Below are 46809 nucleotides of genomic sequence, written 5' to 3' on the forward strand. Positions count from 1 at the left end.
CGGGGAGGCTTTGTTGCGTTTAAACCTGTTCAGTGCCTGCCGTGACGCCGTTGCCCCCTTCCAATGCCATTCCACTTTCTCCGTGGCTCTCGCTTTAAAGCCGGTGCGGAGAATGGCTTGAAGCCGCGCAGAAGTGAGGAAGTGACGGGCGAGGAAGTGACGGGCAATAAAAAAGCGCCGCGAGCGGCGCTTGGTCTTGGAACGCTGGAACTTACAACATCAGGTTCAACATGCGATCGATGCGCACGCGGCTCAAGCGCGTCAGCAGCTTCTTGATCTGATCCGGATAGGTGCGCACGTCTTCCAGCTCACGGTAATGCAGCAGTTGCCGGCTGTGGCGCAGGATATTGTCCTGTTCCTGTTGGTTCTGGTGCTTGAGTTCGGCGTGAGGGTCGTTGATCAGCAGCGCGTTTTCCATGTCCAGCCGGAAAGCTCGCGGGTTGAGGTTATTGCCGGTCAAGAGCATGTGGCGCTGGTCGCTGAACATGCCTTTCAGGTGGTAAGTGTTGTCGCCGTCTTTCCACAAATGAACGCGCAGCTGATTGGTGCCGATGTAATGGCGTTGGCGCTTGGCGAAGCGGCGCAGATTCATTTCGTAGAGATAGGGCAAGGCGCCGATGACCCGAAAGGGCTCGCTGGGCGGGATGTAGAAGTCGTTGGCGGTTTTGTCGCCGACGACGATGTCGATCTGCACGCCGCGTCGCAAGGCCTTGTTGATGGCGAGCACCACCGAACGCGGGAAATTGAAATAGGGGGTGCAGATGAACAGCGTGCTCTGGGTGTTGGCGATCAGATCCAGGATCACCCGGTTGAGCGCGTTGCCTTTGCCGATGCCGACAATGGGACTGATAGACAGGCCATCATGCGCGTCGGCATCATGCGGGAAGCGGTATTGGCTATGACTCAGCTTGTCGCGGAAGACGCGGATTTCCTTGCGGATGCTGCGGGTGGCCGGCGCCGGCTTGTCGAGCCGGAACACCGCGGGGTCATTGAAGAACTGCTCGTGCATATAGCCGGCCATCGTATCCGCCAGTGCCTGGCTGCGGATCAGGTGGTAACGGTCGAAGCGGTATTTGTCCAGCTTGTGCAGGTAGACATTGTTGATGCTGGCGCCGCTGTACAGCACCTGCTCGTCAATAATCAGGCCTTTCAGGTGCAGCACGCCGAATAACTCGCGGGTTTGCACCGGGATGCCGTAGATCGGAACATCGACGCTGTGCAACAAGGCTTGGGCGCGGTACCAGGCGGCATTGCAGCTGTCCTGACTTTCGCCGATGCGCCCGCGCTGGGCGCGATGCCAATCTACCATGACTCGGATATCCAGCTGCGGTTGCCGCTGCTTGGCGGCAAACAGCGCATCCAGCACTTCCTGCCCCGCCTCGTCGTGCTCCAGATAGAGCGCGGCGATGTAGATGCGGTGCTGGGCCTGAGCGATGGCGGCCAGCAGGCTAAGGCGGAAGTCTGCGGTCTGATGCAGGGTGGTGATGGCGTCGGCTTGCAGACGCAGCTTGGGCAGCTGAGCGAGCAACGATCTTTTTAGCAGAAATGCCATGTAAGCGTTGGAGTTTGACGTTTAATCGTGGAATCGTAGCATCGTTTTCGCTTCTTGGGGGAGTTGGCGCCCTGGCAATCCTTGCGCCAGCGCAGTTCCACGCCAAATCGGGTTGGAAAGCGGGATACGACAGAGTCCATGGCAAGGCGGGGAGAAATGTGCAAAAATTCGTTCAACTAGATGAATTGCAGGTTTTCCAATGCTGGACCGGGACGGATACCGCCCCAATGTCGGAATCATCCTCATCAATGGCAAGAATGAGGTGTTCTGGGGCAAGCGAGTGCGTGAGCATTCCTGGCAGTTTCCGCAAGGCGGAATCAAGCCAGGCGAAAGTCCGGAAGCCGCGATGTATCGCGAGCTGCTGGAGGAGGTGGGTTTGCTGCCGCAACATGTGAAAATACTGGGCCGCACTCGCGACTGGATGCGTTATGAAGTGCCGACCAACTGGGTGCGCCGCGAGTGGCGCGGCAGCTATAAGGGGCAGAAGCAGATCTGGTTCCTGCTGAAGCTGGTGGGCCGCGAGTGCGATGTCTGTCTGCGCGCCAGCAGCCACCCTGAGTTCGATGGTTGGCGCTGGAATGAATACTGGGCGCCAGTGGATGCTGTGATCGAGTTCAAGCGCGATGTCTATGAGCGCGCGCTGGCCGAGTTAGCGCGTTTTCTGCGCGGGGTGGAGAGCCGAGAAGCGTATTTAACGCGCATTGGCCGCCCTCAGGAGCAGCACTGAGATGTTGGCGGGTGCGTCGTCGGCGCAGCCTGGATGCGATACGGCGGGCCTGGCCCGCTGTCTTTTTTTTCGCCGTGGCAGACTGCCGCGGCGTTTGGCGTAATTTGCTGGGCAACAAGATTTAAGACATGACGCAACAATACGATGAATCGTCGGTACGGGTGCTCAAGGGCTTGGAGCCGGTCAAGGAGCGGCCGGGGATGTATACCCGCACCACCGACCCCACCCATATTTGCCAGGAAGTGATAGACAACGCCGCCGACGAGGCGCTTGGCGGCTATGCGCGCAAGATCGCGGTGACGGTGCATCAGGATGGTTCGCTGTCGGTGGATGACGATGGCCGCGGCATACCGGTGGGCCTGCATCCGCAGGAGGGCGTGCCGGTGGTGGAACTGGTGTTCACCCGGCTGCACGCTGGCGGCAAGTTCAATAAGAAGGATGGCGGCGCCTATGCGTTTTCCGGCGGTCTGCACGGCGTCGGCGTCTCGGTGACCAATGCGCTGTCCACGCGGCTGGAAGTGGAGGTCAAGCGCGAGGGCGGCGTGCACCGCCTGGTGTTCTCCGGCGGCGACGTCATCGAGCCGCTGGCCCGGGTTGGCGATTGCGGCCCGCGCACCAGCGGCACCCGGGTGCGGGTATGGCCGGACGGCAAGTATTTTGAAAGCCCGCGTTATTCGCTGCCGGAACTGGAGCGTCTGCTGCGCGCCAAGGCGGTGTTGCTGCCCGGCGTGGCGGTGACGCTGATAGTGGAGCGTCCCAGCGGCGACGAGGTCAAGGTCTGGCAATATCCGGAAGGGTTGAAGAGCTATCTGGCCGAGCTGTGCAATGGCGATGAGCCGGTGGCGCCTCTGTTCGCCGGTGAGGCTTATATCGGCGATGATCACGAGCAATTCGCCAAGGGCGAGGGCGCGCAGTGGGCAATGGCTTGGTTCGAGGATGGCGCCAGTGGCGAGAGCTACGTCAACCTGATCCCGACCCCGGTGGGTGGTACCCACGAAGCGGGCTTGCGCGCCGGCGTGTTCGATGCAGTGAAGAGCTTCATCGATCACCATAATCTGCTGCCGCGCGGCGTCAAGCTGATGGCCGAGGACGTGTGGAGCCGTGTGCGCTTCGTGCTGTCCGCCCGGGTGCTGGATCCGCAGTTCCAGGGCCAGACCAAGGACAAGCTGACCAGCCGCGACGCCTTGAAACTGATTTCCGGCCTGGCGCGCGATCCGGTGGAGCTGTGGCTGAACCAGAACGTGGAGTCCGGCAAGAAAATCGCCGAACTGGCGATACGTCAGGCGCAATCGCGTCTGAAGTCGGTGAAGAAGGTGGAGAAGAAGAAGGGCTCCGGCGTGGCGGTGCTGCCCGGTAAACTGACTGATTGCGAGAGCGAGGATATCGAGCGCAACGAGCTGTTCCTGGTGGAGGGCGACTCCGCTGGCGGCTCGGCCAAGCTGGCGCGCGACAAAGAGTACCAGGCCATCCTGCCTCTGCGCGGCAAGGTGCTCAATAGCTGGGAAACCGACAAGGACCAGCTGTTCTCCAATGCCGAGATCCACGACATCTCGGTGGCTATCGGCGTGGACCCGCATGGGCCCAGCGATCACCCGGACCTGTCCGGCCAGCGCTACGGCAAAATCGCCATCCTGTCCGATGCCGACGTTGACGGCTCCCACATCCAGGTGCTGTTGCTGACGCTGTTCTTCCGCCATTTCCCGCGGCTGATCGAAAACGGCAATATCTATGTGGCCCAGCCTCCGCTGTTCCGCGTGGATGTGCCGGGCCAGGGCAAGCACCGTCCGCCGCGCAAGCTGTACGCGCTGGACGAAGGCGAGATGACCGCCATTCTGGACCGGTTGCGCAGCGAAGGCGTGCGTGAGAACGCCTGGGGCATTTCCCGCTTCAAAGGCCTGGGCGAGATGAACCCGGAGCAGTTGAAGGACACCACGATGAATCCGGACACCCGTCGCTTGTCGCAGGTGCGCGTGCGCGCCGGCGAGCTGGAGCAGACGCTGTCCACCTTCGTCATGCTGATGGGCAAGGGCGAGGCATCCAGCCGCCGCAGCTGGATGGAGGCCAACGGCAACGCGGTCGAAGCCGATATCTGAGCGACGACACGCGTTCAACGCCCCCGCAAGCCTGGCTTGCGGGGGCGTTGTCATGTCTGCGGTATCGCCGCAGCGCAGCGGATTCCAAACAGGTTCTTACCAGACGCGCAGTGTCTGTCCTGTCTGCACGCCTTCCACGCTGCGCACATAGGCCAGCGCGGCGCGCGCCGCCGGCACCGCCTCGAAGCCTGGGAAGAAGTCCTGGTACTGGTCCCAGGATTCCCGCAGCACATTGGGACTGACCACATTGATGCGGCGGCCGCGGTCCAATTCCACCGCCGCGCCGCGCACAAAGCCCTCCAGCGCCGAATTCACCGCGCTGGCATTGCTGCCGAAGCGGATGGGCTGCTCGCTGACGATGCCGCTGGTCAGCGTGATGGAGCCGCCTTCGTTCAGATAATGCTGACCGATCAGCGTCAGTTCCACCTGGCCCATCAGCTTATCGTTGAGGCCGATGCGGAACTGCTCGGCGCTCATTTCCGCCAATGGACCGAAATGCAGCTTGCCGGTGGCGCTGATGATGGCGTCCACCTTGCCGATGCGCTCAAACATCGCGTGGATGCTGGCGCTGTCGGTCAGATCCACCAGCACCTCGCCGCGGCGGCTGCCGGCCTTGATCAGTTGATGGTGGGACAGCGCCTGGCTGATGGCCTGGCCCAAGGTGCCGTGGGCACCGACGATGAGGATCTTTTTCATGGGGAATCTCCCGGACAAGTACAAGACCCGATCATTTTGCGCCCGCGCGGCGCACGGATTAATCCGCTAAGATGAACAAGATTGAAAACCATGGGTTATGAATGGCATGGATCGCCTATTGAGCATGGAACTGTTCGTGACCGTGGTGGAGCGTGGAAGCTTCACCGCGGCCGCGGAGGCGCACGGCCTGTCCCAACCCATGGTGGGCAAGCATATCGCCAGCCTGGAGCAGCGGCTGGGCGGCCGCCTGCTGGCGCGCACCACGCGCCGGCAACAACTGACCGAACTGGGTCGGCACTATTTCCAGCGTTGCCAATCCATTCTGGCGGAAATTCGTGCGGCGGAAAGCGGCGTCGAGTTGATGAGCGGCGCGCCGCGCGGCGTGCTGCGGATCAACGCCTCGGTGACCTTCGGTTCGCTGCGCCTGGCCGGCCTGCTGGCCGAGTTCATGCAAGCGTATCCGGACATCACCGTGGACCTGAGCTTGTCCGACGAACTGGTCGACCTGGTGGCCGATGGCTACGATGCCGCTTTCCGCATCGGTCAACTACCGGACTCCGGTCTGGTGGCCCGGCCATTGCAGCCCTACCGGATGATGGTGGCGGCGGCGCCGGCCTATCTGGCGCGCAAAGGCGTGCCGCGGACGCCGGCGGATCTGGCCGCGCATGATTGTCTGGGCTTCTCGCTATGGCGCAAGGACGATGGCTGGGAATTGTTGGGCGCGGGCGAGTGGGGGCGCGCCAGCCGCTTCCAGTCCAACCACGGCCAGGCGCTGCGCATGGTGGCGCTGGCGGGCGGCGGCATCGTGCTGCAGGCCGAGGCGCTGCTCGGCGACGATGTGGCGGCCGGACGGCTGGTGGAGCTGCTGCCGGGCTGCCTGCCGCCGCCCAAGCCCATGCACCTGATTTATCTGCCGGACCGCCAGCCTTTGCCCAAGTTGAGGGTGTTCATAGACTTCATTCTGCAACGCCTGGGCGGGTTGTGAGTTTTATTGACAGGGCTTGTCAACGATTTTCGTTTGAGCGCGGGTGCGCATCGGCGTAGCTTGCATACATTAAAGCAATGGCGAGGGAGAGACGGGGATGGAGCCGGATTTGCGGACGCCCAGCCGGCGTGAATTGTTCGCGGGCTTTTTCTCTATCGGCCTGACTGGCTTCGGCGGCGTGCTGCCGCAGGCGCACCGGATGATGGTGTTGCGCCGCCGCTGGCTGAGCGAAGCGGACTTCGCCGTGATGCTGGGCTTGGGTCAAGTGTTGCCGGGGCCGAATATCGTCAATGTCGCGGTGGCGGTGGGCAGTCGTTTTCACGGCGTCGGCGGAGCCGCCGCCGCCATCGCCGGGCTATTGCTGGCGCCCATGGTCATCGTGCTGTTGCTGGCGTCCTTTTATGGCCATTACCGTCAGCTGCCGTTGGTACAGAACGTGCTGCATGGCCTGGCTTCCGCCGCCGCTGGCCTGATAGCGGCGATGGGTCTGCGCTTGCTGGCGCGCATCGAGCGCAAGCTGTGGTGCGGGCTGGTGGCCGCCTTGACCTTCTGCGCGCTGGGAATATGGCAATTGCCCTTGCTGTGGGCGCTGCTCTTGTTGGCGCCGGTCGCCATCGGCTTGGCCTGGCGCGACCGGCCGAAGGAGGGCGCATGATATTGCTGACGCTGCTGTGGCAGTTTTCCATGCTGTCGCTGGTGGCGGTGGGCGGCGCCAATGTGCTGATACCCGAGCTGCAGCGTCTGGTGGTGGAGCAAGGCTGGATGAACGCGCGCGAATTCGCCGCGTTGTTCGCCATCGCCCAGGCCGCGCCCGGCCCCAATGTGCTGGTGGTTTGTCTGATCGGTTGGCATGTGGCCGGGGTGTCCGGCGCCGTGGTCAGCATGCTGGGCATTTGCGGGCCATCGTCCATTCTGAGTTTCTACGTGGCGCGCTGGTGGCAGCGCTATCGGCAGGCGCCGCTGACGCTGGCGATACAGCGTGGTCTGGCGCCGCTGACCATAGGGCTGGTGGCAGCCAGCGCCCTGTTGTTGAGCCAGGCGGCCAACGCCAGCGTCGGCGCCTGGTTGTTGTGCGGCGCGGTGGCATTGGCGGCTTGGCGCACCGCGCTCAACCCTTTGTGGCTGTTGCTGGCCGGCGCCGTGCTCGGCGGGCTGGGGCTATTATGAAACGTGGCCGGAGGCGGCCCTTGTTCTGGGAACGGAGTGCGATGCGAGTCTTGATCTGGCTGCTATTGTGCTGCTTGGCGCCATGGGCGCAGGGGCAAGGGCTATCAATCCGCTACGCCTTGGTGTCCGGGGAGCAGGACCCGCATCTGCCCTATATGCAGGCCTTGTTGCAACTGGCCTGCGGCGAGGCCAAACTTAGTTGCGAGCTGAGCAGCGCGCTGGACATGAACCAGGGGCGGGCGCTGGAACAGATGGCGCACGGCGATGCCGGCGTGGATTTGTTCTGGGGCATGAGTAGCCGCGAGCGCGAACAGAAGGCCTTGCCGGTGCGCATCCCGCTCTATAAGGGCTTGATAGGCTGGCGGGTGCCGCTGGTGTCGCAAAAGCGCGCCCGGCTGTTTGAAAAGGTGTTCACGCTGGCGGATCTGAAGGCGCTGAGCGCAGGCCAGGGGCAGGATTGGCCGGATACCCAGATTCTGCGCGGCGCAGGCTTGCCGGTGGTGGCCAGCCCCCTGTACTTGCCGCTGTTCGCCATGCTGCGCCAGGGACGTTTTGACTATTTCCCGCGCAGCGTGATCGAGGTGGGGCAGGAGCTGGAGTCCGACGCCGCCAAAGGCCTGGCGTTGGATTCTTACGTGGTGCTGCATTACCCGGCGGCGTTTTACTTCTTCGTGTCGCCGCGCCGGCCGGAGCTGGCGCGGGCCTTGACCCAGGGCCTGGAGGCCGCCATCAAGGACGGCAGCTTCGACAAGCTGTTCCTGCGTTTCAACGGTCCGCGCTTGCGCGCCTTGAACCTGGCGCAACGGCGCATCATCGAATTGTCCAACCCTCTGCTGCCCAAGGAAACCCCGTTGCAGCGCAAGGAACTGTGGTTTTATCCGCGCTGAGACTCCTGCGGCAGCAAGTCCGTGAACACAAATCCATCCCGTTCCACTGTTTCGCCCACGGTGTGCGCCACCGGGCGCTGGAACATCGGTCCATCCCAGGCGAAGGAGTGGAATTCCCCGTATTCGCCGCATGGGTCGGCGTCCGGCGGCAAGGCATCCAGCAAAGCCTGGCCAAAGTCGCGGCCAGCCAGCTCGCGCGGCAGCTTGCGCGGGTCCAGGCAGGTCAGCCTGGCTTTCAGGCCGCCGCGCAACATGGTCTGCGCCAGCTCGGCGGTGGGCAGGCCCCACAGCGGAAAGAGCGGCTCAATGCCGCTGCCGGCCAGATTGCGCTCGCGGTAGGCGCGCACATCCTCCAGGAACAGGTCGCCAAACGCCATATGGCTGACGCCGTCGGCGCGGCAGGCGCTGACGAATTCCGCCATCCGGCTGGCGTAATCCTCGTTGCTGCAAGGGTAGGGGATGCTCAGCTGGCGCAGCGGCAAGCCCAGCGCCGCCGCCTGTTCGCACAGCAGTTCGACGCGGACCGCGTGCATGGCCACGCGCTGGAAGGCCTGGTTGACGGTGGTGAACAGCCCGACCACTTCGACATCGGGGTCCTGGCGCAGCACATGCAGCGCCCAGGCGCTGTCCTTGCCGCTGCTCCAGGACAAGAGTACGGTTTTCTTCATGGCGCATAGCTTAGCCGTGCTGAGGCGCGCCGCCAAGCGGGGGGACTGGGCCGGGGGAGTCGGGTATAATGACGCTCTATTTTTTCGTCATTCAGGACTGATTGCCGCATGACCCAGCTCAAGAACGATACCTTCCTGCGCGCGCTGCTTGGCCAGCCCGTCGAATACACCCCGATCTGGATGATGCGCCAGGCGGGCCGCTATTTGCCGGAGTACCGCGCCACTCGCAGCCGGGCCGGCAGTTTCATGGGCCTGTGCACCAGTCCTGACTACGCCACTGAAGTCACCTTGCAGCCGCTGGAGCGCTTCCCGCTGGACGCAGCCATTCTGTTCTCCGACATCCTGACCGTGCCGGACGCCATGGGCCTGGGCTTGTATTTCGCCGAAGGCGAGGGCCCCAAGTTCGAGCGTCCGTTGCGCGACGAAGCCGCGGTTCGCGCGCTGGCGGTGCCGGCGCTGGACAAGCTGAGCTATGTCTTCGACGCCGTGTCCAGCATCCGCAAGGCGCTGGATGGCCGCGTGCCGCTGATCGGCTTCTCCGGTAGCCCGTTCACCCTGGCCTGCTACATGATTGAAGGCGGCGGCTCCGATGACTTCCGCCACGTCAAGGCCATGCTCTACAGCCGTCCGGAACTGCTGCATCACATCTTGGATGTGAGCGCCCGCACCGTGATCGACTACCTGAACGCCCAAATCGACGCTGGCGCGCAAGCGGTGCAGATCTTCGACACTTGGGGCGGCGCGCTGACCCAGGCGGCCTACCGTGAGTTCTCGCTGGCCTATATGCGCCAGATCGTCGCCGGCTTGAAACGCGAGGCCGACGGCCGCCGCGTGCCGGTGATCGTGTTCACCAAGGGCGGCGGGCAGTGGCTGGAAGAGATCGCGGCCATCGGCGCCGACTGCGTGGGCCTGGACTGGACCACGGACCTGGGCGCCGCGCGCGCGCGGGTGGGCGGCAAAGTGGCGCTGCAAGGCAATTTCGATCCCAATGCGCTGTTCGCCGAGCCCGCCGCCATCGAGCGCGAAGTGGCGCGCATCCTGGCCAGCTACGGCACCGGCAGCGGTCATGTCTTCAATCTAGGCCACGGCATCTCCCAGCACGTCAAGCCGGAGCACGCCGGTGCGTTGGTTGAAGCGGTACATCGCTTGTCGCGGCCATATCACGCCGCCGGCTGAAACCGGCGCCAGTTCATTTGCATGTTTTTGCCGACCGGCGCGTTTCCCATGCGCCGCTGCACCAGGCTGGAGCATGGCGGCGGGCATTAAAGCCCGCCTTATCAGACTGTGAAGCCATCGCCTGCTGCTATTAGCGCCGCAAGTGGAAAAGGATTTGTTTTTTCAACAGAAAATTTAACTTTTCCCTCGCCGCCGCTTGGCGCGCGCCGGGGTATCGATGCTTGTCCGGCCGATGGTTCGCCTGCGGCCGGATTGCATTTTTGCACTTGGGTTAATAAGGATATTGACAAGAAGAACGGTAGTTGTTCTCGGAGTTATGCACATCTGCTAGTCAGAGTTCCAGTTCTTGTCAAGCCGATTGCTCATGTTTTTTTCTGCAATTTAAGTCTTTGAAAATAAAAGAAAAAATTATTGATTAATTTTTGTGCAATCTAATGGAAACGCTGATCTAGCGCCATTTCGGCGGTAGACCGGCATCTTGTTCACAAAGTTATCCACAGCATCTGTGCACAGTGGCCGCAAAGCCTTGTCACAACAGCATTTGTCTTCGGGAGCGCTCCGGATGGGGCAACACAGCATTGTGCAAGTGGCCGTGGATGTGCCGCTGCCAGGTACGTTCAGCTACCTGACCCAGTTGTCTGTCATGATTGGGCAAAGAGTCGCGGTTTCCTTCGGGCCGCGCCGGCTTTGTGGCGTGGTTGTCACGGATATACCTCAGCAGGGTATCGAGCCGGCCAAGCTCAAAAGCATAGACGCGGTGCTGAGCGGCCTGCCGCCGCTGCCGGAAGACTTCATGGCCCTGGTCCGCTTCGCTGCCGACTACTATCACCATCCACTGGGCCAGACCTTGTTCACCGCCTTGCCCACCGGCCTGCGCGAGCCACGGGATATCCAATTGCCGGATGAACGTCCCTACGCGCTGACGCCGCTGGGCGAGGCGGAAGCGCCGCCGGCGCGCCAGCGCGCCAGGCTGGCGCTATGGCAGGCGTTGCAGGATGGCCCGCTGACGCTTGCCGCCGCCAAGGCGGTGACGCCGCAGGCCGGCAAAGTGCTGGCGGACTGGCTGGCGGAAGACAAGATCCACCGCGTGGAACCGGAAGCGGCGCCCTTGCGGGTGGCGGACAGCCCCGAACTGAACGAAGAACAACAGGCCGCGCTGGATGCCTTGCGTGGCCAGGCGGGCTATCAACCGTGGCTGCTGCACGGCATTACCGGCAGCGGCAAGACCGAAGTCTATCTACAACTGATCGCGGATCATCTGGCCGCCGGCTGCCAAGTGCTGGTGCTGGTGCCGGAAATCAATCTGACCCCGCAACTGATCACCCGCTTCACCCAGCGTTTTCCCGCCAGCCGCATCGCTGTGCAGCACAGCCATCTGGCCGATGGCGAGCGCCTGAAGGGTTGGCTCGATGGCTGGCAAGGCCGCGCCGATGTGGTGATAGGCACCCGCTTGTCCGTGTTCACTCCGCTGCCGCGCCTGGGGTTGATCGTGGTGGACGAGGAGCACGACGGCTCCTTCAAGCAGCAGGATGGCCTGCGCTACCATGCGCGCGATCTGGCGATCTGGCGCGCGCGCCGGGCCGCTGTGCCCATCCTGCTGGGCTCGGCCACGCCCAGCCTGGAAACCATGGCCAATGTCGAAGCCGGCCGTTATCGCCGGTTATCCCTGAGCCGGCGCGCGCATGGCGCGGCCAGGCTGCCGGATGTCCGCTTGGTCGACGTGCGGCGGCAAAAACTGGCCGAAGGCCTGTCCGAACCGGTGATCGAAGCATTGCGCCAGCGCCTGGCGCGCGGCGAAATGAGCTTGGTGTTCATCAACCGCCGCGGCTTCGCGCCGGTGGTGGCCTGCACCGATTGCGGCTGGACCAGCGGCTGCCCGCGCTGCTCCGCCAAGCTGGTTGTGCACCTGCTGGAGCGCAAGCTGCGTTGCCACCATTGCGGTTGGGAAGAAGCGGTGCCGCGCGCCTGCCCGGACTGCGGCAATCCCGACATCAAACCGCTGGGCGAGGGCACCCAGCGGCTGGAATCGGCGCTGACGCGCCTATTCCCCACTGCGCGCATTCTGCGCATAGACCGCGACACCACCAGCCGCAAGGAAGCCTGGGACGATATCTACCGCAAAGTGCACGCCGGCGAGGTCGACATGCTGGTGGGCACCCAGATGCTGGCCAAGGGCCACGACTTCGGCACCCTGTCGCTGGTGGTGGCGCTGGGAGCGGACGGCGGTCTGTACTCCGCGGATTTCCGCGCCTCCGAACGGCTGTTCGCGCAACTGATGCAAGTGGCCGGCCGTGCCGGCCGCGCCGATGCCCCCGGCGAAGTGCTGATCCAGACCCAATGGCCGGATCATGAGCTATACCAGGCGTTGGCGCGCCACGATTTCGACGGCTACGCCAACACCTTGTTGGACGAGCGTCGCATCGCCGGCTTCCCGCCCTGCGCCTATCAGGCCTTGCTGCGCGCCGACAGCCCCAGCCTGGAACAAGCCACTGCCTTCCTCGCCGAGGCGCGCCGGCTGGCCGAGCCCCTGAGCGCGCAAGTGCTGATCTCCGGCCCGGCGCCGGCGCTGATGGTGAGGCTGGCCAATCGCGAGCGCGCCCAACTGGTGCTGGAAGCGCCGCAGCGGCAAGCGCTGCACGCCTTTTTGAATCAACTGCTGCCACAGCTGGACGCGGTGGCCAAGCGCCATGGCCGCGGCCTGCGCTGGTCGCTGGATGTAGACCCACAAGACATGTGATCGCCGAATGAACGCTACTCTCAAGAAAACCCTATTGGCCGGCTGCCTGCTGCTGGCTGCCTGGCCCGCTTTCGCCATGGACCTGCATGGCCTCAAGCCGGAAGAAGTGGCGGTCTGGGCCGCGCCGGTGGAAAGCGGCAAGACGCTGGCCGGCCACCGCGCCGACAGCGCGGTCAACCCCGCCTCCACCATGAAGCTGATCACCAGCTGGAGCGCGTTGAACCTGCTCAAGCCCGGCTATCACTGGCATACCGGCCTCTGGTCCGCCGCGCCGCTGCGCGACGGCGCCTTGCAAGGAGATCTCTATTGGCTGGGCGCCGGCGATCCGCGCTTCAACAACGATAGCCTGCTCAAGCTGCTGTATGAGCTGCGGCTGCGCGGCGTCAAACAGATAGACGGTCGCCTGCTGTTGGACAAGAGCGCGTTCAAGGGCATTTCCAGCGCCCATGACTTCGACGAAGACCTTGGGCGCGCATTTACCGTGGAGCCGGACAGCCACCTGACCAATCTGAAAGTGGCCTGGCTCAACTTCTATGTCGACGCCGCCGGCGCGCGCGTGGCGCTGGACCCGCCGCTGGCCGGCGTCCGCGTCAACGCCAAGCTGCAGGCCGGCGGCCAGGGCGGCCCGAACGACTGCTCCGACGTGCGCCGCTACGCCACGATCAGCAACGACGCCAATTCCGTCACCGTCAGCGGCACCTTGCCCGCCAGCTGCGACGGCGCCAAGACCTTCGTCAACGTGCTGGACCACGATGCCTTCGCCAGCCAGGACTTCGCCGCGCTGTGGCAGGCGCTGGGCGGTGCCGGGCCCAAGGGCGCCGGACAGGGGCGGGTGCCGGCCGGCGCGCGGGAACTGGCGGGGCACGACTCCCAGCCGCTGACCGTGGCGATCAGCGACATTAATAAATACAGCAACAACACCATGGCGCGCACCTTGTTCCTGACCCTGGGCAAGGAGGGCGGCGGCGAGGACACCCGCGCCAACGCCGAACACGCGGTGCGGCGGTTGCTGGCGGCCAACGGCATTTCCGACGAGACGCTGGTGTTGGAGAACGGCTCCGGTCTATCGCGCCGCGAACGCGTGAGCGCGCGGCTAATGGGGCAGGTGTTGCTCAATGCCGCGCGCGGCCCCTACGCCAGCGAATTCCTGGCCAGCCTGCCCATCGCCGGTGAAGACGGCACCCTGAAAAAACGCTTCGCCGATCAAGGCCCGCGGCTGCGGATGAAGACCGGCACCCTCAAGGACGTCAAGGCGCTGGCAGGCTACTGGCTGGGCGCGGATGGCCGCCGGCTGGCGCTGGCGGTGATCGTCAACAGCCCGCGCGCGCCGGAAATGGGCAAGGCGATGGATCAGATCGTCGCCGATCTGATCGATCAGTTCGAAGCCGCCAAATAAGCTGGCGGCGGATTGACGGTTTCGGCGCGCGCGGCGCGCGTATAATATCGGGTTTTGCGCTCCTCGCCGGAGCGCCCGAACCCGCGAGAGCCATTGATGAAACCCGTAACCATGTACACCACCGCGGTCTGCCCCTACTGCATCCGCGCCAAGCAAGTACTGTCCGCCAAGGGCGTGGCCGACATCAAGGAAATCCGCATCGACCTGGACCCGGTCGAGCGCGACAAAATGATGGATCTGACCGGCCGCCGCACCGTGCCGCAGATCTTCATCGGCGACACCCACGTCGGCGGCTGCGACGATCTGATCGCGCTGAACCAAGCCGGCAAGCTGGACCTGCTGCTGGCCGATTGAGCCCGCTTGCCCGCGATCAAGCCCCGGCTTGCGGGCGGTTGGCCCTGAACCGCTTTCGTGCGATGATGCAGGCCTGTTTACACCATTCCAAAACCGGCCGCTTGCGAGCGGCCTCCGTGTGAGAAAAGACATGAGCGAACAACAAGAGCTGCAACCGGCGTTCTCCATCGAGAAGATCTATGTGAAGGACATGTCCCTGGAAGTGCCGAACGCGCCGCAGGTGTTCCTGGAGCAAGAACAGCCGGAAATCGACATGCAGCTGGCCAGCGAAGGCAAGCAGCTGGACGATGGCTACTACGAAGTCACCCTGACCGTGACCGTGACCGCCAAGCTGCCGGAAAAAACCATGTTCCTGTGCGAAGTGGGCCAGTCCGGCATCTTCCAGATCCGCAACGTGCCGACCGAAGACATCGACCCGATCCTGGGCGTGGCTTGCCCCAACATCCTGTTCCCCTACGCGCGCGAAGCCGTGTCCAGCGTAGTCAACCGCGCGGGCTTCCCGCCGGTGCTGCTGTCGCCGATCAACTTCGAAGCCCTGTACATGCAGCAGCGTGCGCAACTGGCCGAAGCCGGCAACGCCTGAGGCGAAACCAGTGATGAAACGCCTCGTATACCCGCTGGCGCTGAGCCTGGGCCTGCTGGCCCACAGCGCGGCCGCTCTTGAGTTTCGCTCGGTCAAGGAAACCGGCGTGGCGCTGTACGAGGCGCCGGCGCTCACCTCGAAGAAACTGTTCGTGGTGAGCCGCTACTATCCGGTGGAAGTGCTGAGCAGCCAGAAGGAATGGTCGCGCGTGCGCGACGCCACCGGCGGCATCGCCTGGATTCCGGCGGCAGCGCTATCCAAACAGCGTTGGTTGCTGATCACCGTCGACAAGGCCGAAGTGCGCGCCACTCCGGCCAACGACGGCCCGCTGGCCTATACCGTGCCCAAGGATGGCGTGGTGGAATTGCAAGAGCCGCCCAAGGGCGGCTGGGTCAAAGTGCGCCACCGCGACGGCAGCATCGGCTATGCTCGTATTACCGACCTCTGGGGCTTGTAAGGGCAACGCATGAAACTGGCCATCCTGGGCGCTGGCGCATGGGGCACCGCCCTGGCCATAGCCTTTGCCCGTCATCACCAAGTGACGCTGTGGGCGCGCGACGCCAACCAAGTGGCCGAACTGGCCGCCAACCGCGTCAACCGGCGTTACCTGCCCGACTGCCCGTTCCCGGACGCGCTCAAGCTATCCGCGGAACTGCCGCGCGCCATCCACGACGCCGAACTCATCCTCATCGTCACGCCGATGGCCGGGCTGCGGCCCACGCTGCGGGCGCTGACCGCCCTGTCCTCGCAACTGCCGCCGCTGCTATGGGCCTGCAAGGGCTTCGAAGCCGGCTCCAGCCTGCTGCCGCACCAAGTGGTGGCCGAGGAACTGCCGGCCAACCACCGCTGCGGCGTGCTGTCCGGCCCCAGCTTCGCGCGAGAAGTGGCTCAGGGCTTGCCGGCGGCGGCGGCCATCGCCTCCGACGACGAAGCCTTCGCCCGCCAAGTGGCGCGCGATCTGCACAGCCCGCTGCTGCGCCTGTACGCCAATGCCGACCTGGTGGGGGTGGAAGTGGGCGGCGCGGTCAAGAACGTGATGGCCATCGCCACCGGTGTGGCCGACGGCCTGGAATACGGCATGAACGCCCGCGCCGCGCTGATCACGCGCGGCCTGGCCGAAATCACCCGCCTGGCCACCGCGCTGGGCGCCAGCCAACACACCATGATGGGCCTGGCCGGCATGGGCGACTTGATCCTCACCTGCACCGGCGCGCTGTCGCGCAACCGCCAGGTGGGTCTGAAACTGGCCGAAGGCAAGCCGCTGGCGCAAGTGCTGCAGGAACTGGGCCATGTCGCCGAAGGCGTGGCCACCGCCCGCGAAGTGCTGACCATGGCCGAGCGGCTGGAAGTGGACATGCCCATCACCGCCGCGGTCTGCGGCCTGCTCTACCAGGGTCATGACCCGCAGCAAGTGGTGCAGGGCCTGCTAAGTCGATCGCCCAAGTCCGAGGATGGCGATCTGCTGCAGTGAGCCAGGGGCCGGCGCCATCGGCTGGATGCGAAAACGGACCGTTGCCCCAGGGCTTCGGTCCGTTTTTCATTGCCGGCGTGGTGTAGCGGGAGGTAACACCGCCCCTGCCTGTGTCAGCCACCACTATCCGCTGCAGGAATGGCTCCGGCAATATGCGCAGTGACTTGCCGGCGAAGTGCTGCCCTCATGGCACAGCGGCGCGGTACCGGTACGATGTCAGGCTCCTTGGCGGGCTTCTGGCGCCGTGGTTTGACAACGGCATTCAGGGGGGCGGAGAGCGCTGGCGCATGCGGATCAGGGAAAAGCGGGTTTTGTGCCAGCCCGTCGTACTGCCAAATGGGTGCGGCAGGCGAATGACAGGGCTGACAGACCGGATACAGGCAACCGGTAGGTGCATAGCACCTCCCCGCCATCCGCCTGCCCTGTCGGGCTGGCAGAGACTCGTTGGTATTGGGCCGTCACCCCAATAGACGGTGGATGAGCTGACTCGCGGAGATTGTTACGGGTTGAGGTGGGAGGGTCAAGGCAGCGCATCGGATCATGCCGAAGTTATGCCTTGACCAGGGGGCGGAGACGCTATCGCGGCAGGGTGGCGGTTTGTTCCGGGGCTTTCAGTTTGGCCAGCAGGCTGACGGAGAGCACGATCACCGCGGCGCCAACCCAGAAACGGCCGCTGGGAGCATTGCTCCAGACCAGCCAGTCGGATAGCGCGGACAGAATGACGCCAGTGAAGATGAAGGGCGTGATCTCGCTGATATCGGACAGCTTGAAGGCCTTGGTGATGAAGATCTGAAAGGCCAGGCCGAAAATCCCCACCATCAGCAAGGACAGCGTATCTGTCCAGGAGGGCCATACCCAGCCGTAGGTGGTGAATAGCGGAATGGCGATGCTGCTGCTGGCATAGAAATAGAAAATGATTTCTAGTGCGGAATGGTCCTTGCTCAGTTGCTTGATGCCGATATAGGCCAGCGCGGCAAAGGCGGCGCTCAATACTCCTATCGACAGATACAGGCTGTTGATTTCGGCTTGCGGCGTGTAAAAGATGATGCAAATGCCGGCAAAGCCCAGCACCGTGCACAAGATGGTGGACCAGGAGGTTCTGTTCTTGAAGATGAGCAGCATGAACAGCGGCACGAACAGCGTCGAGGTATTGGTCAGCAGGATGGCGGTGGACACCGGCAGGTATTTCAGGCTGTAGAACATGAGCAGCATGCTGAGTAGTCCGGCCGCGTTTCTCAGTAGGCTGTATTTGAAGTTGTGCATCTTGAAATTGAACTGGGAGCTGTTGAACACGAAGGGCAAGATAAATAGCAGGCCGATGAAAAACCGGAAAAACAAAATTTGGCTGGGAGGAATATTGCTGGAGGAGACTTTGACGAACACTCCCATGATGACAATGCTGGCGTAGGCGATCAGCATGAATAAAATGGCTTTATGGAAGTGTTTGATTTTACCGCGAAAAGGGCGCTGGGACGGGGTGTGCATGAGCAACAAGCCTGTGTGTGATGGCCCCGACACCTGCCGTGGCGGGGCCGATAGGTGTGGCGGGATGGCAGTCGGGTTGGTTTGGCCTGTTACGACATCAGGCGGCGAGGGGCAGTCTGCCGTTGCTTAAGTAATGCTTGATGTCGATTAGCTCCATTCCGTCGAAGAAGTCGCTGGCAATCGCCCGTCCTTGCGAAAAATAGCAAGTATCGTTCAATACCGAAGAGAAGTAGATCAATGACTTCATTACGTTGGATTCATATCCGGCATGCAGACCCAAGCTATACCAAGGCAGCATCACATAGGGAATGTCTTGAGAAAGATAGCGCTCTTGCATTGAGACCGGGCAAAGCTTGAGCGTGTTGTGAGCCGGGGATTGGGTGAAAAAATCGTAATAGGATGTATAGCTGTAAGCATAAAACCGATTCATCAGCTCCAGGTAACTGGGCATCCTGAAGCCATAAATCTCACCTATTTTCATCCGGTCAGCGTCCAGGGTAGCAATGATATTGGCGATGTCGCGGCTGATGCCCTCCTTGTAAAAATAGAAATCAGCTCCGCCTTTGCCTATCCGGCCGGCATTGGTCACCATCAGGGTAGGGTGGCTGATGGCACTCGTGATATTGAGCCCCATTTCCAGTATGTTGGTGCTGGCTTGCAATTGCGAAGGAAAGTGTCCAGCTATCTTATTTTTAATGTATGAAGTATTGCATGCGGGCATGGCGGCGATATCAATTTTTTGCTTGATATCGATAATGTTGACCTCGCCGCCCTCTTGGGCGCGGCAGGCGTAAGGCAGTGAGGCGATGTCGGCAAGGTGGATGTCGCGCTCCTTGCCGGCTTTGACCAGCTCTTGATGAAAATAAAGTGAGCTGAAGTTACCGGCCAAGGTAATGACGATCTGTCCTTTTTTCAGGAAAGGCAGCATTTTCCTGAATTGAGGCAGGTGAGCATGGGTGGGGAGCGATAAGTAGATCACCTCGGCGCCCAGTAAAGCCAGCTCGATATCGGTGGTCAGTAGTTCTAACCTGGCACTGGCTTTTAACTTGCCTTGTAGAGTGATGGTGTTATTGCGGATAGTGTGCAGATGCCCAGGATGGCTTTCATCCGCATGGAGTGTAACGGTATTGCCGAGCAAGGTCAGTTGGGCTGCAAGCGCTTGTCCACCGTGGCCACAACCAAGAATAGTTATGTTCATGTTGACTCTCCTTTAGCTGATCAATTACTAACCATGGAAGTAAATGCCTGTCGGCAGCTGATGTTTGACTTGCTTAAACCAACTTGCAGCAGGCTGTTTTATTGAAAACCCTACACCTGCTAAAGGGTCAATTATTGTTTTGTAAATATGTGGTAAATATTTTTGATTGTTTATTAAATTCTAGATTGGGTCTCGGCTTTTATGTGTTGACTGTTTTTAATGTGAATATATTTATTATGTTGAAATTGGCTTGCACCCTTGGTGAGTCTTTGAACGGTCCGGATAAGCCTGTTCCAGTGTGCTGTGAGTGCTCTGTCGGCTTGCATGTTGGCGAAGGCTGGCTGAGGTGGGGTGCGGGCTGTTGCCGCTATGGGGGTCTGTATGGACTGGCTTGGCCGCAGCGGCAATGAATGAGTGGGGGGGGGCTTGCCGGCGCGGTGATGGCGCCTGGATGGGGAGAATGCTGGTGTGAAGGGTGGTTGGGCTGGCGGCGTTCAGGATGCGAAGTAGCGCCGCCAATAGGCTTCCCGGCATGCACTGTTGAAGCTGACTTGAGTGGGATGGATGGGAGCGCCAGGAGCTTGGCGCGTCACTTCGTAGCGGATCCAACATTCGGTGCAGGCGGCCTCGCTCGGGAAATCGTCCTGTTCCGTCATTCGCGTGACGATGGCTCCATCGTCAAAAACATAGGCCTGCTGTTCCGAGACAACCGTGTGACCCTGGTCGGTCCAACTGTTCCGGCTGGAGCTTTGCAGTCGAGCGCGGCGTGGAGAAGGCGATCCCTGGATGGCGTTGACGTAGTTGACCAGATGGCTCATGTGGGCGCGGCTTGGGTTAGGTGTGGAAGGTAATGGTAGGCGCAAAAGGGGAAGGGGTGAAGCGTAAGGACAAAACAAAAAAGCCCTGATTGCTCAGGGCTTCAATGTCTGGTTCTGGCGGAGAGGGAGGGATTCGAACCCTCGGTACGCTCGCACGTACGCCTGATTTCGAGTCAGGTACATTCGACCACTCTGCCACCTCTCCGACTCAGAGTGGGGCATTCTATTGGGAGCGGGTTTGCCTGTCAATAGCCTTGTCGCAGCTAGCCATAAAAAACGCCGCCCGGAGGGCGGCGCATGGAACGGAACAGGCTTTGCTCAGTGCTTTTTCAGCTCGCCTTCCCACTTGGCCACCACCGCGGTGGCGATGGAGTTGCCCACTACATTGGTGGCGGAGCGGCCCATGTCCAGGAAGTGGTCGATGCCCAGCAACAGCAGCAGGCCGGCTTCCGGAATGTTGAACTGGGCCAGGGTGGCTGCGATCACCACCAGCGAGGCGCGCGGCACGCCGGCCATGCCCTTGGAGGTGAGCATCAGGATCAGCAGCATGGAGATTTCCTGGGCCAGCGTCAGATCGATGCCGTAAGCCTGGGCGATGAAGATGACCGCGAAGGTGCAGTACATCATCGAGCCGTCCAGGTTGAAGGAGTAGCCCATAGGCAGCACGAAGCTGGCGATTTTGTTGGAGCAGCCGAAGCGCTCCAGCTGTTCCAGGGTCTTGGGGTAGGCGGCTTCGGAGCTGGCGGTGGTGAAGGACAGCAGCAGCGGTTCGCGCATCATGCCCATCAGCTTGAGTACGCGCGTGCCGATGAACAGGCCGCCAGCCAGGATCAGCAGGCCCCACAGGATGCCAATGGACAGGTAGAACTCGGCCATGAACTTGCCGTAGGTGGCGAGGATGCTCAGGCCTTCCTTGGCCACGGTGGCGGCGATGGCGCCGAATACCGCCAGTGGCGCGAACAGCATCACGTAGCTGGTCACTTTCAGCATCACGTGGGCCACCACGTCTATGGTGTCGATCAGCAGCTTGGCGCGGTCGCCCAAAGCAGCCATCGCGCAGCCGAAGAACACCGAGAACACCACGATCTGCAGAATCTCGTTGGTGGCCATCGCTTCAAACACGCTCTTGGGGATGGCGTGGGTGACGAAGTCCTTCACCGACAGCGCGCCGGCCTGGATGCCGCTGGTGGCGTGGCTGTCCGGCAGCGGCAGATTGAGCGCCATGCCCGGCTTGAGCAGGTTGACCATGATCAGGCCCAAGGTCAGCGACATCAAGGATGCGCTGATGAACCACAACATGGTTTTGCCGCCGATGCGACCCACGGTCTTGGCGTCGCCCATCTTGGCGATACCCACGATCAGGGTGGAGACCACCAAGGGCGCGATGATCATCTTGATCAGGCGCAGGAAGATGTCGGTCAGGATGGAGATGTTGCTGGCGAAGGCCTTGATGTCGGCTTCGCTGGCGGCGTTCTCGCGGTAGAGGTAGCCGGTGATGATGCCCAGCACCAGGCCGATCAGGATCAGCCCTGTGAGTTTTTTCGACTGCATTGAGAAGTTCCTACCTTTATTTAAGCGCGTTTTGATAACAACAAGACATGTTCGGAATGAAACAATGCCGGGGCCGGCCCGGGGGTGGAGGGCAGCCGCTTTGTGTGTCAAGCTTGCCGATGTAGTGATTAGCCTACATTCTTGTTTATTGATTTTATTGGCGTTACTGCCAGTTGTAGGACAGTTGTTGACCTATTTAGGGGTGGGATTATAGTGAATTAGCGAACGCTTGTCTTTGTCGTATTTCGAGTATTGAAATTCGTAGACGAGTGTGTATCGCGACGGGTGATGCCAATGCGCTTGCCGTCGGAATGCGAACCGCCGGCAGGGAGCCGGCGGCGATGGAGTGGTGCTTAGTGGTGGATGTCCAGCGTGACGTCGCCGCGCTCCTCGGCCACGGTCTCCAGTATCTCCAGGATGGTGGCGTAGAGGTCCGCGCCCAGCGCCTTGCGCGCTTCCTCGGTTTCGCGCCAGACGATCTCGTAAGCGCCTTGCACGTCATTGGCCAGGCAGTCGTACAGCGCGTCCAGATTGCGGCCGAAGTGGGCCGGCAGCCTGAGCTGGCGGATCAGCTCATCGAACAATTGATCCAGGCTCTTGATGTGGTGCAATTCGCAAACTCTCACTGACATGACGGCACCTCGATGAAGCGGTTGTAATGGTCCACGCTGACGAAGCGCTGGCCGCCGCGGGCGTAAACGATGCGGTAGGCGCCGCGCTTGCCTCCTTTATAGTTCAGGTCGGCTTCCTGCCATTGGCCTTTGGGCAGGCGTTTCTCGTAATTGCCGAAGCGGTCGCCGCCTATCGATTTTCCATTGAGGCCCGGCACGCTCCACAGACTGCGGCCGGGTTGCCAGCCGGCGTTCTTGGCCTGACGCTTGGTGATGAACTGCGGCGGCAGCTGGCCGGTCTTGCCAAGCTGGCTCAAGACGGTGCTCAGTTCGTTCTGATTCAGCCGATTGCCGGCCTGCTGATTGACCTGGGCGGCCACCAGCGAGCATTGCGGCAGCGCCCAGGCGGCGGGCGCGGTGAGCAGACAGGCCAGCGCCAACAGGCGCGAGAGACGTGGAAGCATAGAGTTTTACTCCAGGGGCAGGGATTCAACCGGGTAATCAACGCCGATCAGCAAGGGCAGGATGCGGCGCATGCCGCTGGCGTCGGCGTCCGTGGTGATGAAGCGATAGGCCGGCGTGGCGGCGGGGGGCGTGCCCGGCAGCAGCGATACCACGCGCCGGGCGATGGCTTCGGCTGGGTCGTACAGCGCGATGCCGTCGCCGGTCAGCTCGCGGATCAGCGGTTCCAGGAAGGGATAATGGGTACAGCCCAGCGCGATGTGGTCGATGTTCTCTTCCAGCAGTGGCCGCACGACCGCGGCCACCCGTTCGCGGGTGCGCGGGCTGTCCAGCTCTCCTGCTTCCACTTGTTCCACCCAGCCTTCACCAACGCGGCGCAGCACTTCAACATGGCCGGCGTGAGTATCCAGCAGCTTGCGCACCCGCTCGCTTTGCAGCGTGGCCTGGGTGGCCAGCACCGCGATGCGGCCGGTGCGGCTCATGGCCGCCGCCGGCTTGATCGCCGGTTCTATGCCCACCACGGGAATGCTGAGTTCGCGGCGCATGGCGGCGATGCCGGCGGTGGTGGCGGTGTTGCAGGCCACCACCAGCAAGGTGGCGCCCTGTTCTTGCAGGTAGCGGCCCATTCTGACGCTGCGCGCGGCGATGTCGCTGTGGCTGCGTTGGCCGTAGGGGCAGTAGGCCTGATCGGCCAGATAGGTGATGTCCCAGCCGGGCAGCGCGGCGCGCACGGCCTTCCATACCGAAAGGCCGCCGAGGCCGGAGTCGAACATCGCGATCATGATGCGTGGGTCAGTTGTTCTGGATGACGATCTTGGGGAATTTGCCGGAGAAGTCCTGGGCCTTTTCGCCCACCTTCACCGCCACTTTACGGGCGATGGCCTTGTACAGGTCCGCCACTTGGCCGTCGGGGTCGGCCGCCACCGTGGGCGTGCCGCTGTCCGCCGCCAAGCGGATGCCCATGTCCAGCGGCAGCGAGCCCAGCACTTCGACGCCGAAGTCCGCCGCCATCCGCGCCGCGCCGCCTTCCCCGAAGATGTGTTCGGCGTGGCCGCAGTTGGAGCAGATGTGGATGGCCATGTTTTCCACCATGCCCAGGATGGGAATGCCCACTTTCTGGAACATGGTGACGCCCTTGCGCGCGTCCAGCAGCGCGATGTCCTGCGGCGTGGTGACGATGACAGCGCCGGTGACCGGCACTTTTTGCGACAGCGTCAGCTGGATATCGCCGGTGCCCGGCGGCATGTCGATCACCAGGTAATCCAGATTATCCCAGCGGGTGTCGTTGAGCAGCTGTTGCAGCGCCTGGCTGACCATGGGGCCGCGCCAGACCATGGCCTGGTCCGCGTCCACCAGATAACCGATGGACATGGTCTGCACGCCGTGGCTTTCCAGCGGCTTCAGGCTTTTGCCGTCCGGGGTTTCCGGGCGCTGACCCTGCAAGCCCATCATCAGCGGCTGCGATGGGCCATAGATGTCGGCGTCCAAAATGCCGACGCGCGCGCCTTCCGCGGACAGCGCCAGCGCCAGGTTGGCCGCGGTGGTGGATTTGCCGACGCCGCCCTTGCCGGAGGCAACGGCGATCACGTTCTTGACGCCGGAAAGCAGCGGCACGCCGCGTTGGGCGGAGTGGCTGGTGATCAGGCTGCCCACGCGCACGCTAAGCTTGCGTTGCTCGGCCAGCGGCGCCAGCGCGGCCTCGAAGCGCTGGCGGACGGATTCGTGCTGGCTGTTGGCCGGATAGGCCAACACCACGTCCAGCGACAGTTCTGCATCGCTGATCTTGATGTTTTTCACCGCCTTGGCGGCGACGAAGGGTTTGCCGGTGTTGTCGTCGATCAGGCTGGACACGGCTTCCAGCACTTGCGCATCGCTGAGTGACATACTGTTTTCGGTTCCCGTTGAGGACTGGAAAAGGCGGGTGAGTTTGGAGAGCATGGGGAGGACATCCGTTGAATCTTTGGCTGTCCGGCAGTTTACCCCAACTTGCCCGCGCTGGCATCGGCGCGGGCGGGAAGGGCAGGCGTGGTCGGGAGGGAAAAACGCTCGAGACCAACAGGTTTCGAGCATTTTTGCCGGTAGCGTTTATTTGACCACGTTGCCGGCGACGTTGAGCACATCCCAGGTGCGGGCGAACGGCGGCGCGTAGCAGAAGTCCATCATGCCCAGCTCGCGCGCGCTGACGCCCTTGGCGATGGCCACCGCCAGCGCGTCCAGCCTATGCACCACATCGCCGTTGCGGCCTATCATCTGCGCGCCCAGCAAGCGCTGGCTGCCGGTTTCGTAGCAGAGCTTGACGTGGACTTCCGCTTGGCCCGGCACGTAGTTGGTGTGGTTCTTGTCCTTGACCAGCACGCTCTGGCAATCGAAGCCGGCGGCGCGCGCCTGCGCTTCGGACAAGCCGGTGCGCGCGGCGTCCAGCGACAACACCCGCACCGCGGCGGAGCCCAGGGTGCCCGGGTAGGCCTGGCGGCCGCCGGCCAGGTTCTCGCCCACCAGCCGGCCCAGCTTGTTGGCTCCGGTGGCCAGCGCCACATAGACTGGCTCGCCGGTCAACTGATGCGGCGCTGCGGCGCAGTCGCCGGCGGCGTAGATGTCCGGCAGGCTGGTTTCGCCATAGGCATTGACCACGATGGCGCCGTTGCCCAGCCGCTGCAGGCCGGCGTCGGCGGCGAAGGCGGTGTTGGGGCGGATGCCTATGCTCAGCACCACCAGATCGGCTGGGTATTCGCCGCGCCCGGTGAGCACGCTTTGCACCGCGCCGTCGCCGCGCAGCGCGGTGACGGCCTCGGACAGGTGCAAGGCCACGCCGTGTTCGCGCAGCTCTTGCTCCATCAGGCTGGTGATTTCGGCGTCGAAGGCGTCCGGCATCACCCGTTCCGCCAGCTGGATCAGCCGCACGCGCTTGCCCAGGCGGACCATGGCTTCGGCCAATTCCAGGCCGATGAAGCCGGCGCCGATGATGGCGACCTCGCGTACCTCGTCGCGGGCCGCGGCCGCGCGCAGCGCCAGGCCGTCCTCCATCACCCGCAGCGTGTGCACGCCCGGCAAATCCAGGCCCGGCAGCGGCGGGCGGATTTCGCTGGCGCCGGTGGCGATCATCAGTTTGTCGTAAGCGGCGTCGAAGGCTTCGCCGTCCGCCAGCCGACGCACGCGCACCCGCTTGGCCGCGGTATCTATGCTCAGTGCCTGATGTCCGGTGTGCACGCGGATATTGCGCTTGGCGAAGTCTTCAACGCTGAGTTCGGCCATATGGCCGGGATCGTCGAACTCGCCGCCGACGAAGTAGGGCAGGCCGCAAGCGCCGAAGGAAATAACCTCCGACATCTCGTAGACGTCGATTTCGGCTTGGGGCGCGCTGCGGCGCGCCTTGGCCGCCGCGCTCATGCCGGCGGCTTCGCCGCCGATGATGACGATTTTCATAGTGTGTTTCCGTCCGGTTTGTTGCTGTGCCGTATTGTATTGACTCGCCATGTGGCGGGTTCCGCCCGTATTGTGGGGTGGTTGGCGGCTTTAATGGAAAAACCGCCTAGTATGCTGGATTTACAGGCTGTAAATAGGCATTCCCAGGCGGTTTTCAAGGCGAAGTCTCGCGCAGCTGGTTAAGCCATCTCTTCGTCCAGGTTGATTTCGCGGTCGCTATTGAACACCTGCATATCGGTCTGGCCCAGCAGGCGGCTGGTCACGGTGCCGGCGGTGATGGAGCCGCTGACATTGAGCGCGGTGCGGCCCATGTCGATCAAGGGCTCGATCGAGATCAGCAGGCCGGCCAGCGCCACCGGGAAGTCCAGCGCGGACAGCACGATCAGCGCGGCGAAGGTGGCGCCGCCGCCAACGCCGGCCACGCCGAAGGAACTGATGGTGATGATGGCGATCAAGGGCACGATGAAGTGCAGGTCCATTGGATTGACGCCCACGGTGGGGGCGATCATCACCGCCAGCATGGCCGGGTAGATGCCGGCGCAGCCGTTCTGGCCGATGGTGGCGCCGAAGGAGGCCGCGAAGTTGGCGATGCCGTCCGGAATGCCCAGCAGCTTGTTCTGGGTGGCCACATTCATCGGAATGGAGCCGGCGCTGGTGCGCGAGGTGAAGGCGAAGGTCAGCACCGGGATCACTTTTTTAGTCCAGCGCAGCGGATTGACGCCGGCCAGGCCCACCAGCAGCAGGTGCACGGCGAACATCAGCAGCATCGCGCCATAGGAAGCCAGCACAAAGTTGATCAGGTTGACGATGTCGGCCCAGCTGGAACCGGACACCACCTTGGTCATCAGCGCGAACACGCCATAGGGTGTCAGGCGCAGCACCAGGGTCACCATGCGCATCACGATGGCCTGGGCCACGGCGATGAAGTGGCTGAAGCTGGCGAACAGCTCGGGCTTTTTGCGGGCGATGCCGGTGGCGGACAGGCCGATCAGCACCGAGAAGATCACCACCGCGATGGTGGAGGTCTTGCGCGCGCCGGTCATGTCCAGGAAGGGGTTGGCCGGCAGGAAGTCCAGCACCAGCTTGCTAAAGGACAAGTCCTCCACCGTGCTCAGATTCTTCACCAGCGATTCGCCGCGCGCCATTTCGGCGGCGCCGGCGGTCAGGCCCTCGGCGCTGAGGCCGAACAGATTGGCCATCAGAATGCCGGCGCCAGCGGCGAGCATGGTGGTGAACAGCAGCACGCCCAGCGTGGCGGCGCTGATTTTGCCCAGCGAGGAGCCGCCTTCCAGCTTCAGTAGCGCGGCGATGATGGACACCATGATCAGCGGGATCACGATCATCTGCAGCAGCTTCACATAGCCGGAGCCGATGATTTCGCACAGCTCCAGGCAGGCGGCCAGCGCCGGCGAGCCGGGTTGGGCCAGCCATTGCAGCGCTGCGCCGAAGGCGACGCCCAGCGCCAGGCCGGTGAAGACCCGCTTGGTGAAGGAAACGTGAGTGCGTTGCTGCTGCCACAGCAGCGCCAGCAAGGCCAGCGTGACGGCTAGCGTGGCGATGACGGTCAAGGTCATGGAGAACCCCTTAATCTATTTGGTTTTGTTGTCAGGTTTCACTGGCCGCCCGGGCCGGCTTGGCATCAAAGCTGAGGAACGGGTTTGGGGGAGGGGCGGCGAGCTGGGCTCAGCGTAGCGACGGCATGACGCCGGCAGTTTGAGCGAGGTCAGACGAGCTTGGAATCCTGATAAAAAAAGCTTCACCCAGGCCGGGCGATGCTCTTGGGGTTCAAGCGCGACCAAGCTGGGGAATACGGCGAAAAGCGGCGATTTTACCGAGATTCCCTGATCTTTACTCATATTAATAAGAATAAGCTTATTGATTGTTTTTCTATCAGCCGCGCCTGCTTCAGGCTGGGGCTGCTTGGCGGAAGGGCGCATTGAGGTGACGCGCGTCTGCGCCGCCCGGCAGGCCTTGTCGGATGAATTGAAGTGATTGGCTTGCAAATCGCTGTTTTTATTGCGTTTGTGGCAAAAATTGCTTTGCGTGCCCGGCGTTCTGCGGGTACAATTGCGCCCCTTTTCGCTTTATTTGGCCCTTGTCCGTCCGGCCGCATGGGCAAGCGCGCCGCTTGCCGGTCTCAGAAAGGCTGCATCTCCCTAATGTCCGCTCCACACGTAAAACTTAGCCGTTCCAATCTATTGTTTCCGCTGGCCCTGGTCTTGTTCGAATTCGCCGTCTACATCTGCAACGACATGGTGCAGCCGGCGATGCTGGCGGTGACCCAGGAATTCATGGTCGACGCCTCCTGGGTGCCGGCATCGATGACCGCCTTCCTGCTGGGCGGCGCGCTGCTGTCCTGGCTGACCGGACCCCTGTCCGACCGCATCGGCCGCCGGCCGGTGCTGTTGTTTGGCGTCGCTTACTTCACCGTGTCCTGCCTGGCCACCTACCTGGTCAGCTCCATCGAGGCCTTCATCGCGTTGCGCCTGCTGCAGGGCATAGGCTTGTGCTTCATCAATGCCGTCGGCTACGCCGCGGTGCAGGAAGCGTTTGAAGAAAAAGCCGCGGTCAAGGTTACCGCGCTGATGGCCAATGTGGCACTGATCGCGCCGCTGGCCGGCCCGCTGGCCGGCGCCGCGCTGATGGAGCTGGCTCCGTGGCGCACCAGCTTCCTGCTGATCGCCGTGCTGTCCTTCCTGGCGCTGTTGGGCCTGCTGTGGAAAATGCCGGAAACCACCCAGCCCAGTCACGAGAAACTGCCGCTGGCGCGGATGGGCCGCGATTATCTGAAAGTGTTCGGCAACGGCCGCTTTGTGCTGTCCGCGTTGTGCATCCCGTTGCTGGCGTTGCCGTTGATGGGCTGGATCGCCATGTCGCCGGTCTTGCTGGTGCATGATCTGCACATGAGCGCGCTGGAGTATGGCCTGATGCAGCTGCCGGTATTCGGCGGCCTGATCGCCGGCAATCTGGCGCTGGTGCTGGTGGCGGGGCGCTGGCCGCTGGGCCGTTCCGCGCTGATTGGCATGTGGCCCATCGTGCTTGGCCTGAGTCTGATGCTGTCCGGCGTGCTGTGGTCCGCGCACCCGCAGTACTTCATGGTGGCCGGCATGACGCTGATGGCTTTCGGCGAAGGCCTGGCCTTCGGCGTGCTGTACCGCTTCGCGCTGATGTCCTGCGACTCCGCCGGCAAGGGCACGGTATCGGCCAGCATGAGCATGTTGTCCATGGCCGGCTACGCGCTGGGCGTGGAGATGTTCCGCATCGCTTACCAGCAGGCTGGCATGCTCGGCTTCGCCTGCCTGTCGCTGGCCTTCTCCCTGGCCTATGTGCAAGTGGCGCGCCGCACCGTGCGCTGGGCGATGCTGGAGCGCGCGCAGCAGGCGGAAACCAAGCAAGCGGAGCTGGCCGGCCAGGGTTCTTGATCCCGGAGCCCGCTGTGCGGACAAAGCCCGGCCCGCGGATGCGGCCGGGCTTTGTCATGATGGTCGTCGTTTCCCGGATATCCGCCGTGACCGCCGGGGGCGACTGCCTCTATAATTGATCGTTTCAGATCGCACCTTTGGAACAATCCTAATGAGCAAACGCAAGATTCTGGTGACCAGCGCACTGCCTTACGCCAACGCGGGGCTGCATCTGGGTCACATGCTGGAACAGATTCAGACCGATATCTGGGTGCGCTTCCAGAAGATGCGCGGCCACGAATGCTATTACGTCTGCGCCGACGACACACACGGCGCCCCCATCATGCTGGCGGCGGAAAAACAGGGCATCACCCCGGAACAGCTGGTGGACAGCGTGCGCGAACTGCACCTGGCGGATTCCCAGGGCTTCCTGATCGGCCACGACAACTACTACAGCACCAACAGCCCGGAAAACAAGGCGCTGGCGGAGCAGGTGTATCTGGCGCTGAAAGCCGACGACAAGATTGCCTGCCGCACCATCGAGCAGCTGTTTGACCCGGAAAAGCAGATGTTCCTGCCGGACCGCTTCGTCAAGGGCGAATGCCCCAAGTGCAGCGCCAAGGATCAATACGGCGACAACTGTGAAGTCTGTGGCGCCACTTACAACCCCACCGAACTGAAGAACCCGTACTCGGCGGTGTCCGGCGCCAAGCCGGTACTGAAAACCTCCGAGCACTATTTCTTCCGCCTAGGCGAATGCGCCGACTTCCTCAAGCAGTGGACCGGCGGCAGCAGCGTGCGCGCCGATGGCGTGACCCAGCCGCACTTGCAGCCGGAATCGCTGAACAAGATGAACGAATGGATCTCCGGCGGCCTGCAGGACTGGGACATCAGCCGCGACGCGCCGTACTTCGGTTTCGAGATTCCGGGCGCGCCTGGCAAGTATTTCTATGTGTGGCTGGATGCGCCCATCGGCTACATGGCCAGCTTCAAGAACCTGTGCGAGCGCAGCGGCCTGAATTTCGACGAGTGGTTCGGCAAGGGTAGCCAGGCCGAGATGTACCACTTCATCGGCAAGGATATCCTGTACTTCCACGCATTGTTCTGGCCGGCGATGCTGAACTACTCCGGTCTGCGCGCGCCCACCGGCGTGTTCGCCCACGGCTTCCTCACCGTGGATGGACAGAAGATGTCCAAGTCGCGCGGCACCTTCATCCAGGCCAAGAGCTATCTGGATTGCGGCCTGAATCCGGAATGGATGCGCTATTACATCGCCGCCAAGCTCAACGGCCGCATCGAAGACATCGACCTCAACCTGAACGACTTCGTTGCACGGGTGAATTCCGACCTGGTGGGCAAGTTCGTCAACATCGCCAGCCGCTCCGCCGGCTTCATCGCCAAGCGTTTTGACGGCATGCTGGCCAGCCAGGTCAGCGACGGCGACATCCTTGCCAAGCTGCAAGCCGCCGCCGATGAACTGGCCGCCGCCTTCGAGGCGCGTGAATACGCCAAGGCGCTGCGCGATATCATGGCGCTGGCCGACGTGGTCAACGCCTACGTGGATGCCAACAAGCCGTGGGAACTGGCCAAGCAGGAAGGACAGGACGCGCGTCTGCAGGAAGTCTGCACCGTGTTGATCAACGCCTTCCGCCTGCTCACCATCTACCTGAAGCCGGTGCTGCCCAAGCTGGCCGAGGGCGTGGAAGCCTTCCTCGACGTAGCGCCGCTGGGTTGGAGCGATGCCAGCAGCCTGCTGCTGGGCAAGAAGATCAACGCTTACCAGCACCTGATGCAACGCATCGACCCGGCCCTGATAGACAAACTGATAGAAGCGAACAAACAGAATATGCAAGCCACCGCAGACACTCCGGCCGCCGCTCAATACGAGCCGCTGGCCGAAACCATCAAGATCGACGACTTCGCCAAGCTGGACCTGCGCATCGGCAAGGTGCTGGAGTGCAACTTCGTCGACGGTTCGGACAAACTGCTGCAGTTCACCGTGGACCTGGGCTTTGAGAAGCGCAACATCTTCTCCGGCATCCGCAAGGCCTACCAAGAGCCGGAAAAACTGGTGGGTCGCAATGTGGTGGTGGTGGCCAATCTGGCCGAGCGCAAGATGCGCTTCGGCGTGTCGCAGGGCATGATTGTTTGCGCCTCTGGCCAGGACGACAGCGAAGGCTTGTTCCTGCTGGACGCGGACCAGGGTGCCAAGCCCGGCATGCGCATAGGTTGAGCCTTAGTTCCTAATCCCGACTGTTCTTTTTGCTAGTTGGGTCCCACGGCCCCTGCTGTCATATTGGCATGCAGGGGCCGCGTCATTTCGCGGCCCCGAAACCTTCACCGGGCTGTCATCTGCGGCTGTTACAGTCATCGCAAGTCAAATGCGACACATTCTCGGGCAGCTGGCGGAACTTCTGAAAATATGGTATGTCTCTAGATGAAATGAATTTTAAACAACCCAAAAACAAGAAAAAGGAATGAACCATCATGAAAATTTCTCAACTGAAACCCGGCTACAAAATCCTTGAGCACAAGGACAGTGGTTCCACCATGCATTACGAAGTAGTCAGCATCCGACAGGTGGGCAAGATGTTCGAAGTCACCTTCAAGTCCGCCTTGGGCCTTGCCAGCGCGCTTTATCCGGCCAATGCCTTCATCCAGGCTGCCGCCTGATGCCATCCCCCTGCGTTTGTCCATTCCATTGCGCAGATTACAGATGAAGCCCCGCAAAATGCGGGGCTTTGTTTTTGCGCCCAGCCTCGATTGATCCTTGCAAAAAACTCAAGTCACACCAGTTGACGTTTCAATGCAAATTGTTCATGCTGTTCGCATTTGATGGCGAGAGCAAACGTGCCGCAACGAGCAAAACTGATACTGGAAATCATCATCAATTTCCTGCTGCCCTGGCTATGCTACCGCTATGGTGAGCCGCGCTGGGGTGAAGCCGGCGCGCTGATGTTTTCGGCATTGCCGCCGATATTATGGAGCATGGCCGAGTTGCTGCGCTTCCGGCGCGTGGATGCGCTGAGCCTGCTGGTGTTGCTGGGCATTGCCTTGTCTCTGCTGGCAATGCTGCTAGGCGGCGATGCGCGCTTGCTGTTGCTGCGCGAGTCCCTGGTCACCGGTCTGATAGGCTGCGCCTTCCTGGCGTCTTTGCTGATTGGGCGGCCGCTGGTGTTTTATCTGGCGCGCGCGACTCTGGCTCGGGAATCGGCGCAGGGGCGTGAACGTTTCGAGCGTTTGTGGGGCTTGGATGGCTTCCGCGGAGCCATACGGCAGATGACCTTGTGGTGGGGGCTGGGCCTGAGCCTGGAGGCGGGCGCTCGCGTTTACATGGCCTGGACCTGGAAAGTGGAGCGAGTGCTGTTGGTGGCGCCCTTCATCAGCTATGGCGTGATGAGCGCCTTGTGCTTGATGACCTTGCTGTACCGGCGCCGGATGCGCCGTGCCGCCGAAGCGGCCTTGGCCGCTTCTTGAACTTGTTTGGCTTTGGACAAAAAAAGGGGCCGCATAAGCGGCCCGAAGTTCCGTGATGAACACTTAGGAGGAAAGACACGGCTGCTTGGTGTGCGGCTTCGCTGGCAGTCGAAGTCACAGCGGCAATGTCTTCCAAAATGCACAAGATCGCGCCCGCATCGGCAGAGCCTGTTGGCAGACAGGCGGCTGACTTCTCGGGCCGCAGTTGCTCGGGGAGAACAACTGCGCTGACCTTGAGTTCACTTTAGACGGTCTTTGTTGATCAGGTATGTGGCGGCTCGGATCAACTGTTAATAAATATGAATCATCTTTGTTCGAACAGTATTTTCGAGGCAGAGTAGTTTTTTCTAAAACGGCTTGACGGCATGAACCCCACAGGGTATAGTTCACTCCTCTGCACGAAACACAGCAGACGGATCAGACGCGGGGTGGAGCAGTCTGGTAGCTCGTCGGGCTCATAACCCGAAGGTCGTAGGTTCAAATCCTGCCCCCGCAACCATAAGCAAGCGCTAAGGCCAACTTTAAAAAGTTGGCCTTTTTGCTTTCAGATCATGCCCACGTTGATCCTTGGGGCGGTCCCTGTCCTGCCGAAATCCTTCTTAGAACCTGTTCAAAGTCTGTTGCGCTCCAGCGATACGGCGTTGAAACCGCGCTCAAAATGCTCATGTACCATTTGTACACTCCACTTTCTCAGCCGTTTTCGCCTTGTCTCGCTCTTGTTCGCGAGACTTTGAACTGGCTCTTAGTGATTGTGTGGGGTTTGGTCATTGTTTTGCTGGGCTTGTGGATGTTCTTGCATGGGGATAACTAGTGTACGGAATATGGCTTAGTAAAACATTTCATTGCGAGAGGAGGGCTCTCTATGCGCTGGGCCAATCCTGCGATGTCACGGTGCTAATGCCATATCAAAGAAGAGCCTGCGCGCAGATTGCCAACGCGCAGGCCGCTGGGATTGCATGAGCCGACATGGTGCATCACGCTGCGCCTAGCCGTTGCGCGGCGCTGAGCCAGCAGAGTACAACAATCCGCTGTCTACATGACTTTGCTTCCCATAACAAAAACCATTCCAGCAGAAAACACGAATAAAGAGTTACGCTGCTGTGATTGATGGGCTTACGCCTTATCATTGTGTCTAGTCACGACAAAATCCTGGATGCTGACTGCACCACCATTGCAGCCATTCATCGTGAGACATGGTTTTTCTTGGCATGGGTGAGATGGCTTCATATTCTTCGTCGTTGTGAGATTCAATCGGCGAAGAAATGAGCTCACCTTCCATCGTCTGAGCCCCCGCATTGTCATCATTGTTTGCATATACGGTAGGAGTACGTATTGCTAAAAAAATGACTATATAGATACTCGCTTTGGTCATGGCTTTTGCCTTTGAATTTAAGTTTGATAAATTAAATTTTAGTTTCGTTTTTAAGTTTTTCAGAACTGAAATACACCTCCTCTCGTCTGTTTGCAATGGGGCATTGCATGGATTTTTATGAGAAAAAGAAGTTGTATGTCTATGCATGTGGCACGACCCCCGATAGAGCAGATGAACGCGGGTCGGTCTACGTTCAAAGTGCATGTTTATTAGCATCTAAATTCAAGAGTAAGTTTGTTTTTAATTACTTATGTTGTTTTTGACTTCTGCGTGGGTTTTGGGATTGCCCAGAAGAATAAATCTTATCTGCGATTTTTGACTTTACCGCCTGCGCTCAGGGGTTGTGGCTCCGCCTTTTTGATACCGCATTAAAATAAGGGCGACGATAATTTTGATTAATGTTTGAACATTACCGCTGGCCGGTTACGGCTTGTAACTGTCTATTAGTGCAGTTTTTTTGCTGAATTCCGGTGTAAAGTTTTTTGGCTATATATCGACTGAATTTATGTTTTCATTTAATTATTTATTTTTTTAATTTATTCTTTTTGCATTTTTTGGTTCGCTGTATATAAATCCCTGCAATTGATTCCTATCCTTTTCTAAGCTGGAATCAATGATTTCCGCCAAGTAAAATCCTATCGTATCCCCTGGGTGTGGCTTGTCTGAGTAGTGATTTTTGTCACTTAAAATGGAAGGCTTAAGCCTGTGTGCGGAGCAATAGTCCAACGACTAAGTCTCTAAATGACAATGGGGTTTTAAGGCTATGCTTAATGCTTCGGGCCTTTCTATGGTGGGGGGCAATAACTGGAGCTATTCATCCAGCTGCGAGGCGCTGCTGGTGAAAGGTCAAGGTGAGAGCGGTGGCGGAGACAATGGCAAAAGCGGTGGAAATCGTTTGAAGCGCTGTAGGTAGGGCATTCCATTTGATTTAGCTACGCTTATTTGCAGTTTCAGAAATCGCCAGCTTCAGAAGCGGGGAGGGTAACGGTGGGAATGGTGATCTGAAGTTGGACCGCGGCAGTGGCGGGGTGAGCTTGGGTTGGAAATGTCATTAGCAAGTTAATTCTTATTTGATAGTATGAACATTTTCATACATTTGTATTTTGGGTCCGGATGATGAAAATTCAGCGACCCGTTTTATGTCTATGGAATAATTTTTCCGATTGCGTTGCTCTGAATTGAGACGCATCAGTTGGTGAAAGTGTGCATTTACCGCTAAACCCGTGGGTTTGCCGCAACATCGAGCAAGGCGATGACTGGCTGAGCTGAGGCCGCCGCCAGGTTTAATGGTCCGGATTGCATGTTCCGCTTCTGGGTCGGTGCCGCGCTGACTTATAGTGGTTTCATCCATCGCATTCAGGAGCCGCAGCATGCGTATTGCCGTTTTTGACACCAAGAATTACGACCGTCACGCGCTGCAGGCAGCCAATGGCAAGCATGGTCATCAGCTGCAGTTCTTCGAGCCGCGCTTGAACCTGGACACCGTGGGTCTGGCCCAGGGGTTCGACGCGGTGTGCCCCTTCGTCAACGACAGATTGGACGCCACAGTGGTGGCGAAGCTGGCTGCTGAGGGTGTGAAGCTGGTGACGCTGCGCTGCGCCGGCTACAACGGCGTGGATCTGGCGGCTTGCCGCCAGCACGGCATCGCGGTGACCCGGGTGCCAGCCTATTCTCCGCACGCGGTGGCTGAACATGCCTTTGCTTTACTGTTGGCGGTGGTGCGCCGTATTCACAAGTCCTACACCCGGGTGCGGGAGATGGATTTTTCTCTGGATGGACTGGTGGGCTTCGATCTTCACGGCAAGACCATGGGGGTGTTGGGCGCCGGCCGCATCGGCCAGGCCACGATGGCCATCGCCCGCGGCTTTGGCATGCGGGTGCTGGCCTATGATCTGTATCCCAATGCCGGGTTGGCGGCGAGCCTGGGCTGCGAGTTCGTGTCCTTGGACGAAATCTGGAGCCAGGCGGACGTGATCAGCCTGCATCTGCCGCTTACGGCGGACAGCCGGCACCTGGTCAATCGCGATACGCTGGCGCGGATGAAACCGGGCGCGGTGTTGATCAATACCAGCCGCGGCGGCCTGGTCGATACCGCGGCGCTGCTGGAGGCCTTGAAGGCTGGTCGCTTGTCCGGCGTGGGCCTGGACGTGTACGAGATGGAAGAGGGCGTGTTTTTCGAGAATCTGTCGGAAAGCGGGCTGCAGGACGATCAGTTGGCGCGGCTGCTGACCTTTCCCAATGTGTTGGTGACTTCGCACCAGGGTTTTCTGACGCGCGAGGCGCTGATGAATATCGCCGACACCACCTTGGGCAATGCCGGCGCTTTTGAGCGGGGAGAGGCGTTGGTCCACGCCATCTCCGCCTAGTTCAAGTTCAGGGCAGATCGCGGCGGAACACCCAGCTGAGCTCATTGGAGGCCGCCGCATCGAAGGCATAGCCGGCGCTGTCGAAGTGCTTGAGCTGTTCCGGTTGGCTGACCTGATGCAGCGCGGCCCAGCGCGCCATCATGCCGCGCGCGCGCTTGGCGTAGAAGCTGATGATTTTGTACTGACCGTTCTTGCGGTCCTGGAATACCGGGGTGATCAGGCTGGCGTTGAGCTTGGCCGGCTTCACCGCCTTGAAGTACTCCTCCGAGGCCAGGTTCACCAGCACCGGGTCTTTTCTTTGCTCCAGCACCGCGTTCAGCGCGTGAGTCACGGTGTCGCCCCAGAACTCATACAGGTTTTTGCCGCGGGAAGTGTTCAGCCGGGTGCCCATCTCCAGCCGGTAGGGCTGCATCAGGTCCAGCGGCCGCAGCGTGCCGTAGAGGCCGGACAAGATGCGCAAATGGCTTTGCAAATAGCTCAACTGGCCCGGCTCCAGGCTGGCGGCGTTCAGGCCTTCGTAGACATCGCCCTTGAACGCCAGCACCGCCTGCTTGGCATTGGCCGGGCTGAACGGCGCTTGCCAGTCATGGTAGCGGCCCACGTTCAACTGTGCCAGCGCGTCGCTGATGCTCATCAGCTTGCCGATTTCCAGCGGGCTCTTGGCGCGCAGCGTCTGGATCAGCTCGGCGCTGTGATCCAGAAAATCCGGTTGAGTGTATTGATCAGTGGCGGCGGGGGTGTCGAAGTCCAGCGTCTTGGCTGGCGAGATGACCATCAGCATGAGGCGAATCCTTATTGAGCAAGCTCCATTGTACTGGACTGAGCCCGGCTTGGCCCGCCTCGTGACCAGCGGCGGGCTTGGCCCTAGAATGCAAGTCTGGATTTGAATTCATTTTTCCGGCAAGGAGACGGCATGAGGGTATTGGTGCAAAGGGTGCGGCAGGCATCGGTCACGGTGGAGGGGGCAGTGCGCGGCGAGATCGGTGCGGGCTTGCTGTTGCTGGTGGGTGTGGAAGAAGCGGACGGGCCGGAGGATATCGTCTGGTTGACGCGCAAGCTCAGCCAACTGCGTATTTTCAATGACGAGGCCGGGGTGATGAACCGTTCGGTGCTGGATTGCGGCGGCGAGGTGCTGGCGGTCAGCCAGTTCACCCTGTTCGCCAGCACCAAGAAGGGGAACCGGCCGTCGTACTCGCGGGCCGCGCGGCCAGAGCGGTCCAAACCGCTGTTCGATCAATTCGTCGCCGCGATGGCGCAAGCCCTGGGCAAGCCAGTGCCCGCCGGGGTGTTCGGTGCCGATATGCAGGTGGCGCTGGTCAATGACGGCCCGGTGACCATCTGGCTGGACAGCAAGTCCATGGAGTAGACGCGGATGAATGCGAGCCGGCTGACATCGTGGCGGATATTGCTGACGCCTTATTACCTGAACCTGTACGCGCGGCAGGCGCATGTGCTGCGCGTGGCCGCGGCGTTCTGGGTCGGACTGGCGCTGAACCTGTTGTTCACCATCCCGCACGGCAGCTGGATGCTGGTGACCATTCTGATCGTGCTGGGCAGTGTGCCGCATTGGGGCGGAGTGAGGCGCAAGGCCTTGCAGCGCATGGGCGGCTCCTTGCTGGGGGCAGCCGCGGGCCTGGTGGCGATGGCCCTGTACCGCCATTCGCCGTTGTCCTGCTATGCATGGATGACGGCGCTGGTGATGCTCAGCGCCTGGTTCGCATTGGGCAAGGGCGAATACCTGGCCTTGCTGGTGGGCCTGACCATGGTGATCGTGGCCGGCCTGGGCAATGAACCGGTGGAAGCGGCGCTGTGGCGCGGCTTCAATGTGCTGGCCGGTTCGTTGCTGGGGCTGGCCGCCGCCGGCCTGTTTCCGCTGCGGGCGATAGACAGCTGGCGTTTCCTGCTGGCGGACAATCTGCGCGAAGCGGCGGCGCTGTACAGCAAGATCGCGCGGCGCCGCGAGGTGGACGCCGGCGTGGCGCTGGAACGCTTCAACGGCAGGCTGATACGCATGCGCGCGCTGGTGGCGGCTGCGGTGCAGGAATCCGGCCTGCCGGCCGCGCGTTTCGACGCGATCCAACGGCGCCAGCGCTCCTTGTGCAGCTTGCTGGACCGGATGGGCGAGGTGGCGCAGGCCACGCCGGCGCTCAGCGATGGCGCGGAACAGCGCCGCGCCATCGTCCGGGTCTTGATGCGGGCGGCGCATGGCATGCGCTTCAATCAGCCGGCGCTGCTGGCGGAGCCGCTGGACGCGGCGCTGAGTCCGCTGGCGCTGGACAAGCCATCGTATTGCCATTGGCTGGCGGCGGAGTTCAACCTCGCCAGCGAGCATCTGCGCGCGGATCTGGCGGAACTGCTGCCCCTGCTGATGCAAGTGCCGCCGCCCAGCCGTGGCATTTTGCTGCTGGTTTGGCACTGGCTGAGCAGCGCCAGCCAGGGGCGCAGCCGCTAGCGGCGGACAAGAAAAAAGCCAGGGCGAGCCCTGGCTTTTTCTGTGTGCCGATGCGTTTACAGGCCCTGGATGCGCACTTTCTGCCCCGGTTGCAAGCGGGTCAGCTGGCGGGAGTCGTTCCAGCGCTGGATATCGTTGTGGTTGACGCCGAAGCGGCGGGCGATGCTGAACAGCGTGTCGCCGCGCTGCACCACGTATTCCGCCGGCACGCTGCCGGTGGCGCGTTGGCTGGTCTGCAGGCCGCTGACCTTCAGCAAGGCGTCCTGCTGCGCGTTGGCGCGGCTGTTGTCGGCCAGCAGCGTTACGCTGACGCCTTTGTCTATGGGCTTGTTGATGTTGAGCACCTGGCCCACTTTGACGATGTTGGAGTCCATGCCGTTGACGGTTTTCAAGTCGTCCAGGCCAATATCGAAGCGGCGGGCGATGCTGTACAGCGTATCGCCGGCGGTCACGGTGTAGTTGCCGTCGGCATCGGCGCTGATTGCGGCCGGGGCCGCGGCCACGGTTTCCGCCGGCTTGATGTCCTGACGCGGCGCGGCGGCCGGAGCCGGGCTGGCCAGGGCCACCTGCACGGGTTTGGCTTCGGCGGGTTGGACGCTGGGCACCGGTATCGCTTTCGGGCTGTCCGCCTGCGCCAGCAGGGTGGCGCCGTTGCCGCTCTCAGGCAGCGAGGTATCGGTGGCGTCCAGCGGGCGGATGTCGCGCTGGTCCTTGCTCATCGCCACCAACACGGGCTGGCCGGCTTTCAGCGAGCCGCTGGACAGATTGTTGGCGGCCAGCAGCTGGCCCGCGCTCATGCCGTGCTCGCTGGCGATCTGGCTGGCGCTGGTGTCGGCCGGCGGGGTGTAAACCTCCCAGGTCAGCAGCGGCTTGTCCCACTTGGCCAGATTGGCCTCGAACTTGTCGGCCTTGGCCGCCGGGATCAGCATCTGCCGGCCGTTCTTGTGCGCGTACACCGGCAGATTGAACGCCGGGTTCAGCTCCTTGAATTCATTGATGGACATGCCGGCCAGTTTGGCGGCGATGTCGATATTCATATGCTTGCCGGTGGATACTGCGACGAAATAGGGCTTGTTGGGGAATTTGTCCAGGCGCACGCCGAACTTGGCCGGATCATTGAGAATATTGCGTACCGCCAGCAACTTGGGCGCGTAGTTGCGCGTCTCGTTGGGCATGCGGATATTCTCGTAAGTCACTTCCTGCCCGCTGGCCTGCAGGCGGGCGATGGCGCGGGAAACATTGCCTTCGCCCCAGTTATAGGCGGCCAGCGCGATATTCCAGTCGCCGAATTGCGCGTACAGGTTTTCCAGATAATCCAGCGCGGCGCGGGTGGCTTCGGTCACATCGCGGCGACCGTCGTACCACCAGGTTTGCTCCAGGCCATACTGGCGGCCGGTGGCCGGCATGAACTGCCACAGGCCGGCGGCGCCGACATGGGACTTGGCGGTGGGTACGAAGGCGCTTTCCACCAGTGGCAGCAGCGCCAGTTCGGTGGGCATGCCGCGGCGCTCCACCTCGTTCATGATGTGAAACAGATATTTTCTGCTGCGGTCCAGCGTGCGGCGGAAATATTCCGGCTTGCTGGCATAAAAGCGTTCCTGGCGCCGCACGATGTCGGCATTCACTTCCGGCAGTTGGAAACCTTCGCGAGCGCGTTCCCAAACATTATCGCCATTGCGTAGCAGGCTGGAGTTCAGCAGCATCATGTCCAGGCCCGCGGCCAGGCCCTCGTCCACGCCGACGGATTGGCGAAACGCCCCATTCTCCGCATGCGCGGCAGAGGCAAACACAACAGCAAATGACAACGATAGTGCCAATGGGGTGAAGCGATTCATTTGGCGGGCCCGGAATTCTGATTTCGGCTGATGCTAAACAGCCAACATAGGGGTGTCAACCAAAAAGCCAAATTAATTCATGCGCTTTGCTGACATATAGGCCATGCAGACTGTCATGTGCCAGTTATTTTTTACAGTGGCGATCACGATTCAGCTTATTGTCATGGTTTTAAAAGCGGTTTTTCCATTCCCGCAGCGCAGCAAACACCTCGACAACGTCATGCAGCGGCTGCCCGCTCCAATGCGCCGCGGCTTGCCGCACCGCCGGCGCGTCCGCGCGCAGGAACGGGTTGCTGGCGCGTTCCAGGCTCATGGTGGACGGCAGCGTGGGCAGATTTTGCTCGCGTAGTTTCTGGTCTCGGCTCATGCGGATGGCCAGCACCGGGTTGCCGGGGTCCACCGTCAGCGCGAAGTGCAGATTGGACAAGGTGTATTCATGCGCCGGATACACCTTGGTGGCGTCCGGCAGCGCGGCCAGCTTGCTCAGCGAATCGTGCATCTGCCGCGGCGTGCCTTCGAACAGCCGGCCACAGCCGGCGCCGAACAGGGTGTCGCCGCAGAACAGCGCGCCGGCTATCAGGTAGGCCAGATGGTTCAGCGTGTGCCCCGGAACCTCCAGCACCGTGGCCGTGCCGAAGGAAAGCTCGACGCTGGCGCCCTCCATCACCGGATGGTTGACGGCGGCGATGTCGGCCGGACCGTAGACCGCGGCCTGCGGCCAGCGTGTCAGCAGCTCGGCCACGCCGCCGATGTGGTCGGCATGATGGTGAGTAATCAGGATGGCTTCCAGCTGCAGGCCTTCGCGCTGCAGGAAGGCGATGGCCGGCGCGGCTTCGCCCGGGTCAACCACGACAGCGCGGCCGCCATGATGTAAAACCCAGATATAATTGTCACTGAAGGCCCCTACCGGGCTGACGGTGAATTTGGCTGGCATAAGGCTTCTCTTGATGAAGAATTCGTTTAGCGACTGGCTGACCTCCAGCGAATTGGGTCGCTATCTGCTGGAGCGCGAGCAGGCTTATTTCGACCGCGCCGTCGCCGACGTGTTCGGATTCCACGCGGTGCAGCTGGGTTTGCCGGAAGTGGATTTCCTGCGCGCCAACCGCATCCCATGGCAGTGCCGCGTCGCCGCCTCCGGGCCGGCGCACATCGCCTGCAATCCTGAGCAACTGCCGTTTGAAAGCCGCAGCCTGGACCTGCTGGTGATGCCGCATGTGCTGGATTTTACCACCGTGCCGCACCAGGTACTGCGTGAAGCCGAACGCGTGTTGATGCCGGAAGGGCGTTTGATCCTCACCGGCTTCAATCCGGTATCGCTATGGGGCGTGCGCAGGCTGATCCAGGGCCGCGCCGCGGTGCCGTGGAGCGGCCATTTCCTGTCGCTGGTGCGCATCAAGGACTGGCTGACACTGCTGGAGCTGGAGCCCGCCGCCGGCGGCTTCATGGCTTACGCGCCGCCGTTTTCCCGTTGCGACTGGGTGCAGCGCTTCGGTTTCATGGAGCGCGCCGGCGATCGCTGGTGGCCGCTGGCCGCCGGGGTGTACGGCATCGAGGCCGTCAAGCGTCAGCGCGGCATGCGGCTGATTCTGCCCAGTTGGAAACAGGCCAAGGCCAAGGCCGGCCTGGCGGTGGCCGCCGGCAATGAGCGCCATCACAGCCATCGCGGCTACGACACAACAGACCAAGCGGGGCAGGAACCCCGTCAATAACGAGACAGCATGACGACAGAAGACAAAGTAGAGATGTATACCGACGGCGCCTGCAAGGGCAATCCGGGGCCGGGCGGCTGGGGCGCGCTATTGCGCTTCAAGGGCAAGGAAAAGGAATTGTGCGGCGGCGAGGCCAATACCACCAATAACCGCATGGAGCTGCTGGCGGTGATCAAGGGCCTGGCCACCTTGAACCGGCCGTGTAAAGTGGTGGTGTATACCGACTCCCAATACGTGCAAAAGGGCATTTCCGAATGGATACACGGCTGGAAGGCGCGCGGCTGGAAAACCGCGGCCAAGGAGCCGGTGAAAAACGCCGATCTGTGGCAGCAACTGGACGCGGAACGCAACCGCCATCTGCATGTGGAATGGCGCTGGGTCAAAGGCCACGCCGGTCATGAATACAATGAAAGGGCGGACCAACTAGCCAACCGCGGCGTAGAGCTGGCTTGATCCTGCGGCGGCGAATCCTGGCGCCGCGGGCCTGGTTTGCGTGTTGCGGAACCGGGCCGGTGCGCCGGGTTTTTTAACCTTTTTTTAGATTGTTATCGGCTTTTTCCGCTCTCCATTAATCTGAGTCCGCCAATGAGAACGCTTAATTACTTTGGCAAACTTAACTCATTAATTTATGGAGAACAAAACATGAAGCCATTCCTTCTTGCGGTCGCCGGCGCGCTGACCATGTGCAGCGTTCAGGCCATGGCCGCCGAGACTTATACTCTGGATCTGATTAACAATAACACTCGCTGTGACCTCGAGTATAAGTTGCCAAGCAACCCGGATAAGAAAAAAGTCGCCCCAGGCGGCAAGGCCAATCTGGTCATCTCTGATGATCAAGTGGTGATTTATCCGGCCACCACGTTCGGCGGTAACTGTTATCTCGATCAAACCCTGGAGTTAACAATGACAGGGCAGGGCTCCGCTGAACTACTCAGCTCCAACTGGACTGGCGCAGGCAGGCCCGTGGTGATCAAGGGCAATCTTGGCGTTGCCTCCTTTATTTTCGACAAAACCGTGAAGGGGGGGCACAGCAGCGCGATTGGGGTGATCAATCGCAGCTTCAATAACCTGGATGGCAATACGCGCGTGATCAAGATTGAGGCCAACGACCCCGCGGCTAGCTGACGGCGCGTCCTCTATTCGTCGCCCTTGGCGGGAAACCCCGCGGGCTTGAGTGGCGGAAGAGCAAAATAAAATCCGGCCCGGACCCGGCGCGTTAGCGCGGCGGTCCGGGCCGCTTCGATATTGGGCTGCGGGAGTGGATTTATGGGCTTAAGGCTGAAGCCGGACCTAATATTCAAGAGGCGGTGGGCCGTGCCCGGCACCTCAAAGGACATCATGAAAACGCATCACATCATAGTGGCGGACGACCACCCGATGGTGGTCAATGGCTTGATTCATATTTTAAGGGATAAGGCCGGGCTGGAGATCTCCGCGACGGCCTCCAGCACCGACGAATTGTTCGCCGCGCTGGAATCCAAGCCCTGCGACATTCTGGTTTGCGATTTCTCCATGCCTTCGGGCGAACTCAGCGACGGGGTGCTGATGTTCAGCCGCATCCGCCGCCAGTTTCCCGGCCTTGGCATCGTGACTCTGACCATGGTGGATCAACTGCCGGCGATACGGGCCTTGCTGGACCTGGGCATCCATTGCATCGTCAGCAAGCGGGATGCCGAGGAGCACCTGTCCCGAGCGCTGCTCTGTGCAATGCAGGCGCGCAAGTTCTTTTCCCCGGCGATGGCCGAGATCGTCGACAAGATCGAACTGGAGCGCCGCACCGCCGGCAAGCAGGAATTGACCACGCGCGAGGCGGAAGTGGTGCGCTTGTTCGCTGCCGGCATGACCGTTACGGAAATCGCCGCCAAACTGAAACGCAGTAAAAAAACCATCAGCACCCAGAAAATGAGCGCCATGCGGAAAATGGGCGTGCAGCGGGATTCGGACTTGGTGATGCAGTTTCTGGGCCTGATGGACGCGCGCGAGTCATCCACTTGAAATCAAAATCCAAAGCCGCCGCCGGAGGCCGCGCCAATGCGCTGCGCGCGTTTTTTGCCGAGGTGGCCTACCAACTGCCGCGCAGTCAGGAACTGCATGGGCTGCAGCGGGTGATGAGAGCGGTTTTTCTTTTGGCCGGCATCGTGATCTCCATCGCGTTGCTGATTATTTCCGGCCTGGTGGTGCACGGTGTATTCAAGGATGAACTGGACGATATCGTCAAAAATTTTAGTCTGGTGAACAAAGCGCTGGACAATGATATGGCCAACTACAATATCAATAACTTTTACTTGGCCGAAAAGTATCAGCAAGCCTGGGAAAAGCGCGAACACGCGCCGGCGCCCATGGTGCGGCAATTCCTCGCCAACAAGGGCTATCTGGAATTGCACCAGCACGGCGACCCTTTCCTGACCTTTGCCTTGGGCGATCCGACGGCCTTGAGCACAGACACCTTGAGCCATTATCTGGAACTGAGCCGGCAAGTGGCCAGACAACTGGCGCAAGAAACCTTCCAGTTCCAGATCATCGGCATCAACTACACCTTTCCGGCCAAAGGCGCTTATCTGCTGATTGATTTCAATCGCAAGATCGAACTGCCTCAAGCGGTGGGCGCGCCGGTCGCGCCCTTGCTTGCCCGCCTGACCCAGGGCCTGCCGGATTTCCAGTCCGAGCACATGGCAGCTTATATCCGCCAGCACCCCAAAAAACCGTGGATAGACATCTTCGTCGATCCGCTCATCGGGCGGCCGGCCATCCGGCTGACCAAGGTGGTGCAGGCCCATGGCCGGCCGGTGATTTTTTGGGTGAAGAGCCTGGACATCAAGATCCTGCAACAATTAAGCCCCTACCTGGGCAAGTACTCGGCGGAGCTGTTCATCGACAATCGCGGCAAGCTCATTTACGGCTCGCTGGACGCGAGCCCGGCCATCGCCGCCTTTGCCCGCCAGGCGGCGCAAACGCAAAGCAAGGAAGCGGTCAGCGTCAGCTATCACGCCGGGAATATCTTCATCGTCGAGCACCTGCCGTTCCTGGGCTGGAGCCATGTGCAAGTGGTGTCCTGGAAAAGCTTCGCCCATAGCAGCTGGCGGCTGGCGGCCCTCACCGTGGCGCTGCTGGCGCTGGCCTTGCTGTTTCTGTGGCTGAGCCTGTGGCTGCTGGAACGCCAACTGATCGCGCCGGCTTTTTCCCGCTCCCAGCGCACCCTGGAGAGCGAGGACCTGAACCGCACCATGGTGCGCACCGCGCCGGCCGGCCTGGCCTTGTACGCCATCGAGGACGCCCGCATCATCCTGCAAAACCGCGTGATGGACGACTGGGAGCGCCAATCCAAGCATGGCGCCACCTTTCAGAGCCTGCTGCGGGCGCAGCCCATCTCGCCTGGCGAGTACGGCAACGATGCGCTGGACCGGCTGATCCAGTTGGAACTCGACGACGGCGCCACGCTGGACTTGCATGTCCACGCGGTGCACAGCAAATACCTGGGCGTCGCCGTGCTGCTTTGCCATGTCGTCGACGTCACCGCGATCAAGACCACCGAGCGCAAGCTGGACGAAGCGCGCAAGAAGGCGGAAGAGGCCAACCGGGCCAAATCCCAGTTCCTGGCGGTGATGAGCCATGAAATCCGCACCCCGCTCAATGCGGTGCTGAGCAGCCTGGAACTGCTGGCGCGCTCTCCGCTGGCGGCGGCGCAGCGGCAAAGGCTGCGCGTGGCGGAAAACTCCTCGCAGGCGCTGCGCGAAATCGTCAACGACATCCTGGACCTGTCCAAGGTGGAAGCCGGCCAGATGACGCTGGAGCGCATCCCCTTCAACCTGCGGACACTCAGCCAGGAGGTGGCGCAGGGCATGGCGCCGCTGGCGCAGGCCAAGGGCCTGGCCTTCACCGCGGTGATCGACGAGGACCTGGCGCCGGCCTATCTGGGCGATCCGGCGCGCATCCGCCAAATCATGTTCAATCTGCTGAGCAATGCCATCAAATTCACCGATAGCGGCGAAGTCATCTTCGAAGTCTACCCCCAGCAAGAAGAAGCGGCGGATTCTCCCATCGTGATCGGCGTCATCGATAGCGGAATCGGCATCGCCGAAGAGGATCAGGGGAAAATATTCGCCGAATTCACCCAGGCCGATACCTCGATTTCACGGCGCTTCGGCGGCACCGGCCTG

At 61.4% G+C, this 46809-nt stretch carries 44 protein-coding genes and 2 tRNA genes; 26 read left to right on the forward strand and 20 right to left on the reverse strand.

Annotated features, from left to right (window positions below):
• Nucleotides 1-211: 211 nt before the first annotated feature.
• Complete coding sequence (gene pssA / locus LQT98_RS03875) at nt 212-1552, reverse strand: CDP-diacylglycerol--serine O-phosphatidyltransferase (RefSeq protein WP_231461185.1); 1341 nt, start codon at nt 1550-1552, stop codon at nt 212-214.
• A gap of 199 nt (nt 1553-1751) precedes the next feature.
• Here pssA and LQT98_RS03880 point away from each other — a divergent pair, with 199 nt between their 5' ends.
• Nucleotides 1752-2279: an RNA pyrophosphohydrolase gene (locus LQT98_RS03880; RefSeq protein WP_048409938.1), complete on the forward strand. Its 528-nt coding sequence runs from the start codon at nt 1752-1754 to the stop codon at nt 2277-2279.
• Between the two features lie 128 nt (nt 2280-2407).
• Entirely contained in the window at nt 2408-4372 is a 1965-nt protein-coding gene (gene parE, locus LQT98_RS03885) for a DNA topoisomerase IV subunit B (protein ID WP_231461186.1), read from the forward strand.
• Nucleotides 4373-4468: 96 nt separating this feature from the next.
• On the opposite strand, the gene LQT98_RS03890 is transcribed toward parE, so the two are convergent.
• Nucleotides 4469-5068, reverse strand: a complete 600-nt coding sequence (locus tag LQT98_RS03890; protein ID WP_231461187.1) for a short chain dehydrogenase — start codon at nt 5066-5068, stop codon at nt 4469-4471.
• A 124-nt stretch (nt 5069-5192) separates the two neighbouring features.
• On the opposite strand from LQT98_RS03890, the gene LQT98_RS03895 reads away from it, so the two are divergent.
• From LQT98_RS03895 to LQT98_RS03910, 4 genes are all read left to right on the forward strand, one after another.
• Nucleotides 5193-6053: a LysR family transcriptional regulator gene (locus LQT98_RS03895; protein ID WP_231461188.1), complete on the forward strand. Its 861-nt coding sequence runs from the start codon at nt 5193-5195 to the stop codon at nt 6051-6053.
• 97 nt (nt 6054-6150) lie between these two features.
• Nucleotides 6151-6708: a chromate transporter gene (locus LQT98_RS03900; protein WP_231461189.1), complete on the forward strand. Its 558-nt coding sequence runs from the start codon at nt 6151-6153 to the stop codon at nt 6706-6708.
• Nucleotides 6705-7220 carry a chromate transporter gene (locus LQT98_RS03905; RefSeq protein WP_231461190.1) on the forward strand — a complete coding sequence of 172 codons (516 nt, stop codon included), beginning with the start codon at nt 6705-6707 and terminating at the stop codon, nt 7218-7220. The genes LQT98_RS03900 and LQT98_RS03905 overlap by 4 nt, the downstream gene beginning before the upstream one ends.
• Nucleotides 7221-7261: 41 nt before the next feature.
• The gene (locus LQT98_RS03910) at nt 7262-8107 is read left to right on the forward strand and encodes a substrate-binding periplasmic protein (protein WP_231461191.1); all 846 of its coding nucleotides are present in this window, start codon (nt 7262-7264) and stop codon (nt 8105-8107) included.
• On the opposite strand, the gene LQT98_RS03915 is transcribed toward LQT98_RS03910, so the two are convergent.
• On the reverse strand, nt 8095-8775 hold the full coding sequence (locus LQT98_RS03915) for a Dph6-related ATP pyrophosphatase (protein ID WP_048409932.1): 681 nt from the start codon (nt 8773-8775) through the stop codon (nt 8095-8097). The two genes, LQT98_RS03910 and LQT98_RS03915, sit on opposite strands and share 13 nt — an antisense overlap.
• Nucleotides 8776-8883: 108 nt before the next feature.
• Here LQT98_RS03915 and hemE point away from each other — a divergent pair, with 108 nt between their 5' ends.
• From hemE to LQT98_RS03950, 7 genes are all read left to right on the forward strand, one after another.
• Nucleotides 8884-9951: a uroporphyrinogen decarboxylase gene (hemE, locus tag LQT98_RS03920; protein ID WP_231461192.1), complete on the forward strand. Its 1068-nt coding sequence runs from the start codon at nt 8884-8886 to the stop codon at nt 9949-9951.
• Nucleotides 9952-10513: 562 nt separating this feature from the next.
• Nucleotides 10514-12688 (forward strand): primosomal protein N', encoded by a 2175-nt coding sequence (locus tag LQT98_RS03925; protein ID WP_231461193.1) that lies wholly within the window; start codon nt 10514-10516, stop codon nt 12686-12688.
• A 7-nt stretch (nt 12689-12695) separates the two neighbouring features.
• On the forward strand, nt 12696-14084 hold the full coding sequence (gene dacB, locus LQT98_RS03930; protein WP_231461194.1) for a D-alanyl-D-alanine carboxypeptidase/D-alanyl-D-alanine endopeptidase: 1389 nt from the start codon (nt 12696-12698) through the stop codon (nt 14082-14084).
• Between the two features lie 96 nt (nt 14085-14180).
• On the forward strand, nt 14181-14438 hold the full coding sequence (gene grxC / locus LQT98_RS03935; protein WP_048409928.1) for a glutaredoxin 3: 258 nt from the start codon (nt 14181-14183) through the stop codon (nt 14436-14438).
• Between the two features lie 130 nt (nt 14439-14568).
• On the forward strand, nt 14569-15021 hold the full coding sequence (secB, locus tag LQT98_RS03940; RefSeq protein ID WP_048409927.1) for a protein-export chaperone SecB: 453 nt from the start codon (nt 14569-14571) through the stop codon (nt 15019-15021).
• A 13-nt stretch (nt 15022-15034) separates the two neighbouring features.
• Nucleotides 15035-15478 (forward strand): SH3 domain-containing protein, encoded by a 444-nt coding sequence (locus LQT98_RS03945; protein WP_231461195.1) that lies wholly within the window; start codon nt 15035-15037, stop codon nt 15476-15478.
• Nucleotides 15479-15487: 9 nt separating this feature from the next.
• The gene (locus tag LQT98_RS03950; RefSeq protein WP_048409925.1) at nt 15488-16492 is read left to right on the forward strand and encodes an NAD(P)H-dependent glycerol-3-phosphate dehydrogenase; all 1005 of its coding nucleotides are present in this window, start codon (nt 15488-15490) and stop codon (nt 16490-16492) included.
• Between the two features lie 576 nt (nt 16493-17068).
• Here the strand turns inward: LQT98_RS03950 and LQT98_RS03955 are convergent.
• The 12 genes from LQT98_RS03955 to LQT98_RS04010 all read right to left on the reverse strand — a co-directional run bounded on the left by LQT98_RS03955 (nt 17069) and on the right by LQT98_RS04010 (nt 28043).
• A complete protein-coding gene (locus LQT98_RS03955) occupies nt 17069-17977 on the reverse strand; it encodes a DMT family transporter (protein ID WP_269325926.1) in 909 nt (302 codons plus the stop codon).
• Between the two features lie 97 nt (nt 17978-18074).
• On the reverse strand, nt 18075-19175 hold the full coding sequence (locus tag LQT98_RS03960) for an NAD/NADP-dependent octopine/nopaline dehydrogenase family protein (RefSeq protein ID WP_231461197.1): 1101 nt from the start codon (nt 19173-19175) through the stop codon (nt 18075-18077).
• 494 nt (nt 19176-19669) lie between these two features.
• A complete protein-coding gene (locus LQT98_RS03965) occupies nt 19670-19993 on the reverse strand; it encodes a hypothetical protein (RefSeq protein ID WP_156183848.1) in 324 nt (107 codons plus the stop codon).
• Nucleotides 19994-20108: 115 nt separating this feature from the next.
• A tRNA-Ser gene (locus LQT98_RS03970) sits at nt 20109-20198 on the reverse strand.
• Between the two features lie 113 nt (nt 20199-20311).
• On the reverse strand, nt 20312-21544 hold the full coding sequence (locus LQT98_RS03975; RefSeq protein WP_048409920.1) for a dicarboxylate/amino acid:cation symporter: 1233 nt from the start codon (nt 21542-21544) through the stop codon (nt 20312-20314).
• Between the two features lie 353 nt (nt 21545-21897).
• Entirely contained in the window at nt 21898-22176 is a 279-nt protein-coding gene (locus LQT98_RS03980) for a barstar family protein (RefSeq protein WP_231461198.1), read from the reverse strand.
• Nucleotides 22167-22619, reverse strand: coding sequence for a ribonuclease domain-containing protein (locus tag LQT98_RS03985; RefSeq protein ID WP_231461199.1), 453 nt, complete (start codon nt 22617-22619; stop codon nt 22167-22169). The genes LQT98_RS03980 and LQT98_RS03985 overlap by 10 nt, the downstream gene beginning before the upstream one ends.
• 6 nt (nt 22620-22625) lie before the next feature.
• On the reverse strand, nt 22626-23399 hold the full coding sequence (murI, locus tag LQT98_RS03990; RefSeq protein WP_231461200.1) for a glutamate racemase: 774 nt from the start codon (nt 23397-23399) through the stop codon (nt 22626-22628).
• A 10-nt stretch (nt 23400-23409) separates the two neighbouring features.
• Nucleotides 23410-24501 (reverse strand): iron-sulfur cluster carrier protein ApbC, encoded by a 1092-nt coding sequence (gene apbC / locus LQT98_RS03995; protein ID WP_048409916.1) that lies wholly within the window; start codon nt 24499-24501, stop codon nt 23410-23412.
• 201 nt (nt 24502-24702) lie between these two features.
• Complete coding sequence (locus tag LQT98_RS04000; protein ID WP_231461201.1) at nt 24703-26040, reverse strand: CoA-disulfide reductase; 1338 nt, start codon at nt 26038-26040, stop codon at nt 24703-24705.
• Between the two features lie 179 nt (nt 26041-26219).
• Nucleotides 26220-27614 carry an L-cystine transporter gene (locus LQT98_RS04005; RefSeq protein ID WP_048409914.1) on the reverse strand — a complete coding sequence of 465 codons (1395 nt, stop codon included), beginning with the start codon at nt 27612-27614 and terminating at the stop codon, nt 26220-26222.
• A gap of 15 nt (nt 27615-27629) precedes the next feature.
• A complete protein-coding gene (locus tag LQT98_RS04010) occupies nt 27630-28043 on the reverse strand; it encodes a hypothetical protein (RefSeq protein ID WP_231461202.1) in 414 nt (137 codons plus the stop codon).
• Between the two features lie 156 nt (nt 28044-28199).
• Between LQT98_RS04010 and LQT98_RS04015 the strand changes: the two genes are divergently transcribed.
• The 5 genes from LQT98_RS04015 to LQT98_RS04035 all read left to right on the forward strand — a co-directional run bounded on the left by LQT98_RS04015 (nt 28200) and on the right by LQT98_RS04035 (nt 33417).
• Nucleotides 28200-29462, forward strand: a complete 1263-nt coding sequence (locus LQT98_RS04015) for an MFS transporter (protein ID WP_048409913.1) — start codon at nt 28200-28202, stop codon at nt 29460-29462.
• Nucleotides 29463-29613: 151 nt separating this feature from the next.
• A complete protein-coding gene (metG, locus tag LQT98_RS04020) occupies nt 29614-31674 on the forward strand; it encodes a methionine--tRNA ligase (RefSeq protein ID WP_231461203.1) in 2061 nt (686 codons plus the stop codon).
• Nucleotides 31675-31928: 254 nt separating this feature from the next.
• The gene (locus tag LQT98_RS04025) at nt 31929-32114 is read left to right on the forward strand and encodes a hypothetical protein (RefSeq protein WP_019103612.1); all 186 of its coding nucleotides are present in this window, start codon (nt 31929-31931) and stop codon (nt 32112-32114) included.
• Nucleotides 32115-32291: 177 nt separating this feature from the next.
• The gene (locus tag LQT98_RS04030; RefSeq protein ID WP_231461204.1) at nt 32292-32918 is read left to right on the forward strand and encodes a VC0807 family protein; all 627 of its coding nucleotides are present in this window, start codon (nt 32292-32294) and stop codon (nt 32916-32918) included.
• A 422-nt stretch (nt 32919-33340) separates the two neighbouring features.
• Nucleotides 33341-33417, forward strand: a tRNA-Met gene (locus LQT98_RS04035).
• Between the two features lie 633 nt (nt 33418-34050).
• On the opposite strand, the gene LQT98_RS04040 is transcribed toward LQT98_RS04035, so the two are convergent.
• Together LQT98_RS04040 and LQT98_RS04045 are read right to left on the reverse strand one after the other, a co-directional pair.
• Entirely contained in the window at nt 34051-34437 is a 387-nt protein-coding gene (locus LQT98_RS04040) for a hypothetical protein (protein ID WP_231461205.1), read from the reverse strand.
• A 919-nt stretch (nt 34438-35356) separates the two neighbouring features.
• On the reverse strand, nt 35357-35662 hold the full coding sequence (locus LQT98_RS04045) for a hypothetical protein (RefSeq protein WP_231461206.1): 306 nt from the start codon (nt 35660-35662) through the stop codon (nt 35357-35359).
• On the opposite strand from LQT98_RS04045, the gene LQT98_RS04050 reads away from it, so the two are divergent.
• A complete protein-coding gene (locus LQT98_RS04050; protein WP_231461207.1) occupies nt 35661-36656 on the forward strand; it encodes a 2-hydroxyacid dehydrogenase in 996 nt (331 codons plus the stop codon). The two genes, LQT98_RS04045 and LQT98_RS04050, sit on opposite strands and share 2 nt — an antisense overlap.
• 7 nt (nt 36657-36663) lie before the next feature.
• On the opposite strand, the gene yaaA is transcribed toward LQT98_RS04050, so the two are convergent.
• A complete protein-coding gene (gene yaaA, locus LQT98_RS04055) occupies nt 36664-37437 on the reverse strand; it encodes a peroxide stress protein YaaA (RefSeq protein ID WP_231461208.1) in 774 nt (257 codons plus the stop codon).
• A 132-nt stretch (nt 37438-37569) separates the two neighbouring features.
• On the opposite strand from yaaA, the gene dtd reads away from it, so the two are divergent.
• Nucleotides 37570-38022 (forward strand): D-aminoacyl-tRNA deacylase, encoded by a 453-nt coding sequence (gene dtd / locus LQT98_RS04060; protein WP_231461209.1) that lies wholly within the window; start codon nt 37570-37572, stop codon nt 38020-38022.
• A 6-nt stretch (nt 38023-38028) separates the two neighbouring features.
• Nucleotides 38029-39108, forward strand: coding sequence for an FUSC family protein (locus tag LQT98_RS04065; protein WP_231461210.1), 1080 nt, complete (start codon nt 38029-38031; stop codon nt 39106-39108).
• A gap of 56 nt (nt 39109-39164) precedes the next feature.
• On the opposite strand, the gene LQT98_RS04070 is transcribed toward LQT98_RS04065, so the two are convergent.
• Both LQT98_RS04070 and gloB read right to left on the reverse strand, forming a co-directional pair.
• Nucleotides 39165-40844, reverse strand: coding sequence for a lytic transglycosylase (locus tag LQT98_RS04070; RefSeq protein WP_231461211.1), 1680 nt, complete (start codon nt 40842-40844; stop codon nt 39165-39167).
• A 268-nt stretch (nt 40845-41112) separates the two neighbouring features.
• A complete protein-coding gene (gloB, locus tag LQT98_RS04075) occupies nt 41113-41877 on the reverse strand; it encodes a hydroxyacylglutathione hydrolase (protein ID WP_048409906.1) in 765 nt (254 codons plus the stop codon).
• Between the two features lie 13 nt (nt 41878-41890).
• On the opposite strand from gloB, the gene LQT98_RS04080 reads away from it, so the two are divergent.
• The 5 genes from LQT98_RS04080 to LQT98_RS04100 all read left to right on the forward strand — a co-directional run.
• Entirely contained in the window at nt 41891-42652 is a 762-nt protein-coding gene (locus LQT98_RS04080) for a class I SAM-dependent methyltransferase (protein ID WP_231461212.1), read from the forward strand.
• A gap of 9 nt (nt 42653-42661) precedes the next feature.
• Nucleotides 42662-43105 (forward strand): ribonuclease HI, encoded by a 444-nt coding sequence (gene rnhA / locus LQT98_RS04085; protein ID WP_231461213.1) that lies wholly within the window; start codon nt 42662-42664, stop codon nt 43103-43105.
• Nucleotides 43106-43294: 189 nt separating this feature from the next.
• Complete coding sequence (locus LQT98_RS04090) at nt 43295-43777, forward strand: hypothetical protein (protein WP_231461214.1); 483 nt, start codon at nt 43295-43297, stop codon at nt 43775-43777.
• A 213-nt stretch (nt 43778-43990) separates the two neighbouring features.
• On the forward strand, nt 43991-44647 hold the full coding sequence (locus LQT98_RS04095; RefSeq protein ID WP_231461215.1) for a response regulator transcription factor: 657 nt from the start codon (nt 43991-43993) through the stop codon (nt 44645-44647).
• Nucleotides 44644-46809: histidine kinase dimerization/phospho-acceptor domain-containing protein (locus tag LQT98_RS04100; RefSeq protein WP_231461216.1), on the forward strand; the 2166-nt coding region annotated here is incomplete at its 3' end. The genes LQT98_RS04095 and LQT98_RS04100, both read left to right, overlap by 4 nt.

The organism is Chromobacterium aquaticum (assembly GCF_021129195.1).
Lineage (GTDB): Bacteria > Pseudomonadota > Gammaproteobacteria > Burkholderiales > Chromobacteriaceae > Chromobacterium > Chromobacterium aquaticum.

Bases quoted from the DNA above. Each gene is read 5' to 3' on its own strand.
- pssA (WP_231461185.1), bottom strand. From the start codon at position 1,552: ATGGCATTTCTGCTAAAAAGATCGTTGCTCGCTCAGCTGCCCAAGCTG.
- LQT98_RS03880 (WP_048409938.1), top strand. From the start codon at position 1,752: ATGCTGGACCGGGACGGATACCGCCCCAATGTCGGAATCATCCTCATC.
- parE (WP_231461186.1), top strand. From the start codon at position 2,408: ATGACGCAACAATACGATGAATCGTCGGTACGGGTGCTCAAGGGCTTG.
- LQT98_RS03890 (WP_231461187.1), bottom strand. From the start codon at position 5,068: ATGAAAAAGATCCTCATCGTCGGTGCCCACGGCACCTTGGGCCAGGCC.
- LQT98_RS03895 (WP_231461188.1), top strand. From the start codon at position 5,193: ATGGAACTGTTCGTGACCGTGGTGGAGCGTGGAAGCTTCACCGCGGCC.
- LQT98_RS03900 (WP_231461189.1), top strand. From the start codon at position 6,151: ATGGAGCCGGATTTGCGGACGCCCAGCCGGCGTGAATTGTTCGCGGGC.
- LQT98_RS03905 (WP_231461190.1), top strand. From the start codon at position 6,705: ATGATATTGCTGACGCTGCTGTGGCAGTTTTCCATGCTGTCGCTGGTG.
- LQT98_RS03910 (WP_231461191.1), top strand. From the start codon at position 7,262: ATGCGAGTCTTGATCTGGCTGCTATTGTGCTGCTTGGCGCCATGGGCG.
- LQT98_RS03915 (WP_048409932.1), bottom strand. From the start codon at position 8,775: ATGAAGAAAACCGTACTCTTGTCCTGGAGCAGCGGCAAGGACAGCGCC.
- hemE (WP_231461192.1), top strand. From the start codon at position 8,884: ATGACCCAGCTCAAGAACGATACCTTCCTGCGCGCGCTGCTTGGCCAG.
- LQT98_RS03925 (WP_231461193.1), top strand. From the start codon at position 10,514: ATGGGGCAACACAGCATTGTGCAAGTGGCCGTGGATGTGCCGCTGCCA.
- dacB (WP_231461194.1), top strand. From the start codon at position 12,696: ATGAACGCTACTCTCAAGAAAACCCTATTGGCCGGCTGCCTGCTGCTG.
- grxC (WP_048409928.1), top strand. From the start codon at position 14,181: ATGAAACCCGTAACCATGTACACCACCGCGGTCTGCCCCTACTGCATC.
- secB (WP_048409927.1), top strand. From the start codon at position 14,569: ATGAGCGAACAACAAGAGCTGCAACCGGCGTTCTCCATCGAGAAGATC.
- LQT98_RS03945 (WP_231461195.1), top strand. From the start codon at position 15,035: ATGAAACGCCTCGTATACCCGCTGGCGCTGAGCCTGGGCCTGCTGGCC.
- LQT98_RS03950 (WP_048409925.1), top strand. From the start codon at position 15,488: ATGAAACTGGCCATCCTGGGCGCTGGCGCATGGGGCACCGCCCTGGCC.
- LQT98_RS03955 (WP_269325926.1), bottom strand. From the start codon at position 17,977: ATGCACACCCCGTCCCAGCGCCCTTTTCGCGGTAAAATCAAACACTTC.
- LQT98_RS03960 (WP_231461197.1), bottom strand. From the start codon at position 19,175: ATGAACATAACTATTCTTGGTTGTGGCCACGGTGGACAAGCGCTTGCA.
- LQT98_RS03965 (WP_156183848.1), bottom strand. From the start codon at position 19,993: ATGAGCCATCTGGTCAACTACGTCAACGCCATCCAGGGATCGCCTTCT.
- LQT98_RS03975 (WP_048409920.1), bottom strand. From the start codon at position 21,544: ATGCAGTCGAAAAAACTCACAGGGCTGATCCTGATCGGCCTGGTGCTG.
- LQT98_RS03980 (WP_231461198.1), bottom strand. From the start codon at position 22,176: ATGTCAGTGAGAGTTTGCGAATTGCACCACATCAAGAGCCTGGATCAA.
- LQT98_RS03985 (WP_231461199.1), bottom strand. From the start codon at position 22,619: ATGCTTCCACGTCTCTCGCGCCTGTTGGCGCTGGCCTGTCTGCTCACC.
- murI (WP_231461200.1), bottom strand. From the start codon at position 23,399: ATGATCGCGATGTTCGACTCCGGCCTCGGCGGCCTTTCGGTATGGAAG.
- apbC (WP_048409916.1), bottom strand. From the start codon at position 24,501: ATGTCACTCAGCGATGCGCAAGTGCTGGAAGCCGTGTCCAGCCTGATC.
- LQT98_RS04000 (WP_231461201.1), bottom strand. From the start codon at position 26,040: ATGAAAATCGTCATCATCGGCGGCGAAGCCGCCGGCATGAGCGCGGCG.
- LQT98_RS04005 (WP_048409914.1), bottom strand. From the start codon at position 27,614: ATGACCTTGACCGTCATCGCCACGCTAGCCGTCACGCTGGCCTTGCTG.
- LQT98_RS04015 (WP_048409913.1), top strand. From the start codon at position 28,200: ATGTCCGCTCCACACGTAAAACTTAGCCGTTCCAATCTATTGTTTCCG.
- metG (WP_231461203.1), top strand. From the start codon at position 29,614: ATGAGCAAACGCAAGATTCTGGTGACCAGCGCACTGCCTTACGCCAAC.
- LQT98_RS04025 (WP_019103612.1), top strand. From the start codon at position 31,929: ATGAAAATTTCTCAACTGAAACCCGGCTACAAAATCCTTGAGCACAAG.
- LQT98_RS04040 (WP_231461205.1), bottom strand. From the start codon at position 34,437: ATGCATAGACATACAACTTCTTTTTCTCATAAAAATCCATGCAATGCC.
- LQT98_RS04050 (WP_231461207.1), top strand. From the start codon at position 35,661: ATGCGTATTGCCGTTTTTGACACCAAGAATTACGACCGTCACGCGCTG.
- LQT98_RS04045 (WP_231461206.1), bottom strand. From the start codon at position 35,662: ATGCTGCGGCTCCTGAATGCGATGGATGAAACCACTATAAGTCAGCGC.
- yaaA (WP_231461208.1), bottom strand. From the start codon at position 37,437: ATGCTGATGGTCATCTCGCCAGCCAAGACGCTGGACTTCGACACCCCC.
- dtd (WP_231461209.1), top strand. From the start codon at position 37,570: ATGAGGGTATTGGTGCAAAGGGTGCGGCAGGCATCGGTCACGGTGGAG.
- LQT98_RS04065 (WP_231461210.1), top strand. From the start codon at position 38,029: ATGAATGCGAGCCGGCTGACATCGTGGCGGATATTGCTGACGCCTTAT.
- gloB (WP_048409906.1), bottom strand. From the start codon at position 41,877: ATGCCAGCCAAATTCACCGTCAGCCCGGTAGGGGCCTTCAGTGACAAT.
- LQT98_RS04080 (WP_231461212.1), top strand. From the start codon at position 41,891: ATGAAGAATTCGTTTAGCGACTGGCTGACCTCCAGCGAATTGGGTCGC.
- rnhA (WP_231461213.1), top strand. From the start codon at position 42,662: ATGACGACAGAAGACAAAGTAGAGATGTATACCGACGGCGCCTGCAAG.
- LQT98_RS04090 (WP_231461214.1), top strand. From the start codon at position 43,295: ATGAAGCCATTCCTTCTTGCGGTCGCCGGCGCGCTGACCATGTGCAGC.
- LQT98_RS04095 (WP_231461215.1), top strand. From the start codon at position 43,991: ATGAAAACGCATCACATCATAGTGGCGGACGACCACCCGATGGTGGTC.